The organism is Micromonospora arborensis (assembly GCF_003205615.1).
Taxonomy (GTDB): domain Bacteria; phylum Actinomycetota; class Actinomycetes; order Mycobacteriales; family Micromonosporaceae; genus Micromonospora; species Micromonospora arborensis.
In genome coordinates, this window is the sequence record NZ_PYBV01000001.1 from 194,026 (window position 1) to 235,382 (window position 41,357).

At 72.2% G+C, this 41,357-nt stretch carries 37 protein-coding genes and 1 pseudogene (1 of these 38 running past the window's edge); 17 read left to right on the plus strand and 21 right to left on the minus strand.

Annotated elements, in window-relative coordinates:
- On the minus strand, positions 1 to 1,253 hold the 5' portion of the coding sequence (locus C7C45_RS00905; protein WP_110561666.1) for an AGE family epimerase/isomerase. Its footprint begins 13 nt before the window's first position; the window shows 1,253 of its 1,266 coding nt (coding positions 1–1,253); its start codon is at positions 1,251 to 1,253; its stop codon lies off the left edge, out of view.
- Positions 1,254 to 1,718: 465 nt separating this feature from the next.
- On the opposite strand from C7C45_RS00905, the gene C7C45_RS00910 reads away from it, so the two are divergent.
- A complete protein-coding gene (locus C7C45_RS00910) occupies positions 1,719 to 2,606 on the plus strand; it encodes an aminoglycoside phosphotransferase family protein (RefSeq protein WP_110561667.1) in 888 nt (295 codons plus the stop codon).
- Between the two features lie 195 nt (positions 2,607 to 2,801).
- Here the strand turns inward: C7C45_RS00910 and C7C45_RS00915 are convergent, their stop codons facing one another.
- From C7C45_RS00915 to C7C45_RS00925, 3 genes are read right to left on the minus strand one after another with little or no spacing between them, the layout of a single operon-like run.
- On the minus strand, positions 2,802 to 3,611 hold the full coding sequence (locus tag C7C45_RS00915) for an Fpg/Nei family DNA glycosylase (RefSeq protein WP_110561668.1): 810 nt from the start codon (positions 3,609 to 3,611) through the stop codon (positions 2,802 to 2,804).
- Positions 3,612 to 3,667: 56 nt separating this feature from the next.
- A complete protein-coding gene (locus C7C45_RS00920) occupies positions 3,668 to 3,868 on the minus strand; it encodes a DUF397 domain-containing protein (RefSeq protein WP_110561669.1) in 201 nt (66 codons plus the stop codon).
- A complete protein-coding gene (locus C7C45_RS00925; RefSeq protein WP_110561670.1) occupies positions 3,861 to 4,748 on the minus strand; it encodes a helix-turn-helix domain-containing protein in 888 nt (295 codons plus the stop codon). The genes C7C45_RS00920 and C7C45_RS00925 overlap by 8 nt, the downstream gene beginning before the upstream one ends.
- A gap of 252 nt (positions 4,749 to 5,000) precedes the next feature.
- On the opposite strand from C7C45_RS00925, the gene C7C45_RS33830 reads away from it, so the two are divergent.
- The 5 genes from C7C45_RS33830 to rocD all read left to right on the plus strand — a co-directional run bounded on the left by C7C45_RS33830 (position 5,001) and on the right by rocD (position 8,738).
- Positions 5,001 to 5,171 (plus strand): hypothetical protein, encoded by a 171-nt coding sequence (locus C7C45_RS33830; RefSeq protein WP_167454597.1) that lies wholly within the window; start codon positions 5,001 to 5,003, stop codon positions 5,169 to 5,171.
- Entirely contained in the window at positions 5,168 to 5,434 is a 267-nt protein-coding gene (locus C7C45_RS00930) for a hypothetical protein (RefSeq protein ID WP_244200166.1), read from the plus strand. Before C7C45_RS33830 ends, C7C45_RS00930 begins: the two co-directional genes overlap by 4 nt.
- Positions 5,435 to 5,563: 129 nt before the next feature.
- Positions 5,564 to 6,391, plus strand: a complete 828-nt coding sequence (locus C7C45_RS00935; RefSeq protein ID WP_244200167.1) for a DMT family transporter — start codon at positions 5,564 to 5,566, stop codon at positions 6,389 to 6,391.
- A 317-nt stretch (positions 6,392 to 6,708) separates the two neighbouring features.
- The gene (gene ddaH / locus C7C45_RS00940; protein WP_208641025.1) at positions 6,709 to 7,524 is read left to right on the plus strand and encodes a dimethylargininase; all 816 of its coding nucleotides are present in this window, start codon (positions 6,709 to 6,711) and stop codon (positions 7,522 to 7,524) included.
- On the plus strand, positions 7,524 to 8,738 hold the full coding sequence (gene rocD / locus C7C45_RS00945; protein WP_208641026.1) for an ornithine--oxo-acid transaminase: 1,215 nt from the start codon (positions 7,524 to 7,526) through the stop codon (positions 8,736 to 8,738). The genes ddaH and rocD overlap by 1 nt, the downstream gene beginning before the upstream one ends.
- A 120-nt stretch (positions 8,739 to 8,858) precedes the next feature.
- Here rocD and C7C45_RS00950 read toward each other — a convergent pair whose 3' ends face one another.
- The 7 genes from C7C45_RS00950 to C7C45_RS00980 form a co-directional block, all read right to left on the minus strand.
- Complete coding sequence (locus C7C45_RS00950) at positions 8,859 to 10,013, minus strand: FHA domain-containing protein (protein ID WP_110561673.1); 1,155 nt, start codon at positions 10,011 to 10,013, stop codon at positions 8,859 to 8,861.
- Complete coding sequence (locus C7C45_RS00955) at positions 10,010 to 10,303, minus strand: 4a-hydroxytetrahydrobiopterin dehydratase (RefSeq protein WP_110561674.1); 294 nt, start codon at positions 10,301 to 10,303, stop codon at positions 10,010 to 10,012. Before C7C45_RS00955 ends, C7C45_RS00950 begins: the two co-directional genes overlap by 4 nt.
- A 122-nt stretch (positions 10,304 to 10,425) precedes the next feature.
- Entirely contained in the window at positions 10,426 to 11,478 is a 1,053-nt protein-coding gene (locus C7C45_RS00960; protein WP_110561675.1) for a fatty acid desaturase family protein, read from the minus strand.
- A 136-nt stretch (positions 11,479 to 11,614) separates the two neighbouring features.
- A complete protein-coding gene (locus C7C45_RS00965) occupies positions 11,615 to 15,166 on the minus strand; it encodes an SCO7613 C-terminal domain-containing membrane protein (protein ID WP_110561676.1) in 3,552 nt (1,183 codons plus the stop codon).
- Positions 15,167 to 15,214: 48 nt separating this feature from the next.
- Positions 15,215 to 15,535 carry a divalent-cation tolerance protein CutA gene (gene cutA, locus C7C45_RS00970; protein ID WP_110561677.1) on the minus strand — a complete coding sequence of 107 codons (321 nt, stop codon included), beginning with the start codon at positions 15,533 to 15,535 and terminating at the stop codon, positions 15,215 to 15,217.
- A 9-nt stretch (positions 15,536 to 15,544) separates the two neighbouring features.
- Positions 15,545 to 16,561 carry a 1-acyl-sn-glycerol-3-phosphate acyltransferase gene (locus C7C45_RS00975; RefSeq protein ID WP_110561678.1) on the minus strand — a complete coding sequence of 339 codons (1,017 nt, stop codon included), beginning with the start codon at positions 16,559 to 16,561 and terminating at the stop codon, positions 15,545 to 15,547.
- Positions 16,561 to 17,394: a patatin-like phospholipase family protein gene (locus tag C7C45_RS00980; RefSeq protein ID WP_110561679.1), complete on the minus strand. Its 834-nt coding sequence runs from the start codon at positions 17,392 to 17,394 to the stop codon at positions 16,561 to 16,563. Before C7C45_RS00980 ends, C7C45_RS00975 begins: the two co-directional genes overlap by 1 nt.
- Positions 17,395 to 17,559: 165 nt before the next feature.
- Between C7C45_RS00980 and C7C45_RS00985 the strand changes: the two genes are divergently transcribed.
- Positions 17,560 to 18,999 (plus strand): serine/threonine-protein kinase, encoded by a 1,440-nt coding sequence (locus C7C45_RS00985; protein ID WP_110561726.1) that lies wholly within the window; start codon positions 17,560 to 17,562, stop codon positions 18,997 to 18,999.
- Positions 19,000 to 19,022: 23 nt separating this feature from the next.
- Here the strand turns inward: C7C45_RS00985 and C7C45_RS00990 are convergent, their stop codons facing one another.
- The 9 genes from C7C45_RS00990 to C7C45_RS01030 form a co-directional block, all read right to left on the minus strand.
- Entirely contained in the window at positions 19,023 to 20,078 is a 1,056-nt protein-coding gene (locus tag C7C45_RS00990) for a glycosyltransferase family 4 protein (RefSeq protein ID WP_110561727.1), read from the minus strand.
- A 161-nt stretch (positions 20,079 to 20,239) separates the two neighbouring features.
- A complete protein-coding gene (locus C7C45_RS00995) occupies positions 20,240 to 20,911 on the minus strand; it encodes a BON domain-containing protein (protein ID WP_110561680.1) in 672 nt (223 codons plus the stop codon).
- A 183-nt stretch (positions 20,912 to 21,094) separates the two neighbouring features.
- The gene (locus C7C45_RS01000) at positions 21,095 to 22,777 is read right to left on the minus strand and encodes a trypsin-like peptidase domain-containing protein (RefSeq protein ID WP_110561681.1); all 1,683 of its coding nucleotides are present in this window, start codon (positions 22,775 to 22,777) and stop codon (positions 21,095 to 21,097) included.
- A 62-nt stretch (positions 22,778 to 22,839) separates the two neighbouring features.
- Entirely contained in the window at positions 22,840 to 24,396 is a 1,557-nt protein-coding gene (locus tag C7C45_RS01005) for a sensor histidine kinase (RefSeq protein ID WP_110561682.1), read from the minus strand.
- Complete coding sequence (locus C7C45_RS01010) at positions 24,393 to 25,094, minus strand: response regulator transcription factor (protein WP_110561683.1); 702 nt, start codon at positions 25,092 to 25,094, stop codon at positions 24,393 to 24,395. Before C7C45_RS01010 ends, C7C45_RS01005 begins: the two co-directional genes overlap by 4 nt.
- Before the next feature lie 98 nt (positions 25,095 to 25,192).
- The gene (locus C7C45_RS01015) at positions 25,193 to 25,813 is read right to left on the minus strand and encodes a PadR family transcriptional regulator (protein ID WP_110561684.1); all 621 of its coding nucleotides are present in this window, start codon (positions 25,811 to 25,813) and stop codon (positions 25,193 to 25,195) included.
- Positions 25,810 to 26,634, minus strand: coding sequence for a DUF4097 family beta strand repeat-containing protein (locus C7C45_RS01020; RefSeq protein ID WP_110561685.1), 825 nt, complete (start codon positions 26,632 to 26,634; stop codon positions 25,810 to 25,812). Before C7C45_RS01020 ends, C7C45_RS01015 begins: the two co-directional genes overlap by 4 nt.
- Before the next feature lie 116 nt (positions 26,635 to 26,750).
- Positions 26,751 to 27,719, minus strand: a complete 969-nt coding sequence (locus C7C45_RS01025; RefSeq protein WP_110561686.1) for a lysophospholipid acyltransferase family protein — start codon at positions 27,717 to 27,719, stop codon at positions 26,751 to 26,753.
- Positions 27,716 to 28,504, minus strand: coding sequence for a GNAT family N-acetyltransferase (locus C7C45_RS01030; RefSeq protein WP_110561687.1), 789 nt, complete (start codon positions 28,502 to 28,504; stop codon positions 27,716 to 27,718). Before C7C45_RS01030 ends, C7C45_RS01025 begins: the two co-directional genes overlap by 4 nt.
- A 160-nt stretch (positions 28,505 to 28,664) precedes the next feature.
- Between C7C45_RS01030 and C7C45_RS01035 the strand changes: the two genes are divergently transcribed.
- The 7 genes from C7C45_RS01035 (at position 28,665) to C7C45_RS01065 (ending at position 38,990) form a co-directional block, all read left to right on the plus strand.
- A complete protein-coding gene (locus C7C45_RS01035; protein WP_110561688.1) occupies positions 28,665 to 29,312 on the plus strand; it encodes a hypothetical protein in 648 nt (215 codons plus the stop codon).
- 142 nt (positions 29,313 to 29,454) lie between these two features.
- A complete protein-coding gene (locus C7C45_RS01040) occupies positions 29,455 to 30,390 on the plus strand; it encodes an ABC transporter ATP-binding protein (protein WP_110561689.1) in 936 nt (311 codons plus the stop codon).
- Complete coding sequence (locus tag C7C45_RS01045; RefSeq protein ID WP_110561690.1) at positions 30,387 to 31,199, plus strand: ABC transporter permease; 813 nt, start codon at positions 30,387 to 30,389, stop codon at positions 31,197 to 31,199. The genes C7C45_RS01040 and C7C45_RS01045 overlap by 4 nt, the downstream gene beginning before the upstream one ends.
- A gap of 276 nt (positions 31,200 to 31,475) precedes the next feature.
- Positions 31,476 to 35,246, plus strand: coding sequence for a multifunctional oxoglutarate decarboxylase/oxoglutarate dehydrogenase thiamine pyrophosphate-binding subunit/dihydrolipoyllysine-residue succinyltransferase subunit (locus C7C45_RS01050; RefSeq protein ID WP_110561691.1), 3,771 nt, complete (start codon positions 31,476 to 31,478; stop codon positions 35,244 to 35,246).
- Positions 35,247 to 35,367: 121 nt separating this feature from the next.
- Positions 35,368 to 35,553 (plus strand): DUF6104 family protein, encoded by a 186-nt coding sequence (locus C7C45_RS01055; RefSeq protein ID WP_110561692.1) that lies wholly within the window; start codon positions 35,368 to 35,370, stop codon positions 35,551 to 35,553.
- A 255-nt stretch (positions 35,554 to 35,808) separates the two neighbouring features.
- Positions 35,809 to 37,878 carry a phosphate acetyltransferase gene (gene pta / locus C7C45_RS01060; RefSeq protein WP_110561693.1) on the plus strand — a complete coding sequence of 690 codons (2,070 nt, stop codon included), beginning with the start codon at positions 35,809 to 35,811 and terminating at the stop codon, positions 37,876 to 37,878.
- On the plus strand, positions 37,875 to 38,990 hold the full coding sequence (locus tag C7C45_RS01065; protein ID WP_110561694.1) for an acetate/propionate family kinase: 1,116 nt from the start codon (positions 37,875 to 37,877) through the stop codon (positions 38,988 to 38,990). The genes pta and C7C45_RS01065 overlap by 4 nt, the downstream gene beginning before the upstream one ends.
- A gap of 44 nt (positions 38,991 to 39,034) precedes the next feature.
- Here C7C45_RS01065 and C7C45_RS33835 read toward each other — a convergent pair whose 3' ends face one another.
- Positions 39,035 to 39,205 (minus strand): hypothetical protein, encoded by a 171-nt coding sequence (locus C7C45_RS33835; protein ID WP_167454598.1) that lies wholly within the window; start codon positions 39,203 to 39,205, stop codon positions 39,035 to 39,037.
- Between the two features lie 156 nt (positions 39,206 to 39,361).
- Here C7C45_RS33835 and C7C45_RS01070 point away from each other — a divergent pair, with 156 nt between their 5' ends.
- From C7C45_RS01070 to C7C45_RS01080, 3 genes and pseudogenes are all read left to right on the plus strand, one after another.
- A complete protein-coding gene (locus C7C45_RS01070) occupies positions 39,362 to 40,246 on the plus strand; it encodes an alpha/beta hydrolase family protein (RefSeq protein ID WP_110561695.1) in 885 nt (294 codons plus the stop codon).
- Between the two features lie 26 nt (positions 40,247 to 40,272).
- Complete coding sequence (locus C7C45_RS01075; RefSeq protein ID WP_110561696.1) at positions 40,273 to 40,839, plus strand: nucleotidyltransferase domain-containing protein; 567 nt, start codon at positions 40,273 to 40,275, stop codon at positions 40,837 to 40,839.
- Positions 40,840 to 40,965: 126 nt separating this feature from the next.
- Positions 40,966 to 41,357, plus strand: a pseudogene (locus C7C45_RS01080) (alpha/beta hydrolase family protein); the annotation flags it as partial.

Consider the following 41,357-nt stretch of genomic DNA (forward strand, 5'->3'; position numbering starts at 1 on the left):
GTGCCCGGCGCGAGCGGGCCAGGGCCACCGAGCCCGTCGGCCGAACGGGACAGCAGCACCGCCTGGTACGCGTGATAGACGTCCGGCCGGCCGTGCCAGACCGTGTCGGCGGGCAGGTTCTGCACGTCCAGCTCGTGCCGCCATCCGGTGGAGTCGATCAGGTAGCGGCGGGCGTACGCCCAGAAGATCCGGTACCAGTCGGCGTAGACCGCGTCCCCGGTGCGGCGGTGCAGAGTGACGGCCGCCCCGATGGCCTCGGCGAGCACCCAGTGCATCCGCGAGCGCACCACCGGCCGGTCGTCCCAGTCGATCGTGTAGACGAAGCCGTCGGCACCGTCGACCGCCCAGCCGCGGCGCACGGCGGCGGCGAACAGGCTACGGGCGTCGGCGAGGAGCCAGCGTGGTGGCTGCGGCAGGACCGCCTCCAGTTCCAGCAGCAGCCGGGCCCACTCCAACCAGTGGCCCATCGTCGAGCCGTACGGCCGGAACGGGTCTGCGGGCTGGTCCCGGTTGTAGTCGAGCAGTGGTGTCCAGTCGGCCGTGTAGTGCTCGGGCAGCCGCCAGTCGTGCCGGGTGGCCTCGGTGTGCACGAGGTGGGTGGCGATCTGCAGGGCCCGGTCGGCCCAGCTCGCGTCGCCGGTGGCGGCGGCAGCGGCGAGGAACGCCTCGACCATGTGCATGCTGCTGTTCGCGCCGCGGTAGTCCTCGGTGACCGTCCAGTCCCGGTTCCACGATTCGCGGACCGCGCCGACTTCGGCGTCCCAGAACCGGTCCCGCACCACGGCCTGCGCGTCGGCGAGCAACTCGTCCGCGCCGGGCCGTCCGGCGCGCACCGCGCTGGACGCGGCGAGCAGCACGAACGCGTGGTCGTAGCCGGCCTTGCGGTCGTCGACGGGCGTGCCCTGCTGGTCCACGGCGCTGAACCAGCCGCCGTACCGGTCGTCGCGCAGCAGTGTGCTGAGCGCGGCGATTCCGTGGTCGACCAGGGCAGCGGCGTCCGGATCGCCGTTGCGGTGGGCGAGCGCGGCCACGTGGGTCATCCGGCAGGTGATCCAGAGGTGCACCGCTTCGCCCCGGTCCGGGGTGCGGTCGTCGGTCAGCCACCAGAAGCCGCCCTCGGGTCGGACCGAGCGGCGGGCCGTGTCGAGCAGTGTGCGGGTCTGGTCGGCGAGGAACTCGTCCAGATCAGGGAGGTCGGGCGACCCAGCCGGAGCAGGGGTCGTTTCAGCGTCGGATCGGGGCACGTCGGTCATCTCAGCTGGTCACCGTTGGGTAGGGAAGGAACATACGGCCAGGATCGGCGCACGGAGCAGGTCCGCGCCGGAAAACCCGCCAACGGTACGCCGCGCACCGACCGGCCACGCCGGGTGCACAACGGAGAGGATCATGAGTACGTTTTCCTCCCTTTTGCCCGTTGACATCGTTGTCACTTCCCAACCCTGCTCTGACAGTCGGTCGACTGTCAATCCCAGTTGCGTCACACCGCACGCCGGCTGGCCATCAAGGCGTCCATCACGCGCCCCCGAGGTCGGCCAGACCGATCTCGGCGGAGGAAAGGCCCTGAAGGTCCGGGCCGGCACGCAGACCCTCGAGCATGAGGATCAGATGGCGGTCCACGCTGCTGCCCCCGGACAGGACGACCTGTGGCGCGCACGCGTCCGCAACGTTCCCTGACCATGGACGAGGCTGGGCGGTGCCGCCCCACGGCAGCGCGGTGGATGCTCCAGGATGGACAGGTGGTGGAACTGCCCGAGGGGCTTGACTGGGTACGCGGGTCACCGGCCGGCCGAGGGTGGCTGGCCACACTCCCGACCTGGCTGGCCGAGTGCACCGAGCGCTGGTCGCTGCGACTCGGCCCGCCCTTCCGGTACGCGTACGCCTCGCTGGCGCTCCCAGCGGACCTGCCCGACGGCACGGCGGCGGTGCTGAAGCTCCAGTACCCGGACGAGGAGAGCCAGCACGAGGCCGACGCGCTGGCCCACTGGGACGGTGTCGGGGCGATTCGGCTGCTCGCACACGACCCCGAACGACGTGCCCTGCTGGTGGAGCGCTGCCAACCCGGCACCGGGTTGCACGAGGTTCCGCTGGACCGGGCGTTGGACGCGATGATCGACCTGCTGCCCCGACTGTGGCGACCGGCCGGCGTGCCGTTCACCTCGTTGGCCGAGGAGGCCGCCGGGTGGGTCGACCGGATGCCCCGCAACTGGGAACGGGCCGGCCGGCCGTACGAGCGGCGGCTGCTCGACGAAGCGCTCGCCCTGCTCGGCGGTCTGGCGTCGAGCCAGGGCGAGCAGGTGCTGGTCAACCAGGACCTGCACGCCGGCAACGTGCTCGCCGCCGAGCGGGAACCGTGGCTGGCGATCGACCCGAAGCCGCTGACCGGCGAGCGGGAGTTCTCCGTCGTGCCGATGGTGCGCGGTCGGGAGCTCGGTCACTCGCCGACCGCCGTCCGGCACCGGCTGGACCGGCTCAGCACCGAGCTGGGGCTGGACCGGGAGCGGGTCCGGGGCTGGACGATCGGGCACACGTTGGCCTGGAGCATCGCCGACGAGGTCGTCTTTCCGCACCAGATCGAGGTGGTCCGCTGGTTGCTCGACGAGGGCTGACCGATCAATCGTCCCGCGTGCGCCGTCCTTGATCGTGCTCGATCCAGGATGTAGTGGTCTGCTCCGCCCGGGAGGCCACTCTTTCCTGGTTGCAGCACGATCAAGCGCAGCGCGAGCGCCGGCACGATCAAGCGCGGCGCGAGCGCCGGCACGACCAAGCGCAGCGCGAGCGCCGGCACGATCAAGCGCGGGCGCTCAGTTGCCCTGACAGGTACGGCACCAGTAGAGGTTGCGTCCGGCCAGCTCGCCGCGGCTGATCTCGGTGCCACAGACGTGGCAGGGCACTCCGGGGCGGCGGTAGACGTACACCTCGCCACCGTGCCGGTCCACCCGGGCTGGCCGGCCCATCGCCTCCGGTAGGTGCGCGTCGCGGACCGTGTCGATCCGGCCGTGCGCGACCGCGAGCCGCATCAGCCCGACCAGGTCGGCCCAGAGCGCGTCCCAGCCGGCACGGGTCAGTCCCCGGCCCGGCATCGTCGGCGGCAGCCCGGCCCGGAACAGCGCCTCGGTCACGAAGATCAGGCCGGTGCCGGCCACCACCGACTGGTCCAGCAGCAGCGCGGCCAGGGGTGTCGGGCTGCGTGAGATCCTGCGGTACGCCCGCTCCGGGTCCGCGTCGGCGCGCAGCGGGTCCGGCCCGAGGCGATCCCGCAGCGCGGCCACCTCGGCTGGGGTGAACAGCTCGCAGGCGGTGGGCCCGCGCAGGTCCAGCCAGTGCCGGTCGCTGGCCAGTCGCAGCCGCACCTGGCCGACCGGTTCCGGCGGCTCCCCCGGCCCGTCGGCGAACTTGCCGTAGAGCCCAAGGTGCACATGCAGCGTCAGCTCACCGGCGTAGTGGTGCAGCAGGTGCTTGCCGTACGCCTCGGTGCCTTCGAGCACGGTCCCGGAGAGCCGGGCGGCGCTCTCGGCGAAGCGGCCCTGTGGGCTGGCGGCGTGCACCTTGTCCCCGGCGAACAGTTCGGCGTGCCGGGCCGCCAGGCGGTGGATCGTATGTCCCTCTGGCACGGGTGCCAAGGATAGCCAGCAACGCTCGGCGGGGCCGAGTGAGCGGCGCGATGCCGTCAGCCCTGGCGCTGCCCCTTGACGCTGGCCACGAACGCGCTCCACGTGGTTGGGGCGAAGGCCAGCGCCGGCCCAGTCGGGTCCTTGCTGTCCCGCACACCCACGACGCTGGGGAGGTTGTCGGCCACCTCGACGCAGTTGCCGCCGCTTCCGCCGCTGCGGGTGCTCTTGCGCCAGGTCGCTCCGGCAAGGTCAGTCATGATGCTCCTCGATGATCGAAGTGATCATTTTCTCTGATTCTGCCTCACTCGACGCGAGCGCTTCCAGATCCGACCAGACATGTTCGTAGGCGGCCACCTCTGCCGGCTTGTCCAGGTAGAGCGCGCCGGTGATGTTCTCGAGGTAGACGGTGGTCGGCTCGGTCGACGCCCTCCCGAAGGCCTGCGGAAAGTCCAGCAGGACGAAGGTGCCGGTTTCGCTGGCCAGGGGCGGCCCGGCGGCGAGCGGCAGCACCCGCAGACTCACGTTGGGCAACGCCGCCACGTCGAGCAGGTGTCGCAACTGCCCCACCATCGCAGGGTGGTCGGGGATCGTGCGGCGCAGCACGGCTTCGCTCAGGACGACCCGCAGGGTGGGTGCGGTGGGCAGCCGGCGAACGAGGATGGCCTGCCGCTGCAACCGGACCTCCACCAATTTTTCCCGATCCTTCCCGCTCATGGTCGGGTTCTTTCGGCGGAACAACTCGCTGGCGTACTCGCGGGTTTGCAGAAGGCCGGGGATTAGCTCGGCGTCGTATTGCCGCAGCGCCGTGGCGGAGGATTCCAGGCCGACGTATAGCGAGAACCACGACGGGACGACATCGCCGTAGGAATGCCACCAACCCCGGGCGCGAGTCTCTTTCGCTAGCCCAGCGACGATCTCCCCCATGGAGTCGGGCACCCGATAGAGAGCACACATCGCGCGGGCGTCCACCACGCGCACCGGGACCAACCCCTTCTCGATGCGCCACACCTTTTGCCGCGAGCAGTCCAGCGCCTCGGCCGCCGAGTCCAGCGTCACCGAGGCGTCCTCTCGAAGCTGTGTGAGCAGCCGCCCGAGCTGCCGCCGCGGGACCGTGGACCCGCTTGTTTCATCCGTCATGCAACATCACTGCACCCTTCCTGCAACACCGAATGTCTCGCCCGGCACGCAATTGCCTTCCGTTCCTCGTGCGTCAATATGGCTTGAGGCTAGGAGGACTCCGAGCGTTGCACAAGGTGGCCAGCATGGAACATGCTGTCACGCGTCAGAAGGCCTCCGGATAAGCGCCGGAATGGCGACGACAATAACGCGCGGCCTCGCACACCTGGATGTGCCGGGGCGACGCCATTCCGCATCAGGAAGGACGCCGTAATGCGGGTGTCGTACAACGAATACCTCTTGGTCACCGCGCTGACCCTCGCCCGCCGGCACCGGCCAGTCTGGAGTTGGGCGCGGTGGCGCAAGGTGTGCCGCTGCGGCGCGGAGTTGCCCTGCCGAGCCCGCCACCGCATCCCGATCAACCGTGGGCACTGGCCGACGTGAGCGCCCTCAGGCCGGGAGACGTACTGCTGATCGGCGAGGCGTGTTCGGTCCAGTTCGCCGGCGACCGGGCGCTGCGCCTCCGGCTGGTCCGCGTGGACCAGCGCCCGACGTACCACGGGTGGATCTGGCTGGCCGGGTACGTGCTCGACAACAAGGGCTTGGCCATCGACAAGCGGGAGGTGTACGTGCAGCAGGCCGGATTGCGAGTGCTGCCGCCACACGCCGGGGCGAGGTCTCCTGCCGAAGCGACCCTCGCGCGGTAGGAAAACGGCGATCGTCTGCCGCCGTACCCGGAATTGGTGTCAGGAAACGCCCAACGGGGTACTTCAGGGCCGTACCGCGTGGGTGCCACCCGAGTTGTCGGCCACCACGCATTAATCAGGAGGTGTGTAGTGGTCAAGATTCCTTCGCTGTCCCGCCGGTCCGAGCCGGCGCCGACGCGGGACGAGAACCTCGACGGTCGCATCGACGGCCGCGACACCCCGGTCAACGACCGGCAGAACACGATGGTGCTCGGAGGCCGGTCAACCGACGGCGAGCGCGACCGCCCGGTGGTCACCGACCGGGCCACCGACCAGGCGACGTACCGCAATGCTGCCGTGCCCACCGAGCAGACCGGGCGGACCGGCGAGGCCGAACGGCGGGCCGCCGAGCGGGCCGCCGTGGCCCGCGCCGCCATCGCCCGCCCGGTGGAGGGCGACGCACGGCCCGCCCGGCCGGTGGACAGCGACGCCCGGCCCGGCACCGACCCGACCACGACGCGCACCGCCGAGCGGGACACCGACCTCGACGGCAGCACCCGGCGGACCGACCCGACGGACCGGGTCGCGACCGCCCGCCCGGCCGACCCGACCCCGGACCACACCGAGCCGGAGCCGGCGGTGGTGCGCGGCCCCAAGCCGCGGGCCAGCCTGCTCGCCACCCTCGGGCTGATCGTGTCCGTCGCCGGTGCGCTGTTCGTGCTGACCGGCACCCTGGCCGGGTACGGCATCGGGCTCGGCGCGGTCGGCGCGGTGCTCGCGGTGCTCGGTCTGCTGGCCACCCGCCGCCGGCACGTCGCCGGGAAGACCGACGCGCTGTTCGGAGTGCTCATCGGTCTGGCCGCCGTGGTGATCGGGGTGCTGGCGATGAGCGGCCAGTTCGACTGGCCCACCACCGACGGCGACTGGGTGCAGCGCTTCCGCGAGTGGCTTGACTCACAGTTTGTCGATCGTTTCTAGCGGGCACTGTTCCGCTCGCCGGTGGTGCACCGGCGAAAGCCGGCGGTTCGCCGGCAGCCCGAACTCTCCGGTGGTTCACCGGCCGGGCGACACCCTTTCAGGGGCGGCGGTTCGCCGCCCCTGAAGTGTTTCCGGGGTACGCCGAGCGCTGACGCAACGAATCGCTCCTGGCGGCAGCTCAGACGCAATGAATGTTCGGTCTGTGCAACTCTCAATGGTGGATCCTGCCGCTGAGGCCGCATAGCGTTGAGCAACGGCGCCAGCCCGTGGGCCACGGTGGCCGGGCGCGCCCGACCCCTGGGAGCAGGACAATGACGATGGACGCCACCAGCCAGCGCCTGTTGATGTGCCGGCCGACGTACTTCGCCGTCGACTACGCGATCAACCCCTGGATGGACCCGAGCGCGCCGGTCGACACCGCGCTGGCCGTCCGGCAGTGGGAGCAGCTGCGCCAGACGTACCGCGACCTGGGCCACACCGTCGAGGAGATCACTCCGGTGCCCGGCCTGCCCGACATGGTCTTCGCCGCCAACGGCGGCACCGTGATCGACGGCAAGGCGATGGCCGTGCAGTTCCGCGACCCGCAGCGCGCCGACGAGGCGCCGGCCTACCGCGCCTGGTTCGAGGCCGCCGGCTTCGAGATGTACGACCCGAAGCACGTCAACGAGGGCGAGGGCGACGTCCTGCTGGCCGGCGACCACCTGCTGGCCGGCACCGGCTTCCGCACGGCGCACTCCTCGCACGCCCAACTGCAGGAGGTCTTCGGTTACCCGGTGATCACCATGCAGTTGGTCGACCCGCGCTTCTACCACCTGGACACCGCGCTGACCGTGCTCGACGAGCGGACCGTGGCGTACCTGCCGGAGGCGTTCTCCCCCGGCAGCCAGGCCGTGCTGCGCCGGCTCTTCCCCGACGCGGTGCACGCCACCATGGCCGACGCCGAGGTGCTGGGGCTGAACGCGGTCAGCGACGGACGGCACGTGGTGCTGCCCGCGCAGGCCACCGACCTGGCCGCCACGCTGCGCGACCGGGGCTACGAAACCATCGGTGTCGACCTGTCCGAGCTGCGTAAGGCCGGCGGCGGACCGAAGTGCTGCACACTGCGACTGCGTCAGGGAAAGGCAAGCAAGTGATCGTGGATGACATCCTGCGGACGCCGGGAGCGGTCCGGGACGCCGAGCGCTGGACGGCGCACAACTACCACCCGCTACCGGTGGTGATCTCGTCCGCGGAGGGCGCCTGGCTCACCGACGTGGACGGCCGCCGCTACCTGGACTGCCTGGCCGGTTACTCCGCACTCAACTTCGGCCACCGGCACCCTCGGTTGATCGCCGCCGCGCACGCACAGTTGGATCGGCTGACGCTGACCAGCCGGGCGTTCATCCACGACCAGTTCGCCGACTTCTGCCGGGAGTTGGCCGAGCTGTGCGGCAAGGACCTGGTGCTGCCGATGAACACCGGCGCCGAGGCGGTGGAGACCGGGATCAAGGTGGCCCGCAAGTGGGGCTACCAGGTCAAGGGTGTGCCCGCCGGCCAGGCCAACATCGTGGTCGCCGAGGGTAACTTCCACGGCCGGACCACCACCATCGTGAGCTTCTCCACCGACGAGGACGCCCGCGCCGACTTCGGGCCGTACACCCCGGGGTTCACGGTCGTGCCGTACGGCGACCTGGACGCGCTGACCGCCGCGATCGACGAGAACACCGTGGCCGTGCTGCTGGAGCCGATCCAGGGCGAGCAGGGCGTGGTGGTGCCACCCGAGGGCTACCTGCCGGGCGTACGCCAGGTCTGCACCGAGCGCAACGTGCTGTTCATCGCCGACGAGATCCAGTCCGGTCTGGGGCGTACCGGCGCGACCTTCGCCTGTGACCACGAGGGCGTCGTGCCGGACATGTACCTGCTCGGCAAGGCGCTCGGCGGCGGCATCGTTCCGGTCTCCGCGGTGGCTGCGAACTCCGACGTGCTCGGCGTGCTCAAGCCCGGCCAGCACGGCTCCACCTTCGGCGGTAACCCGCTCGCCTGCGCGGTGGCGATCGAAGTGGTCCGGCTGCTGGCCACCGGCGAGTTCCAGCGGCGCTCGGCCGAGCTGGGTGAGCGGCTGCGGGCCGGCCTGGAAGGGCTGCTCGGCAAGGGCCTGGTGGCGGTCCGTGTGCGCGGCCTGTGGGCCGGTCTGGACATCGACCCGGCGCTGATGAGCGGGCGGGAGGCGTGTGAACGTCTCGCCGAGCGCGGAGTGCTCGCCAAGGACACCCACGGCTCCACCATCCGGCTCGCCCCACCGCTGGTGATCACCGAGGAGGAGATCGACCTGGCGGTGGCGCAGCTCGCCGAGGTGCTGGCCGGCTGACCCCGCCCCGCCCCGCCCCCCGCCCCCGCCCAACCAGCGTTGATCATGAAGTTATTGCCACGACACGCCGCGGTGCCGGGCAATAACTTCATGATCAACCGGGGTGGGGGCGGGGTGGGGTCAGGGGCGCGGTAGGCGCATCGCCATCGTCGGGGCCTCGGCCATCACCGAGGTGGGGGTGAACGGGGCGCCCGCGGGCAACTCCTCGGCCCGACCGATCTGCACCCCCGGGTAGAGCTCCACCATGTCGTTCTCACCGAGCACCCGGGACTGCTGCGGTGCCAGGGGAATACGCTCCGACTCGGTCATCGAGCCGGCCGGACGGATGCCGGAACCGTTGGTGCTGATGTCGGTCACGATGACCTCGCCGACCCGCAGCTCGAACTGGACGTGACCACGGCTGATCCACCGCCGGGCCTCATCGTTGAGCCACTGCCCGAGCATGATGCCGCCGTCCTGCTCGGGGGCCCGACCGGCCACCACCGGCTGCTCCTCGCTGAGCACGAACCGCCGCCGGACCAGGCCACCGACGCGCACCGCGAGCACCTCCGTACGCGGCCGAGGACCCCCGTCACCGAGCCGTGCGCCGTGCCGGGGGCAGGTCGGTACGCCGTTGCGCAACGCGGGCGGCGGCTGCCCGGCGGGGCTGCGTTCGACCACCCGGGCCAGGTCGGCGAACGCGCCGCTCCCACCACCGCTGCCGAACAACGCGCAGCCCGACTCCGGGCAGCGCCACTGGCGGGCCAGCAACTTGGCCCCGGTCGGCGACCGCTTGCCGGTGACCGGCGCGTGTCCGCCACCGACGTGGGCGATGAACACCGGCCCACCGGCTCCCGGCACCGGGGCGACCACCCGACCGGGCTGCTCGACCAGCCACGGGAACCGTCCGCGCAGCCCGTCGAAGCGGACCCGACTGAGCACCGGCAGTCCGAGCAGGTCGGCGACCTCCAACATCCGGTCGCCCGGGTTGTCGAGCACCTCGACGAGCCCGTCGTCGGCCCAGCGGCGGACCACCATCCGCTCGTTGGAGGTCAGGTCGGCGTCGGAGAGCAGCGCCCGGTGCACCACCGCGTAGACCTGGACGCTGTCCTCCTCCAGGTCGCGGGAGAGCGCGTCGATGACCATGCCGAGCCGTAGCAGGCTGGCCGGCCGACCACCGTCGATGTCCTGGTAGCGGATCACCTCGGCCAGGTCGAGCACCGCCCGGGCCAGCGACGGGTCCGTGCAGACCCGACCCTCGATGGCGTCCAGAACCTTGCTGATCTCGAATCTCATGCCGCACTCCGGACGATGTCGTCGATTCGCCGGGCCAGCTCGAAGTCCCGGTGGGTGACCCCACCGGCCGAATGCGTGACACAGCGGAAGGTCAGGGTCCGCCATCGGATGTCGATGTCGGGATGGTGGTCGAGCTCCTCGGCCACCGCCGCCACCCGGTCCACCACCGCGATGGCGGCCGGGAAACTGCCGAGCTGGGCCGTACGACCGATGCCGGTCGGGTCACCCGACCAGTCGGGCAACCGGCCCAGCTCTTCTCGCACCGCATCCGCGGTGAGCAGGTCTGCCATGCGCCGACCCTACCGGGGACGACGGCCGGCATCGACCAGCGGTAGCGGGGCGTCGATCGGCCCGATACGCGCCGGTGGGGGCGGTGCCAAACGGCACCGCCCCCACCTTCCCCCGGTGTGTTTCAGCCGCGCAGCGGCCGGCCCACGCTGTGCAGGTGACCGAGTGCCTGCCGGTACGACTCGATCAGCCCGGTCTCGGCGTACGGGATGCCCTGCTCGACGCAGTAGGCGCGCACGATCGGCTGGGCTCGGCGGAGGTTGGCGCGGGGCATGTTCGGGAAGAGGTGGTGCTCGATCTGGTAGTTGAGCCCGCCCAGCGTGGTGTCCACCAGTCGACTGCCCCGCACGTTGCGGGAGGTCAGCACCTGCTTACGCAGGAAGTCCAGCTCGTCCTCGGCGGTCGGCATCGGCATGCCCTTGTGGTTGGGGGCGAACGCGCAACCCATGTAGAGGCCCCACAGCGCCTGGTGCACGACGGCGAAGAGCAGCGCCTTGACCGGCGACATGACCGCCAACAGCAGCGCCACGTAGCCGACGGTGTGCGCGACGAGCAGCGCGGCCTCGACCGCCCGGTGCCGCATCGGGGTGGCGTACCGGCCGTCCGGCTCACGCCCGAGGATCGCCCGGATGCTGGCGACGTGCAGGTTCAGACCCTCCAGGAGGAGCATCGGGAAGAAGAAGTACGCCTGCCGCTGAGCCAGCCAACGGCCGAATCCCCGGGTCTCCAGCGCCTGTTCGGGCGTCCACACCAGGGCGCCCGCGCCGACGTCCGGGTCCTCGTCCTCGTGGTTCGGGTTGGCGTGGTGCCGGTTGTGCTTGTCGACCCACCAGCCGTAGCTGATTCCCACCGCCACGTTGCCGGCGAGCAGCCCCACCAGTTCGCTGGGGCCACGTCGTCGGAACATCTGGCGGTGCCCGGCGTCGTGGCCGAGGAACGCGACCTGCGTGGTGGCCACCGCCATCAGGGCCGCGAGCGGCAACTGCCACCAGGAGTCGCCGAGCAGGAAGACCGCGACCCAGCCGGCGAGGAAAGCGCCGAGGGTGAGCGTGATGCGGGTGACGTACCAGCCGGGGCGCCGCTCCAGCAGGCCCGCCTGGCTGATCCGTCGGGACAACTGTGCGTAGTCACTGCCTCGCCGTTGTACCGGCGGTTCCGCCACCGCTCCGATCGCCATCGCTGCTCCCGATCCGCTTGCGCCTGAACCGGGGTGGTTCGGGCTTAATGTCAAGTCTCCCGGCAGCGGTTGCGCTGAGTAACCCTGACAACCCCCGAATGGGGGGTAGGGCGGGCACTACCCCCTGACGTGAGACTCAGCTCAGCCGGCCCACCGCGGCCCGCAATCGAGCCAGGTCACGCCGCCGTCGCTCGTATGTCGCGGCGAGCCCGACCAACGCCAGCCCACCGGCACCCAGGTAGATCCATCGGGGCAGCAGGTCCCAGCCGCGGGCCAGCTCGTGCAGGGCCGACAGCGCCAGCACCCATCCGCCGAGCAGCACCGGCGCCTGCCAACGTCGGGTCGCGCCGGCCAGCACCGCGCCCAGCGCCGCCGCGCCGAGGAGCAGTCGCCGCCACGGCTGCGGGTCACTCCCGGCCAGCACCGACGCGAGGCTCGGGAGCAGCGCCGCGACCAGCCCCGGGCCGAGGGCCGGCCAGCTGGTCAGCCCAGGCCTGGTGCGCAGCGCCAGTAGACCCGCGCCGAGGGCGAGCGCCGAGGCCGGCAGGGTGTACGCCTCCAGCACGGTCACGCCCCCGGCCGCAAGCAGCACCCACGCCCCGAGCAGCTCACTGCCGGCGGCGATACCGGCGAACGCCCACCGTCGGCCGGCCCGCTCGCCCCGGCGCAGCAGCCGCAGCGCGACGGCAGCGCCCCAGAGCACGCAGACGGTGGCGAGGTGCCGCGCCGCCTCGACGGCGAGCGCCGCCGCCACCAGCGCCACCGCCTGGGCGGCAGCGTCCAGCACCCGCCGGACCTGTGCCCGCGCCGGCGTCGCCGTGACCACCTGCGGCGAGGTTGCCGCGTCGGCCGGCGTCGCCCCGATCGCCTGCGGCAGAGTGATCGCAGCGGCGACGGCCAGCACCAGCACCGCCACCGCCAGCAGCGGGTACGCCGCAGCCCGCAACGGCAGCCCACCGGCGAGCGGAGCGGTCACCGCCAGCGCGGACGCCGCGCCCACGGCGGCCAGGCAACCGACGACACGCACCTCGACCATGCGGGCGCCGACGGCGACGACGACCGCCGCCACCAGCAGTAACCCCTCGGCGGCGAGCGTTCCGGCTCGGGTGGCCAGCAGCCCCACCACACCGGAGGCGACAAGCACCACGCCCACCGGTACGGCGATCGGCGCGAGCGCCGGGCGCGGCGCGACCAGAGCGGCGGGCAACAGCGCGGCCAACCCGGCGAGCAGGACAGTTGCCGGCAGCACCGGCCACGGCGCACCGACCGCGACGAGCAGCACCGGCAGGGCCGCCGCGCCGAACGGCAGCGCGGGCAGCATTCGTGGGCGGACCCGCCGGCCGGCCAGCACGGCGGCCACCGCCAGCACGGCCAGCGCCAACCCGGCGGGCAGCGCCGTCGGATCGGCGACGACCGCGGGCACCCCCGCCCACACCGGCCCCGGAGCGCCGTACGGCGACACGAGCCCGGTCAGCACCGCCGGCAGGGCCGCCAGGACAGCGACCGCCGCCAGCGCGCCGCCCGCCACCAGCAGGCCCGGCCGGGTCGATTCGTGGCCGCCGACCGCCGGCCGGTCCCACCGGGCGACGAGCGTGACGCCCAGCGTTGCCAGGGCGGCGTACAGCGCAAGGGGCTCACTCCCCGCCACGACCAGCGGCGCGAGTCCAGGCACGGTCATCGCGACCACGGCGCCGGTCACCGCGTACCCGGTCAGTTCCACCCGGTGGCGACGCGCCGCGAGCACCGCGACCAGCGGCAGCCCGGCGGCGACCAGCGCGAGCCGCGCCTGCCACCAGGGCGGCGCACCCCCAGCGAACAGCGCCACCGCCGCGACCCCGGGCAGCGCGAGCTGTGCGACCAGCAGACCCACGCCGGCCACCTGCCGGTACGGACCGGTGCCCCGGCGGAGGGCCAGTGCCAGCCCGGCCACGGCGATGGTGCCGAGCGCCACCAGGGCACCGGTCGGAGTGGCCAGGGCGACCAGCAGCCCGTGCCCGAGCAGGACGGCGCCACCGAGCACTCGGGTGAGCAGGGCGGTCGGGTGGGTCGCCGGGCGGGCCAGCACGGCGAGCAGCAGCAGCGCCCCGCCGACCAGGTCGACGGCCACCACCTGCGGCCAGGAAGCCGTCCAGCCGGCGGGCAGGGCGAGCAGCACCGCCACCGCGCCGGCCGTGGCGAACACCGCCCACGCTGCGCGGGGCATCAACAGCACCGTCGCGCCGAGCGCCAACGCCACAGCGGGCGCCAACTGCCAACCCCAGTCCAGGTCCGGCCCGGTCCCGGCCCCGCCCCACGACGGCATCGACCGGCCGACGGCGGCGACCGCGAGCGTCGCGGTGATCAGCACGGCCACCAGCGCCGTACCGGCCGCGACCAGCAGCGCACCGGCGCGCGGGCCGGTCCGCCAACCGCCGGTACCGGCCGGCCCCGACCCCGCCACGGCAGCCACACCCGCCACATCCGGCAGCTCTCGCGCCGGCGGAACCGGCCCCGCCACATCCGGCAGCAACCGCACCGCCGCCGCCAACACGAGGGCCACCGTCGCCGCCGCGATCAGCAGCAGTGACGGCCGCAGCTCGGCCACCGGGCGCAGCAGGGCGGCGGCGAGCACCGGCACCAGCAACCCCGCGGCCACCACCCGCAGCGCCCGCCCGCCGATCAGCCAGGCCACACCGAACCCGGCCAGCGCCACCAGCAACAGCGGCAACCCGGCCAGCAGTGGCGAACCCGCCGCCCGCCCGAGGAACAACGGCACCAGGGCGCAGCTCGCGGCACCAACGAGCGCGGTGACGTGACCGATTCCCGCCAACACCCGGCCGACGAGCTGCGCCGCGCCTTCCCGGCCGCGCAGCCCGACCAGCACGGCCACGTCCAGCAGCGCCACCGCGAGCAGGACCACCGCCCAACCGGCCGCACCCGTTTCGGCCTCGACGGCGAGCAGCGGCAACACCGGCTGAGCGGCCAGCAGGGCGGCGAACCAGGGCCCGGTCAGCCTGCTCCACCGGCCGTACACCACGGCGACCGCCGCGCTGGCCCCCCCGACCAGCGCGGCGTAGCGGGTGCCTGGCCAACCGGCCACCCCGGCCAGGTCCACCGACCAGGCCGCGTAACCGTCCAGCACCACCGACAGCAAACCGACCGCGGCGAACGTCTCCGCCGTGCCCCGCAGACCTCGGCGGACCAACAGCAGCGGTACGGCCAGAGCGAGCGCGGTGAACGCGGCCAGGATCAGTGCCCGTCCGCCGACCCCCACCGCCGCCCAGGCCACCGCGGTGAACACCACCGCCGCCGTGCCCAGCAGCAGTCCACCAAGGACGAACAGCAGACCCTGGACGGTACGGGTCGAGGCCTCCGCCGCACCCGGTGTCGACTCGGCCGGAACACCCGCGGCAGTGGGCGGCACCGGCCCGACGAGAACCGCGGGGCGGGCCACCACGGAGGCGGCCAACCCCGCGCGGACGACCGCCGCCAGCTCGGCCCGCCGCCGCGACGTGGCCGACAGGCGTCCGGCCAACTCGGTGTACGTGCGGCGGGCCCGCTCCACCTCCGGCTCAAGCTGGGCGACCTCCCTGCTCAGCCGGCACACCTCAGCGGCGATCGGGTCGGGCGCGCGCCGGCAGCCGGTGCAACCGGTGCTCAGGTCGGCCGGCGCAGCACAGGCGGGGCAGGGATAGCGGGTGTCATCCACCCGGTCATCATCGAGAGGCGACCCGGCCAGGGCCCAGAGTGCGCGTACTCAGAGGCGGGTGTGCTCGTGCACCCAGATGGCATAGGCGGGATCGCCACACTCCACCCTGGACACCAGGATCTCCGGCACCTCGTACGGGTGGCTGAGCCGGATCTGGTCCACCAACGCGGACAACCGGTCGGGTGCGGTCTTGAACTGCACCGACCACTCGGTGCTGGTCTCCACTCCGGACCGCCACCAGTAGGTGCTGTCAACCTGACCACCCACTTGAGCACAGGCGGCGAGCCTGCCGGCAACGGCCGCGGCCGCCAGCACGTCGGCGACCGAACGCGCATCCACCACCGTCGTCACCACGCAGATCTGCTCCACGACCGCACCCTACGCGGCACCATCACGATTGGCCGCGATCCAGGTGTCGATCTGCGCCCACCAGTCGAACAGCCAGTCGATGCGTTGCTGCCGTTCGGCCGGTACGTCCTCGGGCGGCACCGACCAGAACCGCATGACGATCCGTTTGTCCATCGGCAGTTCCCGCCACACGTCGGCGACGGTGAGCAGCCGGTCCAGACCGGTGTGGGCGACGAAGATGACCCCGGCGTCCGGTGCGGCGTCCAGCGCGGCGAGTACCCCGCCGGGCTGCGGGGCGAGCACGTGGCGCATCCGCTCGGCGCGTAGGGCCATCCGTTCCAGGCCGAGGGAACGCAGCCGGGCAATGGCGCGCAGCCGCCGTTTGGGGGTGAAGTTGCCGCCCTCCGGGAAGATGACGAACGCGTCGTTGTCGTCCAGGCCGCTGGCCAGGTGCCCGACCGAGCGGACCGTCTCCTCGCCGCGCTCCGGTGTCGGAGCGATAAACCGGTTGGGGAGCCGGTTGAGCAGCACATCGATCGCCGGGTCCCACTGGAGGCTGTCCTTGAGGACGATCCGTGGCTCCCGGTTGAACCAGTTGACCAGGCCGTGGATCAGGATGAACGAGTCGCCCGGCCCGGCGTGCCGGCAGAGCACCAGCTCCGGCCGGCCGGGCAACGCAGTGTCCGGGTCGGTGCCCACCACGTCGATGTGCAGCCGCAGTGTCCAGCGGGCCTGCCAGAACAGCACCCGCAGGAACCAGCCGGCCAGCACGTAGTGTGCCCGCTGGAAGGCCGGGGACCGGGCCCGCCAGCCGAAACCGGAGGCGACCCACAGCACGAAGAGCGCGAGCAGCGCGGCGGCGTCCCAGACCAGGTAGAAGCAGCCGATCCAGAGCAGCCGCAGCGGGCGCAACCGGCCCGGGACCAGCGGGGAGGCGGCCGCGGCGAGCAGCGCCCAGACCGGCAACGTGGTGACCACGACGAACGCGAGCGCCACCACGGCAGGGGCGATCAGCAACCGACGCAGCCACCTGGGGGGCAGCGGCATCACCGCTCCAGGTGGGTGGCGAGGTAGCGCCGGGAAGCGGTGTACGCCCGGCTGATCCGCCGTCCCACCGCCGCCATGTCCCGGTACGCCCACGGGGTGTCGTCGCGTGGGTTCAGCCCTCCGGTCGGCAGGACGTGCACCTCCACCCCCTCGGGCAGCGCCGACATCTCCCGGAAGAAGCGGTGCCGGCGGGAGATCTCGAACGCGACCTGCGCGATCTCCCACGGCCGGCGGGGTGGGGTCAGTTCCCGTTCGATCCGACCTACCTGAAGGACGTAGATCCGCCGGGCGCCGACGGCCACCGCCTCGCCGATCGGGATGGAGTTGACGATGCCGCCGTCCACGTAGTGCGCGCCGTCGATCTCCATGGGCGGGAGCAGGCCCGGCACCGAGGCCGACGCCAGCACCGCCGGCACCACCGGGCCGCTGTCGAACCAGTGCTCGGCGGCCCGCTCGATGTGCGCGGCGCAGCAGCGGAACGGCACCCGCAGCTCGGCGAAGGTGGTGTCCACCCCCAACTCGGTCTCGAGCAGGCGGCGCAGTGGCCGGGGTGAGTGCAGATGGGTGCGGGCGGCGAAGCGGCGCAACTGCCGGGCGACCGAGTCGCCGTACACCTCGCTCGCCTCCGGCGAGGCCCAGAGCCGGACCAGCCGGTCGGTCACCGCCTCCGACGGGTCGGCGGCGACAAGCGCGCCGTTCACCGCGCCGATCGAGGTGCCGAGCACCATGTCGGGTTGGATGCCGGCGCGGAACAGCGCTCGCAACATGCCGACCTCGACCGCGCCGAGCACTCCCCCGCCGCCGAGCACGAACGCCACCGGTCCCCCCGCCATGCCCCTCATCCTGACACGGCCCCGCAGCCGACCGGCCAGCCACCGTCACCGGGCGGTCGGCGCACGCCAGGCGCCGCCCGGCGACCGGAGCCGGTGACAGCGTTGACAGGCCGAAGGCATTCGCGCAACCTGATACCGCTCCCACCCCTGAGGCAGGTGCGATCGGTGAAGGCAGCACTGCATCCGGGCCGATTGCTGGCCCGCAGATACCGACTTCTCGACCAGATCGGCGCCGGCGGCATGTCCGTGATCTGGCGTGCCCGGGACGAGGTGCTGGACCGGGTCGTCGCCCTCAAGGTGCTCGCACCGTCGCTGGCCGCCGACGCGCGTTTTCGCGGCATGGTGCGTGAGGAGGCTCGGGCCGCCGCCCAGTTGGTGCACCCGCACGTGACCTCGGTGCACGACTACGGCGAGACGGTCGCCCCGGACGGCTCGATCACCTCGTTCGTGGTGATGGAGCTGCTCAGCGGCGAGGAGTTGGAGCTGCGACTCACCGAGGGGCCGTTGCCGTGGGCCGAGGCGGTCCAGGTGGGCGCGCAGGTCGCGGACGCGCTGGCCGCCGCGCACCGACTTGGCATCGTGCACCGCGACATCACCCCCGCCAACGTGATGATGACCCGGACGGGGGTCAAGGTGCTCGACTTCGGCATCGCCACCCGGATCGGCGCCCCCGACGAGGACGAGGACGGCGAAACCTTCGGAACCCCGGCGTACGTCGCCCCGGAACGGCTCGACGGTGCGCCGGCCCAGCCGTCCACCGACGTGTACTCGCTCGGCGTGCTGCTGCACGAGGCGCTCACCGGCCGGGTCCCGTACCCGGCGGACACCTGGGAGGAGCTCAGCGCCGCGCTGGCCTCCGGCCCGCCGCCGACGCTGGCCGAGCTTCCGGAGCTGCCCCCGCAGGTGGCACGGATCTGCCTGCAAAGCCTCGCCCGCGACCCGGTCGACCGGCCGACGGCCCGGCAGGTCGCCACCGTGCTCCTCGATCAGTTGCTGCCGGCCGACCCCCCACCCGCGATCGTCCCGGTGCCCGCCTCGCCCCAGCCGCCGAAGGCACACACCGTCCCGATGGTGGACGACGGGACGGCGACCGAGTCGGGGTGGTCACGACGGCGGGTGGCGCTGGTGCTGGTCTCGGCGATCCTGGCGGTCGGTGCAGTGCTGGCCGGCGTGGCCCTGCTGCCCGACCAGCAGCCGGCACGCCAGGCGCAGCCCACTGTCGCTCCGGTGCCGAACCCGTCGACCGGCCCGCCGGCCCCTGCGCCGTCCGAGCCGTCCGAGCCGACCGCGGCACCGTCGGCGCAGCCGAGCGCCACCTCGCCGACCTCGGATCCGGGCACCCTGATCGAGGCCGCCAGCCGGGTCGACAGGCTGATCGGCGCCGGCTTGAGCGCCGGGGAGATCCGCAGCGACGTCGGCCTCGACCTGCGCAACGAGCTACGCAACCTGACCACCACGGTCAGCTCCGGCCGGGACGAGCTGGCACCACCGGTGGCCCGGCTGCGCCAGAAGGTCGCGGTCCGCCTCGGCGAGGGTGGCATCAGTCCGGCGTACGCGGAGCAACTCGACGCCGCCATCGCCAACCTCGGCGCGGCCAGGGTCTGACCGCACGGCCGCGCCGGGCCGGGTCAGCCGGCCGACACCCGGGCCGATTCGAGCAGGTCGCGGCGGCCGGCAGCGAAGCGCCGGTAGACCTCCGCATAGCCGTACGCCATCCGTTCGACCGAGAAGTTCTCCGCGACGTGCGCCACGCAGTCCGCCGGGTCGAGTTGCTCCGCGGCGACCAACGCCGCGGGTAGCTCCTCCGGGCCCGCGCACACCAGCCCGGTCAGCCCGGGCCGGACCAGTTCCGGCACCGCACCCCGGTTGAGCGCGACCACCGGTGTCCCGGTCGCCATCGCCTCCAGCATCACCATGCCGAACGGCTCATCCCACTGGATCGGCATGATCAGACAACGGGCGTCGACGAGCATTCGCAGTGTCTCCGCGCGGTCGGCGTTGAGCACGACTGTCACGTTCTCGTCGACCAACGGCGCGACGACCTGCTCGTAGTAACGACGCTCGGCCGGCTCGTTGCACTTACCGGCCAGCAGCAGGGGCAACCCGGCCTCCCGGCACGCCTGGATGGCGACGTCCGGGCCCTTGTCCGGGCTGAACCGCGCCAGCCACAGCACCGGCCCCCGGCCGGGTTCGGTCTTGCGCGGAAGGTCGCGGATGTCCAGCGCGTTGTGCACCGTTCCGGCCCAGGGCAGGCCGGGGTTCAGCAGGCGCTGGGCGTGTGAGATCGCCACCAGGGCGACGTCCGAGTCGATCTCACTGAGCACATCGCCGTACTCCCCCACCGGGTTGCCGTGCACGGTCGCGACCGTCGGCACCGCCCGGCGGCCGGCGAGCAGCGGCCCGATCGTGGTGTGGTCGTGGATCACGTCGAAGTCGGCCGCCGTGATCAGCCGGTTCACCCGGGCCAGGTGGGCCAGCTCGGGCAGCGACTCGCCGAGCCGTTCGTACTGGACCTCAGGGACGGTGGAGACGAACCCCTCGGCGGCGGTGCCGTGGTCGTTGCCGGCACCGAACAGGGTCACCACGTGCCCGTGCCTGGTCAACGCGTCCACCAGGGCGGCGACGACCTGCTCAAGACCCCCGTAACCGGGCGGCGGCACGGACAACCAGGGCGGAACCACCATCGCGATGCGCAAAGACCGCTCCGGAGGGCGGCCCGCAGGCGGATGGTTCACGGCCACGAGTCCTCCCCCGTTGATTCCCCGGTGCGGCGTCACCGCCGGCACGGGCGTGGTCGGCGGCGGGTTCCCTGTGGCGTCCCGGGTAAACCGGACAAGGCGGACGCTCACCCGCCGACGAGGAGTTGGTCGTGCACCAGCCGCACCCCGGGCGCGCACCAGGCAACCCGCTCGACCTGATCGCGTTCCCACCAGGAACGGACCACCCCGGCGAGGACCAGCGTGTCGCCGTCCACCTCGACGGTCACCCGGTCGGCGCCCATCGTGCGTACCAGCGCCCGCTGGACGTCCCGACGCAGCCGTTCGGCGGCCGGCGGGGCCGACGGTCGTACCTCGATCAGGTTGGTGATCCCCCGGATGCCGTCGAGCCGGCGCAACTCCCCCTCGGCGGCGCGGCGCTGCCATCCGAACTCGACCTCACCGCGCAGCATCAACCAGCCGTTGGAAACGGTCACGTCCAGCCGTTCGGCGGGCACGAAGCTGTCCCACTCCAGCGCGCGGGACGCGGCGAGGGCGATCTCGGCGTCGGTACGCCCCGGTGTGCCGGGCAGCCGCACCTCGATCTCGTCGGCCACCGCCCGTACGCCCCGCACCCGCTGTGCACACCGGGTCGCGGCCCAACTGCGAGCGGCACCGTCCACGAATCCGGTCAGGGTGACCACACCCTCGTCGACGCTCACGCCGATCTCGTTCGGCTGCAGCCGTGCGTCCCAGGCCAGCTCCGCCAGGACGTCGCGTTGGATCCGCTGGTCGTCGCGGACGTCCACCACCTCTGTCATGGCACCCACCCCCCGGTTCGGTTGCCCAGACTCGCCCACCGAACCTGCCGGTCACACGGGTGACGGCGGTTCACCCGATCCGGGTGAACCGCCGTCCGGGCGGAAAGAAGCGGCGGGTGACGGAGCCGACCCCCTCGGCCCCGCCACCCGCCGCCGGAGGGAGGAGGCAGGTTCAGATAGTGGTCAGGACGTCTCGGCGAGCGTCACGGTTGCCGACTTCTCGACACCGTTCCGCTTGAACTGCACCTCGACCCGGTCGCCGACCTTGCCGGCCTGCACCGCGCCGACCAGGTCGTCCGAGTCGTTGACCAGCTTGTCGCCGAACCGGGTGACGACGTCGCCACGCTGGAGTCCGGCCTTCTCGGCCGGGCTGCCCTGGGTGACCGACGCGACGAGCGCGCCGCCGCCCTCGGCCTGGTTGACGCCCACCCCGAGCGACGGGTGACTGACCTTCTCGCCGCGCTGAAGCTTGCCCGCGACGTCCTTGGCCTTGTTGCTGGGGATGGCGAACCCGACGCCGATGTTGCCGGTGCTCTGCCCGGAGGTCGCGATGGCGGTGTTGACGCCGATCACCTCACCCCGGGTGTTGACCAGCGCGCCGCCGGAGTTGCCCGGGTTGATCGGCGCGTCGGTCTGGAGCAGACCGGAGATCGAGCTGACGGGCGCGCTCTGCTGGGTCGGGTCCTGCTGCTGGCCCTCGCCGGCCCGGATGGTGCGGTCCCGGGCGCTGAGGATGCCCGAGGTCACCGAACCCTGCAGGCCGAGCGGGCTACCCAGGGCGAGCACCTGGTCGCCGACCTGCATGGCGTCGCTGTCGCCGAACTTGGCCGGCTTGAGGTCGGTGACCCCGTTGGCCTTGACCACGGCCAGGTCGGTCTTCGGGTCGGTGCCGATGATCTTCGCCTGCGCGGTCTTGCCGTCGGCGAAGACCACCTGGACGGTGTCGCCGCTGGCGGAGGCGACCACGTGGTTGTTGGTGAGCACGTAGCCGTCGGCGGTGAGCACCACCCCGGAGCCCTCGCCGCTGTCGGTGGCGATGGAGACGACGCTGTCCTGCACGGACGCGGCGATCTTCGGCAGGTCGGCGCTGTTGAGCACCGGTGCCGCGGTGTAGGTGCGGGTGACGCCGCCGCCGTCGCCGTCCAGGGCGAGGGCGAGCGCCCCACCGGCCACGCCGGAGCCGAGCATCAGGGCGAACACCGCGACGCCGGCGCCGGCGAACTTGGCGATCCGGCTCGGCCGGGGGCCGTTGCCGGGCGGCGCGACCTGCGGGCCCCACGGCGGGACCGGCTGACCCGGGTGCTGAGCGTGCTGACCCGGGTGCTGGGCGTGCTGACCGGGGTGCTGGGCGTGCTGCTGGTGCGGCGGGTACGCCGCGCCCGGCTGGCCCCCGCCGGCCCAGCCGGACTGCTGGCCCGCGTACCAGGGTGCGCCGGGGTACTGGCCGGCCGTCGGCTGCGGGTAGCCGGGCTGGCCAGGTGCCGGGTGCCCGGAGACCGGGTACGGCGGCGCGGACGCAGTGGCGGCCGGCGGCTCGTATCCGGTCGGCTGCGCGGCGGTTGGCGGCTCGTACCCGGTCGGCTGCGCGGCGGTCGGCGGCTCGTACCCCGTCGGCTGGGCCGGGTGTGCGACCGTTGCGTCGGCCGCGGCGGGCGTGACAGCGGTGGTCTCCGTGTCCCCTGCGGTCGAAGCGACCGGGGAGTCCCCGGCGGTCGAAGCGACCGGAGAGTCCCCGGCGGCCGGGACGGGAGTGGTCGGGGAGTCGGACTGCGCGCGCTCGTCGCGCGGCAGCTCGGCGGTGGACTGCGACGGCTCGGCGTCGATGGGGGCCGGCCGGCGCTGCGGGTCGGACTCGAACTCGGTCATGCCACTACCTTCTCCCTGGGCACTGCAATCAACCTGGAACGGGCCTGGAAGTTGGCTGAAAGTCACTCGCCCGCTCCCTCGACCTCTGACAGCAGCGGCAGCCGGACCCGGAAGGTGGCTCCGCCGCCGGGCGTCTCGGCCACCTCGACCGAGCCGTGGTGCGCGGCGACCAGCGCCGCCACGATGGCCAGGCCGAGGCCGGTGCCGGTGTTGCCGTCGGCCCGCCGCGTACGCGCCGCGTCGGCCCGGTAGAACCGCTCGAAGACCCGTTCCGCCTGCTCCGCCGAGAGGCCGGGGCCGGTGTCGGCCACCTCCACGACGGCGAGGGCCCCCGGTTCGGCGCGCAACCGCACGCGGATCTCGGCGTCCGGCGGGGTGTGGGTCAGCGCGTTGGTGACCAGGTTGCCGATCACCTGCCGCAGCCGGGCGTCGTCAGCGGAGACGACGAGCGGACCCGATCCGGGCTCGATCTCCAACTCGATCCGACGATCCGGGGCCATCACCCGGGCGGCCTGCACCGCGTCGGAGGCGAGCACCGGCAACTCCACCGGCGTCAGCGAGAGCGGCCGTTCCCGGTCCAGCCGGGCGAGCAGCAGCAGGTCCTCCACCAGCAGCCCCATCCGGGACGCCTCGTCCTCGATGCGGCGCAGCAGACCGGCGGTCTGCTCCGGCTCCCGGGCCGCGCCCTGCCGATACAGCTCGGCGAAACCGCGGATGGTGGTCAGCGGGGTCCGCAGCTCGTGCGAGGCGTCCGCGACGAACTGCCGCATCCGCTCTTCCGAGCGGATGGCCCGCGCCTCGGACGCCTGAGCGGCGACGGCCGCATCCCGCGCGGCGCTCTCCGCCCAGCGCGCCGCGGTCTCCGAGGCGGCTCTCGCGGTGAACGCCGCCTCGATCTGGGTGAGCATCGCGTTCAGCGCACGGGAGAGCCGGCCGAGTTCCGAGGTCGGATGCTCCTGCCCCTGCTCCGGGTCGGGCACCCGCTGGGTCAGGTCACCACCGGCGATGGCGGCGGCGGTGCGTTCGATCTCCACCAGCGGTTTGAGGCTGGTCCGGACGATCGCCGCGCCGACCGAGGCCAACATGATCAGCACCGCGCCGCCGACCAGGAGATCTATCCAGACGAGCTGCTTCACCGCCCGGTCCACGTCGGTCAGCGGCTGACCCACGGCCAGCACCGAGCCGTCCGGCTGGGCCGCGTAGTAGAGCCGCCACCGGGTGCGGCCGTCTTGCGAGATGACCGTCCGCGGCTCCCCCTCCAGATCCTCGAAGCCGTCCCGGCTCGTCGCAAAGGTGGGCAGCTCCCCGGGATCGAGACTGAATTTGTCGTAGACCGGCTTGTAGACCTGCTGCTCGTCGGCCAGGCGCAGGACGTAGTCACTGGGCAGCATCGCGCCGACCTCACCGCTGCGCAGCTGCGGGAGCAGCTGGCCGAGCCCCCGGGCGGTCGAACTGATCTGCCCGTCGACCTGGCCCTCCAGGTAGTTGCGGAGGAGGTACGCGGTCAATGAGCTGATCACCAGCAGCGCGGCGGCGACCAGCGCCAGCACCGAGGTGACCAGCTTGACCCGCAGCGGTACGCCCCGCACCCGCCCCTTCGCCTGCTGGACCGCGTTCACGCCGCCGGCTTGCGCAGCACGTACCCGACGCCACGGAGGGTGTGGATCAGCCGGGGTTGGGTGGTGTCGACCTTGCGCCGCAGGTAGGAGATGTAGGACTCGACGATGTTGTCGTCACCGCGGAAGTCGTAGTTCCAGACGTGGTCGAGGATCTGCGCCTTGGACAGCACCCGGTTGGCGTTGAGCATCAGGTAGCGCAGCAGCTTGAACTCGGTCGGCGAGAGCTGCACACGCTGGCCGGCCCGGTGCACCTCGTGGGTCTCCTCGTCCAACTCCAGGTCGGCGAAGGTGAGCCGGGACGGAGCCTGCTCGCCGGTCGTGGTGCGACGCAGCACGGCGCGAATCCGGGCGGTCAGCTCTTCCAGGCTGAACGGCTTGGTGACGTAGTCGTCGCCGCCCAGGGTCAGCCCACGGATCTTGTCGTCGGTGGCGTCCCGGGCGGTCAGGAAGACCACCGGGGTACGGGTGCCACCCTCGCGCAGCATCCGGATGACCTCGAAGCCGTCCAGGTCCGGCAGCATCACGTCGAGCACCACCAGGTCGGGCCGGTGGTCCTTGGCGGCGTGTAGCGCGGCGCTCCCACTGGTCGCGGTGGCCACGTCGAAGCCCGCGAACCGCAGGCTCGCGGAGAGCAGTTCGAGGATGTTGGGGTCGTCCTCGACGACGAGCAGTCGCGCCTCGGTCTGGGTAGCGGGCATGGGCCCATCATGGGCGACGTCACTGCGGCGGCGCTGGACGGTTGCTGCAAAAAAGCTGTGAGTCACCGGCCGCGCCGCCGGTCGGCGAGGGGCGTCGGTCAGCGCAGCAGGCGGCGCAGCCCGTCCAGCGCGCCGTCGAGCAGCCGGATCGCGGTACGCAACTGGGTGTCGCTGAACTGTCGGGCGCGCACCAGCCGACTCACCTCGGTGGTGAACGCGGCCAGCCGCTTGTCGAACTCGTCGAGCAGTGCGGCGTGCGGCCCGTCGGCCGGCGCCGGTCCGGGCGGCGGTGCCGGAGTCTCCCACCGGGTCCGCCGGGTCCGCCGGGTCTGCCGGGTGGCCTCGCTCAGTTCCCGTTTGAGGTCGCGAACCGAGCCGCGTACCTCGCTGCGGATCTCGCCGGCCAGGGTGGAGAGGTCCGCCACCGAGGCCGCGATGTCCGCCTCCAGCGCGGTCAGCTCGCCGGCTCGCTGGCGCAGCTCGTCGCGGCCGGCGTCGGTGATGTCGTAGGTCTTACGGCCGCCGGCAGCGGTGTGGCTGACCAGACCCTCGGCCTCCAACCGTTGCAGGCGGGGGTAGATGGTCCCGGCGCTGGGCGCGTACAGCCCGAGGAACCGGTCCTCCAGCAGGCGGATCAGCTCGTAGCCGTGCTTCGGGCCGTCGTCGAGCAGTTTGAGCAGGTAGAGCCGGAGCCGTCCGTGGCTGAACACGGCGGTCACGGCAGCTCCTCCCCCTCGTCGTCGACCGCTCGGGCGAGCAGGGCGATGCTCCCCGAGGTCGCGGAAGCCCAGAGCTTACCGTCGCCGGCGCCGAGCACTCCCACACTGCTGGGCAGGGGGAACGTCGAGGTGCGGACCTGCGGGAAGCCACTGGTGATCCGGCCCGAGGTGGTGTGCAGTTGGACAGCGAGGTCGCTGTCCTGGCGGACCCGGACGGTGATGCTGCCCGAGATGGTGGTCAGCCGGATCTCGCTGCGCCGAGGATTGTCGAGGTCACAGGTGATCGCGCCCGAGACGGTCTGCGCGCGCACCCGCTCGGCGGCGCTGTCGGCGAGGATCACCTCCCCGGAGACCGTCTCCAGAGTGAGATCGCCGCGCACGCCCAGCGCCTCCACCGGCCCTGAGGTGATCTTCGCGAAGGTGTCGCCGCGCAGCCCCATCAGGGTGATCTGACCGGAGGTGACGTGGACCGTCGTCTGCCGGCGCAGGCCGGAGGCGACCAGCGAACCCGCGACCAGGCCCAGATCGGCGAGGACATCGGCGGGCACGGCGACGGAGACGTCCACCCGCGGATAGCGGTGGATCATCCGGAACCAGCGCAGGACGTCCGACCAGCCCCCGCCGCGCTCCTGGCGGATGCTGAGCCGGCCGTCGGCGTGCTCGATCAGGACCGGCCGGCGACCGACCTGGGTGACGTCGATCCGGGTCGGACCGTCGGTCGCGACCACGTTGAGCCGTCCGCTCACCAGGCGGACGTCCAGCCGGGTGACCGGGCCGTCCATGGTGAGCCGCTGCGGGCTCTCGACCGTCCATCCGGCCATGGCTGTCCTCCTCTCGACGACGCGCCGAGGCGCGCGCCTGACAAGAAGACAGTAACGCGATACATCGCGACACTACAAGAGTGGCCGGCCACCCCTCCCCTGATCGTCGGGACCGGTCAGGCCGCGAGGTCCAGTCCGCTACCGATGGTGGTCGACGTCGGCACGGGAGCGGCGGCCACCCGGACGCTCAGCTCGGGGCAGCCAGGGTTGGTCGCCGAGGGCACCGGACGCTGCCGGGCCCGCGCCACGGCACCCGCCATTGGCAGCAGGTGTACGGCCGACTCGGCCGCCCGGGCCAGCATCCGCCGGTCGGCATCACGGGCCGGGTGCAGCGCGGCGGCGATCGTCACCGACACCACCAGGTCCCGCGCCGTGATGACCCGGACCGCCGACCGCAGCAGGGTGTCCGCACCGAGGAAGGCGGCAGCCGTGGTGGTCGTACCCGTGGCGGCGCTGCGGTAGGCGAGCCGCAGCGGCACCACCGGGGTGCCCACGTCGATGGCCGCCTGGAACATCGCGGGCCGGAAACCGCCGCCGGGGCGACAGTCGGCGGCACCAGCACACCAGGTCGTACCCTCCGGAAAGACCGCCACCGACCGGCCGGCGCGCAGCGTGTCCGCGACCCGGCCAACCGTGGTCGGCAGTGCCTGCGGCCGGGAGCGGTCCACGAAGACCGTGCCCGCCGCCGCGGCCAGAAGGCCGACCACCGGCCAGGAGCGGATCTCCCGCTTCGCGACCATCCGGGTGGGCGCGACCGCCAGCACCGCGAGGATGTCCAGCCACGAGACGTGGTTGGCGACCAGCAGCGCCCGCCGCCGGGGCAGCCGACCCCGGATCACCAGCCGTACGCCGAAGGCGCGGGCGGTGGCCCGGGCCCAGCCGCGCACCAGCGCCTGGCGTTCCCGCGTCGGGAGCACGGGCAGCAGCACCACCACGCCGACCCCGGCCAGCAGCATTCCCGTCACCGCGACCAACCGGAGCACCCGGCGGGCCACCGGCACCGCGGGCACCTCGCCGGCCGCCGGCAGGCAGTCGTCGTCGCAGCCCGACGAGGGCCGCCACAGATCGTGCGGCACGGCGGTCACCGCTGCGCCTCCGCACCCAGGAAGTGCCGCAGGTAGCGCGGGTTCATCCGGTCCAGGGAGAACAGCACGTAGAAGTCCGCGCACCCGAAGTCGGGGTCGTACGACGGCTCACCGCAGATCCACGCACCGAGCCGGAGGTAGCCGCGCAGCAGCGGCGGCACCGCGACGCGCCCGGCCGCGTCAGCGGTCAACGGGGCAGCGGTGGCGAGAGCGGCGGCCGGGTCGGCGAACCAGGGTCGCAGTGGGCGGACCCGCAGCGGCGGCGGCGACAGGTGCCGGGTGAGGGCCTGGTTCCACACCTCGGCGACCGTCCGCCCGCCGTCGGCCACCGGCACCGAGGCGCAGCCGCCGAGCCAGCGGGAGCCACGCAGGTGCAGGTACCGGACGATGCCGGCCCACATCAGGTTGATCACCGCGCCGGAGCGGTGGTCCGGGTGCACACAGGACCGGCCCGCCTCGACCAGGTCGTCGCGGAGCGGGTCGAGCGCGGTGAGGTCGAACTCGTCCTCGGCGTACCGCCGGTGGGTGCGGCCGGGCGGCAGCAGCCGGTACGTGCCGACCACCTCGCCGGTGCTGTCCTCGCGGACGATCAGGTGGTCGCAGTACGCGTCGAAGGGGTCCACGTCCAGCCCGGCCGCACCGGGGAGGAGGGTGGCGCCGAGCTCAATGGCGAACACCTCGTGACGCAGGCGTTGCGCGGCCGCGACCTGGGTGGGGTCGTCGGCGATCAGCAGGGTGTATCCGCTGGTCGTCAGGGGTGCGCCAGCGACATGCAGAACGGCCATGGGATCTGTCTAGGTGCCCGGGTTGCCATCCACGGGGACCACTGGTGTCGACCGGATGAACGCCGGCAGGCGAGACCGCGAGCCACCTCCGGCGGTGGGCGTGCGAGGCTGCCGGGGCGGACCGGCGAACACGCCGGCACGCCCCCACCGGAGGTCGACGATGCGCATCGAGTCCCGCTACAACGGGCCCGCCGGATCCGGCAACGGCGGCTGGAGCGCGGGAGTGTTCGCCGCCGAGGCCGGCGGCACCGGCCCGGTCGAGGTGACGCTGCGCCGGCCACCGCCACTGGAGACCGAGCTGAGTCTGCTCGACGGCGAGGTCCGTGACCCGAGCGGCGAACTGGTCGCCGAGGTGCGCCCGGCCGGGGTGGTCGACGCCGTCGTACCCCCGGTCGACCGGGAGACCGCGGTGGCCGCGGCGGCCCGCTATCCCGGCCTGGTCGAGCATCCGTTCCCCCGCTGTTATGTCTGTGGACCCCAGCGGGCGGACGGGCTGCGGATCTTCCCCGGCCGGCTGCCGGACGGCCGGACCGCCGCGCCGTTCCGGGCGCCCGAGCAGGTCAGCGGAGCCACGGTCTGGGCGGCACTGGACTGCCCCGGCGGTTGGAGCGTCCTCGCGCCGGGCCGCCCGTACCTGCTGGGCCGGATCGCCGCCGTGGTCGCGGCGCTGCCGGGGCCGGGCGACGAGTGCGTGGTGACCGGCGCGTTGCTCGGCGTCGATGGGCGCAAGGCGCTCGTGCACACCAGCCTGTACGGCCCGGACGGCGCGCTACTCGGTGCCGCCCGGGCAACCTGGATCGCCCGCTGAACCCCGGGCGTCGTCCGTAGGGAGGAGTCGCCTCCACCCTGCGACGGACCGGAAGGTACGGACCGCGCCTGATTGACCTTGTTGCCCCGGGCCGTCACGCTGTGCCACGGCGTACCTCGACGCCACACACGGGAGGAGAACGATGACTGACGGGCAGCGAAGCCCCACCATCGACGGTCAGATCGTGGTGTCCGGTCTGACGAAGCAGTACAAGAACGTGCGGGCGGTGAACAACCTGTCCTTCACCGTGGCGCCGGGGCGGGTGACCGGCTTCCTCGGCCCGAACGGTGCCGGCAAGACCACCACCCTGCGCATGCTGCTGAACCTGGTCACGCCGACTGCCGGCACGGCCACCATCAGCGGGCATCGGTACACCGACCTCACGGACCCGCTGCGGCACGTCGGCGCGGTGCTCGAGGCCTCCAGCGCGCACAAGGGCCGCACCGGCATCAACCACCTGCGGGTCATCTGCGCGGCGGCCGGGCTGCCCAAGCAGCGGGCCGACGAGGCGCTGGCCCTGGTCGGGTTGACCCCGGCGGCGAAGCGCAAGTTCAAGGGTTACTCGCTGGGCATGAAGCAGCGGCTCGGCATCGCCGCCGCGATGCTCGGCAACCCCCGGGTGCTGATCCTGGACGAGCCGGCCAACGGGCTCGACCCGGAGGGCATCCGGTGGATGCGTGGGTTCCTCAAGAACCTCGCCCACGAGGGCCGCACCGTGCTGGTCTCCAGCCACCTGCTGTCGGAGATGCAGCTGCTCGCCGACGACGTGGTGATCATCGCGGCCGGGCAGTTGGTCCGGCAGGGGCCGGTCGACCAGGTCCTCGGCTCGATGGCGCAGAGCGCCCGGGTCCGGGTCCGCACTCCGCAGGCCGAGGCGCTGATCGCCGCCCTGAAGGCGCAGTCGGCGACCGTCGACACCGACGAGCAGGGCACCCTGCTGGTTGCCGGGGTGGACGCCCCGACGATCGGCCGGGCCGCCCTGGCCGCCGGCGTCGAGCTGCACGAACTGACCACCGAACGGCCCGACCTGGAACGGGTCTTCCTGGAGCTGACGGCCGGAAAGGCGGGCATCCGATGAACCTCGTCCGAGCCGAACTGCTCAAGATCCGTACGACCAGCACCTGGTGGTGGCTGGCGCTCGGCGCGTTCCTGTCGATCGTCCTGGCCTTCGCGTTCAACGCCTGGTATGCCGTCACCGTCCTCGGCGGCGACGGCGGGGACGTCGGCGCCAGCCCCGAGCAGTCCACCCCGGCGGCGCAGGCAGCGAACCTCTACACCTCGGGCCAGTACCTGGGGCTGATGTTCGTGATGCTCATCGGCATCCTGATGGTCACCAACGAGTTCTTCCACCAGACCGCGACCACGACGTTCCTGACGACGCCACGGCGCACCTCGGTCATCGTCGGCAAGCTCCTCGCCGCCAGCGTGCTCGGCTTCATCTTCTGGCTGGCGACCACGCTCATCGACCTGGCCGCCGGCTCGATCTTCCTGTCCCTGAACGACTACGGCGCTCAGCTCGGCGAGTGGCCGGTGCAGCGGGCGCTGCTGTTCAACCTGCTCGCGTACGCGATCTGGACGATCCTCGGCGTGGGTATCGGCACGCTGATCACCAACCAACTCGGTGCGGTGATCACGGCTGCGGTGCTCTACCTGGTCGGTACCCAGGTGGTGGGTCTGCTGTTCCTGCTCCTGTCGAACGTCCTCGACAGCGAGGCGGTGCTCAAGTGGCAGGTGGTCTGGCCCGCAGTGGCGTCGCAGGTCATGATCACGGAGGGTACCTCGGAGTTCACCCCGTCCTGGTGGGTCGGCGCCCTGGTGCTGATCGGCTACGCGCTGGTCAGCGGGGTCGTCGGAGTCCTGATCACCCGGCGACGCGACATCGCCTGACGACGGTTCCGACCCCGGGGGCGGCGGCGACCAGCCGCCCGCTCCGGGGTCGGTGCCTGCCCGCGCGGCTGACCATGCGTTATCAGCCCCACACCGGCCGCGCAGCGGTTGCTGAACTTCTGGCATCTTCTGTGAAACCGGCCACGGGACCGAGGCGGAAATGCCTGCGCGATCGGTACGGCGTAGCCTGGGAGCCGTCCGTCCTGTGCTCCTAATCGGGCGCGAGGGACACACCGCGTGCCACACAAACCCGCGTGAAAGAGGCGATTACCGGCCGTGTCGACCCAGCAGACTTCGCAGGAGAACCCACTGGCGGGTTTCGGCCCGAATGAGTGGATCGTCGAGGAGATGTACCAGCGCTACCTCGCCGACCCAACGAGCGTCGATTCGGCCTGGCACGACTTCTTCGCCGACTACCGGCCGGCCCCCGGAGCGGCCACGCCGCGCGGGGCCGAGTCGTCGTCGGAGAAGCCGGCCGCCGCCCCCGAGCCGGACGGCCAGCCGGAGGCAGCCGCCACGGTCACCCAATCGAGCGCCACCGCGCAGCCGGCGACCCCGCCGACCGCCGCGAAGCCGACCGCCGCGCAGTCGGCACCGGCCAAGCCCGCCGCAGCTCCGACCACCCCCAAGGCCACGCCGGAGAAGGCCGCACCGGCCAAGCCGGCCGCCAAGGCCACCGCGCCGACCGCCGACGGTCCACAGACGACGCCGCTGCGTGGCGTCGCCGCGAAGATCGTCCAGAACATGGACGCCTCGCTGAGCGTGCCCACCGCGACCAGCGTGCGCGCGGTCCCGGCCAAGCTGCTGGTCGACAACCGCATCGTGATCAACAACCACCTCGCCCGCGGGCGCGGTGGCAAGGTCAGCTTCACCCACCTGGTCGGCTACGCGCTGGTCCGGGCGATGGTGCAGCACCCCGAGATGAACAACTCCTTCGCCGAGGCCAACGGCAAGCCGGCGGTGGTCCGCCCGCCGCACGTCAACCTCGGCATCGCGATCGACCTGGCCAAGCCGGACGGCAGCCGCAACCTCGTGGTCCCCTCCATCAAGGGCTGCGAGCAGATGGACTTCCGGCAGTTCTGGCAGGCGTACGAGGACGTGGTCCGACGGGCGCGGCGCAATGAGCTGACCATGGAGGACTACTCCGGCACCACGATCTCGCTGACCAACCCGGGCGGCATCGGCACCGTGCACTCGATGCCGCGCCTGATGCAGGGGCAGAGCGCGATCATCGGCGTCGGCGCCATGGAATACCCGGCTCCCTACCAGGGCATGTCCGAGACCACCCTTGCCGAACTGGCCGTCAGCAAGATCATCACGCTGACCAGCACGTACGACCACCGGATCATCCAGGGCGCCCAGTCCGGCGAGTTCCTCAAGGTGATGCACGAGCTGATCCTGGGCGAGCACGGGTTCTACGACCAGATCTTCACCTCGCTGCGCATCCCGTACGAGCCGGTGCGCTGGATGCGCGACGTGGCGGTCAACTCCGAGGGCCAGATCAACAAGACCGCCCGGGTGCACGAGCTGATCCACGCGTACCGGGTGCGCGGTCACCTGATGGCCGACACCGACCCGCTGGAATTCAAGATCCGCAAGCACCCCGACCTGGACGTCCTCCAGCACGGGCTCACCCTGTGGGACCTGGACCGCGAGTTCCCGGTCAACGGCTTCGCCGGCCGGCAGCGGATGAAGCTGCGCGAGATCCTCGGCGTGCTGCGTGACTCGTACTGCCGCCGGGTCGGCATCGAGTACATGCACATCCAGGACCCGGAGGAGCGGCGCTGGGTCCAGGAGCGGATCGAGCGCAAGTACGAGAAGCCGGCCGCCGACGAGCAGAAGCACGTCCTCAACCGGCTCAACGCCGCCGAGGCGTTCGAAACCTTCCTGCAGACCAAGTACGTCGGCCAGAAGCGCTTCTCGCTGGAGGGCGGCGAGTCGCTGATTCCGCTGCTCGGTGAGGTGCTGGAGTCCTCCGCGGAGAGCGGGCTGGACGAGGTCGTCATCGGCATGGCCCACCGGGGTCGGCTCAACGTGCTGGCCAACATCGTCGGCAAGCCGTACGAGAAGATCTTCTCGGAGTTCGAGGGCCACCTGGACCCGCGTTCGACGCAGGGTTCCGGCGACGTGAAGTACCACCTGGGCCAGAACGGCAAGTTCACCACCCCTGGCGGCGATCACTCCGTCAAGGTGTCGGTGGTGGCCAACCCGTCGCACCTGGAGGCCGTCGACCCGGTGCTGGAAGGCATCGTCCGGGCCAAGCAGGACCGGATCGACCTCAAGCTCGAGGGTTACACCGTGCTGCCGCTCGCGGTGCACGGTGACGCGGCGTTCGCCGGGCAGGGTGTGGTCGCCGAGACGCTCAACCTGTCGCAGCTGCGTGGCTACCGCACCGGCGGCACCGTGCACGTGGTGGTCAACAACCAGGTCGGCTTCACCACCGCCCCGGAGTACAGCCGGTCCAGCCTCTACAGCACCGACGTGGCCCGGATGATCCAGGCGCCGATCTTCCACGTCAACGGCGACGACCCGGAGGCCGTGGTCCGCGTGGCCCGACTGGCTTTCGAATACCGGCAGACGTTCAACAAGGACGTCGTGATCGACATGGTCTGCTACCGCCGGCGCGGGCACAACGAGGGCGACGACCCGTCGATGTCCAACCCCCAGATGTACAAGATCATTGACTCGAAGCGCTCGGTCCGCAAGCTGTACACCGAGGAGCTCATCGGTCGCGGCGACATCACCGTCGAGGACGCGGAAGAGCTGCTGCGCGACTACCAGGCGCAGTTGGAGAAGGTCTTCAAGGCCACGCGCGACGCCGCCTCGGCGCCGCGCCAGCTCAACCGGCCGCGCCGCGAGGTCGAGCCGGAGCCGCAGGTCGACACCGCCACCGACGCGTCCGTGGTGAAGGCGATCGGCGAGGCGCACATCAACCTCCCGGAGGGCTTCACCCCGCACAAGCGGATCCAGCAACTGCTGGACCGGCGGGCCAAGATGTCCGTCGAGGGCAACATCGACTGGGGCTTCGGCGAGATCATCGCGCTCGGCGCGTTGCTGCACGACGGTGTCACCGTCCGGCTGGCCGGTCAGGATTCGCGGCGCGGCACGTTCGTCCAGCGGCACGCCTCGGTGGTCGACTCCCGCACCGGCGAGGACTACCTGCCGCTGAAGTCGCTCACCGGCGACGGCGAACGCTCCCGGTTCTTCGTGCACGACTCGCTGCTCAGCGAGTACGCGGCGATGGGCTTCGAGTACGGCTACTCGGTGGAGAACATCAACGCGCTCGTCGCGTGGGAGGCCCAGTTCGGCGACTTCGTCAACGGCGCCCAGTCGGTGATCGACGAGTTCATCTCGTCCGGCGAGGTGAAGTGGGGCCAGCGCTCCGCCGTCACCCTGCTGCTGCCGCACGGCCACGAGGGTCAGGGCCCGGACCACACCTCCGGCCGGCCGGAGCGGTTCCTGCAGATGTGCGCCGAGGACAACATGCGGGTGTCCATCCCGACCACCCCGGCGAACTACTTCCACCTGCTGCGCCGCCAGGCCCTGTCGCCCAAGCGCAAGCCTCTGGTGGTGTTCACGCCGAAGTCGCTGCTGCGGCACAAGCTCTGCGTCTCCTCGGTGGAGGACTTCACCACCGGCACCTTCCAGCCGGTGCTGCGCGACACCGCCGCCCCGGCACCGGAGGCGGTGAAGCGGGTGCTGCTCTGCTCCGGCAAGGTCTACTACGACCTGTTCCAGGCCCGTCAGGAGCGCGGCGTCACCGACACCGCGATCCTCCGGATCGAGCAGCTGTACCCGCTGCCGGTGGAGGAGATCCGGTCCGCCCTCGCGCAGTACCCGAACGCGGAGGACTTCGCCTGGGTGCAGGAGGAGCCGGCCAACCAGGGCGCCTGGTCGTTCGTCGCGCTCAACCTGCTGGAGCACCTCGCGGACGTTCGGCTTCGGCGGATCTCCCGCCCAGCCGCGGCCGCCCCGGCGGTCGGCTCGGCCAAGACCCACGAGGTCGAGCAGACCGCACTGATCGAGGCGGCTCTCCCCCGCCCGTGACCTGACCGCACCACGAGAGCCGGGGTAGGGCCGTTAACCACGGTCCTGCCCCGGCTCCGTCGGTCCATCCGAATCACCGACCCACCCGGCCCGCGCCGGGCCGAACACGAGGACGTACGCCGTGTACTTCACCGACCGTGGCATCGAGGAGCTGGTCGAACGCCGGGGCGAAGAGCAGGTGACCCTGGAGTGGCTCGGCGAACGCCTGCGTGACTTCGTCGACCTCAACCCCGACTTCGAAACCCCCATCGAACGCCTGGCCACCTACCTGGCCCGCCTAGACGACCCCGACGACGACGACGCCTAATCCCGCCCACCGCCCACCACCCACCGCCCACCACCCACCGCCCACCGCCCACCGCCCACCGCCCACCGCCCACCGCCCACCGCCCACCGCCCACCGCTGTTGATCATGAGGTTATGCGCGCGTGTCGTCGGCGTGTCGGCCCATAACCTCATGATCACCGGGGACAGGGCGGGGTGGGGCGGGGACGGGTGGCGGGGACGCGGGGTGGTTGGGAGGACCTGGGTGGGGGGTCTTGCGATCTTCTAGGGTGGGGTTGTGGCTCGCAGTGTGTATCTGACTAGCGTGGGGTCCGGCGGGGGCAAGTCGACGATTGCCCTCGGGCTGGCGGAGTTGCTGTCCCGCCAGGTCGGGCGGATCGGCGTGTTCCGGCCGCTGGTCGCCGACACCGGTCCGGACCCGATCCTCGCTCTGCTCAGCGAGCGTTACCGGGTCGAGTTGCCGCTGGCCGAGCTGGCCGGGGCGACGTACGCCGAGGCTGCCGCCCTGGTGGCCGACGGCCGGCGCGCGGAGCTGATCTCCGCTGTCGTCGAGCGGTACCGGGCGGTGGAGCGGCAGTGCCCGGCGGTGGTCGTGGTGGGCAGCGATTTCGACGAACCGGGCGACCCGGCCCATCCCCGGGAGTTGGCTTTCAATGCCCGGCTCGCCACCGAGTTCGGCAGTGTGGTGGTGCCGGTGGTGGATGGCTTCGGGCAGGAGCCGGGGACCATCGCGGCGGCGGTTCGCGGGGCGTACCACGATGTGGCCGACCTGGGCGCGACGGTGCTCGCGGTGATCGCCAACCGTGTGCCCGGGCCGATGACGCTGCCTGACCTGCCGGTCCCCGCGTACGCCATCCCGGAGGTGCCGAGCGTGTCGGCGCCGACGGTGGCCGAGGTGGCGGCGGCGCTCGGCGCCACCCTGTTGGCCGGGGACGACGCCGCGCTCGGCCGGGACGTGTTGGACTTCGTGGTCGGCGCGGCGCATGTGCCGACCCTGCTCAGTCACCTCACCGAGGGCTCTTTGGTGATCACCCCCGGGGACCGGGCTGACCTGCTCGTCGCCGCGAGCGCCGCGCACGTGGCCGGGCAGGTGTCGGTGGCCGGGCTGGTGCTCACCCTGGGCGTTCAGCCCGACCCGAGGGTCATGCGGCTGGTGGAGGGGCTGAACACCGGGCTGGCGGTGCTGTCCGTGCGCAGCGACAGCTACGACACGGTGGCCGCGTCCAGTCGCATCGAGGGTCGGCCCAGTGCGGCGAATCCCCGCAAGGTTGAGGCCGCGCTCGGCGCGTTCGAGCGGTGCGTGGACACCGACGACCTGGCCCGCCGGTTGCGGGTCAGCCGTTCGACGCGGGTCACCCCGCTGATGTTCGAGAACGAGCTGATCGACCGGGCCCGCTCGCAGCCCCGGCACCTGGTGCTGCCGGAGGGCAGCGAGGAGCGGATCCTGCGCGCGTCGGAGATCCTGCTGCGCCGCGGGGTGGCCGAACTGACGTTGCTCGGCCGACCGGACGACATCGCACGGCGGACCCGCGAACTGGGCATCGACCTCGGCGACGCGAACGTGGTCGACCCGGCCAGCAGCGAATGGCGGGACGATTTCGCGGCCGAGTACGCCCGGCTGCGCGCCCACCGGGGCGTCACCGCGGAGTTGGCGCACGACATCGTGGCCCAGGCCAACTACTTCGGCACCCTGATGGTGGCGACCGGACGGGCCGACGGCATGGTCTCGGGTTCCACGCACACCACCGCCGCGACCATCCGACCAGCGTTCGAGATCATCCGTACGGTGCCGGACGTGTCGGTCGCCTCCAGCGTCTTCTTCATGCTGCTCGCCGACCGGGTGCTGGTCTACGGGGACTGTGCGGTCAACCGCGACCCGGATGCCGCCCAACTCGCCGACATCGCGATCTCGTCGGCCGACACCGCCGCCCGCTTCGGCATCGAACCCCGGGTGGCCATGCTGTCGTACTCCACCGGCAGCTCCGGTGCCGGCGCGGACGTGGAGAAGGTCGCCACGGCCACCGCCCTGGTCCGGGAGCGCCGGCCCGACCTGCTTGTCGAGGGGCCGATCCAGTACGACGCGGCGATCGATCCGGCGGTGGCGGCGACGAAGTTGCCGGGCAGCCCGGTCGCCGGCCAGGCCACGGTCTTCATCTTTCCGGACCTGAACACCGGCAACAACACGTACAAGGCGGTGCAGCGCTCCGCCGGGGCGGTCGCGGTCGGCCCGGTGATGCAGGGCCTACGCCGGCCGGTGAACGACCTGTCCCGTGGCGCTACCGTGCCGGACATCGTCAACACGGTGGCGATCACCGCCATCCAGGCGGCCACCGAGGAGGCCTCGTGAGTCGGGTGCTGGTGCTCAACTGCGGGTCGTCGTCGGTGAAGTGGCGCCACTACGACGGTGACCGGACGCTCGACCACGGCACCGTCGAGCGGATCGGTGAACCCGGCGGCGGCCCGGCCGACCACGCCGGTGCGGTCCGGCACATCCTGGACGGGCTGGACCTGACCGGGCTGACGGCGGTGGGGCACCGGGTGGTGCACGGCGGCCGGAGGTTCAGCGCGCCGGTCCTGGTCGACGACACGGTGCTGGCCGCGATCAAGGATCTGGTGCCGCTCGCCCCGCTGCACAACCCGGCGAACCTGGCCGGCATCGAGGTGGCCCGCGCGGCACTGCCGGACGTCTCGCAGGTCGCCGTCTTCGACACCGCGTTCCACCACACCCTGCCGGAGGCCGCCGCGACCTACGCGATCGACCGGGACACCGCCGAGCGGTACGACATCCGCCGGTACGGCTTCCACGGCACCTCGCACGCGTACGTGTCCCGCCGCACCGCCGAACTGCTGGGCCGCCCGTACGAGCAGCTCAACACGATCACCCTGCACCTGGGCAACGGGGCCAGCGCCTGCGCGGTGGCGAACGGTCGCAGCGTCGCCACCTCGATGGGCATGTCCCCGTTGGAGGGGCTGGTGATGGGCACGCGCAGCGGCGACCTGGACCCGACGGTGATCTTCCACCTGCGCCGGGAGGGTGGATTGTCGGTGGATGACATCGACGACCTGCTCAACCACCGCAGCGGCCTGCTCGGGCTGAGTGGCGTCAACGACATGCGCGAGGTGCTGCAACGTCGGGCAGCCGGGGACCGGGCGGCAGGGCTGGCCTTCGACGTGTACTGCCGGCGGATCACCGGCTACGTCGGGGCGTACTACGCGCTGCTCGGTCGCGTCGACGCCATCGCCTTCACCGCCGGGGTCGGCGAGAACGCCGCGCCCGTCCGGGCTGCCGCGTTGGCGGGTCTGGACCGGCTCGGCATCGCCGTGGACGACGCCCGTAACGACGGCGACGGCGACCGGGTGATCTCGCCCGCCGGCGCGGAGGTGAGCGTCTGCGTCATCCGCACCGACGAGGAACGAGAGATCGCCCGGCAGGCCCGGGACGTGGTCGCGGGCGGCTGACGAAGCTCCGGTCAGCCCAGCGCGGGCGGCTGACGAAGCTCCGGTCAGCGCAGCGCGAGCCAGGCGACGACAGCCACCACCAGCACCACGACCGCCACGCCGACGATCAGCGGAAGGCGAGACGGGGTCTGCGTCGGCCCTGCCACCTCCGGCGTCTGGGTGAAGGCGCGGAAGGCCTCGGTGTTGCCGCTGGGGTCGGTGTAGTTCTCAGGCATGCCGGAGACCCTAGCGAAACGGGTCACGCGGCACCGCCCCCGGCCCACGTCGTCCCAGGTTGGACCCGGCCGGAGGAAACGACCAGACCGGGTGGCGGGTGCAGGCGGGCCGGACGGCGGGGTCGCTACGCCCACCCGGGCACCTACCGTGGAACGATGGGGGCGGGACGGCTGATCGCTGTACTGATGACAACACTGCTGGTTGGTTGCGCGCCGGCCACCGGCGGCTCGGACGGACCGCCGCCGACACGTCGGGCGCCCGAGGGGTCGTACGCCGTCGGCGTGCGTACGCTCACCCTCGATCCGCGCTCGTCGCGCCCCCTGCCGGTGACGATCTGGTTTCCGGCGGCTGCCAACGGGGTGGCCGACGGGCGGTTCCCGGTGGTGGTCTACAGCCACGGGCTGTACAGCCGGCCCGACCTGCACGCTGGCCTGACGACCCGCTGGGCGGCGGCCGGTTTCGTGGTGGCCGCTCCCGCGTTTCCGCACACGCGGCAGGGTGCCGCCCACTTCAGCCGGGACGACGTACGCAACCAACCCGCCGATGGTTGGCGGCTGATCCGACACCTGGGCCGCCTCGACCGGAACCGCGCGGATCCCCTCGCCGGCCACCTGGATCTGTCGTCGATTGCCGCCGCTGGCCACTCGGCGGGCGGCTACACCACGTCCGGAATGTTCAGCGAGGGGCATGCGGCCCGGTTGCGCTCCGGGATCGTGATCGCCGGGGGTGGCTTGCCCGGCAGCTTCGCCGGGCTGCCCGCACCGGTGCTCTTCGTGCACGGCACGGCCGACGCGGTGGTGCCGGTGACGGTCGGCCGGGCGGCGTACGGGCGTACCCCCGGGCCGGCCGCGTTCCTCAGCATGTTGGGGCAGGACCACGGCGCGTACCTCACACCGGGCAACCCGGGGTTCGCCCCGGTTCTCGCCACCACCACCGACTTCCTCCGCTGGACCCTCTACGGCGACCAGGCGGCCGGCGCTCGCCTCCCCGCCGACGCCCGCACCCCGATGACCAGCTACGAGTCCCGCCCGGCCAGTTGATCCGGCCACGCCGGTACGGTGGCCCGGTGGAGGAGCACGCGCGCCGCCAGTTGGCGAGCATCGCCGAGGTGCTCACGGTGGCCGGGGCAGACGGCATCCCGGTATGGCTGCGCGGCGGCTGGGCGATGGACTTCCACCTCGGCGCGGTGACCCGCCCCCACGTCGACGTCGACTGGTACTGCTGGCGGGAGGACGCGGACCGACTCGCCACACTGCTGCTGGCCCGAGGTTGGCGTCCCGACCCTCGGATGCCGGTGGAGTTGCAACTCGACGTGTTCGCGGGTGACGTCGAGGTCAGCTTCGCGTACCTGGGTCGGGACGACGCCGGCCGGCCGACGGTGGGTGCCGGGCCATGGGCCGGGACTCCGCTGCCGGCCGGGATGCTGGACGCGCCACGCGGCCGGATCGGCGCGCTCAGCGCGCCGATCATCTCGGTGCCTGCGCAGATCGAGTTCAAGCAGATGTACCCGGTGTGGATGCCGGAACGTCCGCGCCGGCCGAAGGACGCCGACGACCTGATCCGGCTGCGTGCCGGCCCTGGCCCGGGGCGAACCGGCACAACCCCAACGCCGCCTTCCCGCCGCGCTCCCTGACCGACCCCACACGACGGCGGCGCCCACTCGCCGAACGCGCCGCGGCCTGACACCAGGCGTGCAGGGGCGGGGACCGTGCGCCGAACTTCACCGGTCGCGCCGACCAGACAAGGCACAATCGGATTCATGTCGCGTCGCGTCACCCCCGCCCTGCTGGCCAGCGCCGTGCTCCTGGCCGGGCTGGCCGGCTGCTCAACGGACGCCCCGCCGGCCGAGAGCTGGCAGGCGCCGGCCGAGCCACCGCCGGCCGCCGCCACGCCGACGCCGCAGGTCCCGGCCGGGACCGCGCCCAAGCAGGCCTTCGCAGTCGGCGTACGCCAACTGAAGCTGGACCGGGACGGCCGTGCGCTGCCGGTGACGCTCTGGTATCCGGCGGCCGGGGAGGCCGGGGGCGCGGCCAAGCGGTCGGCGTCGGCCGCGAGCGGGCGGTTTCCGGTGGTGATGTTCAGCCACGGTCTGGGCGGGCGGCCGGACGACTACGCCACTCTGCTGACCCGGTGGGCGGCGGCGGGTTTCGT

What these genes read in the sequence shown, in the direction of transcription:
- C7C45_RS01030 (WP_110561687.1), bottom strand. Translation starts at nt 28,504, where the DNA reads ATGGCCGTTCTGCATGTCGCTGGCGCACCCCTGACGACCAGCGGATAC.
- C7C45_RS01040 (WP_110561689.1), top strand. Translation starts at nt 29,455, where the DNA reads ATGACTGACGGGCAGCGAAGCCCCACCATCGACGGTCAGATCGTGGTG.
- C7C45_RS33830 (WP_167454597.1), top strand. Translation starts at nt 5,001, where the DNA reads ATGCGGGTGTCGTACAACGAATACCTCTTGGTCACCGCGCTGACCCTC.
- C7C45_RS01045 (WP_110561690.1), top strand. Translation starts at nt 30,387, where the DNA reads ATGAACCTCGTCCGAGCCGAACTGCTCAAGATCCGTACGACCAGCACC.
- C7C45_RS01010 (WP_110561683.1), bottom strand. Translation starts at nt 25,094, where the DNA reads ATGCCCGCTACCCAGACCGAGGCGCGACTGCTCGTCGTCGAGGACGAC.
- C7C45_RS00955 (WP_110561674.1), bottom strand. Translation starts at nt 10,303, where the DNA reads ATGGCAGACCTGCTCACCGCGGATGCGGTGCGAGAAGAGCTGGGCCGG.
- C7C45_RS00910 (WP_110561667.1), top strand. Translation starts at nt 1,719, where the DNA reads ATGCTCCAGGATGGACAGGTGGTGGAACTGCCCGAGGGGCTTGACTGG.
- ddaH (WP_208641025.1), top strand. Translation starts at nt 6,709, where the DNA reads ATGGACGCCACCAGCCAGCGCCTGTTGATGTGCCGGCCGACGTACTTC.
- C7C45_RS01000 (WP_110561681.1), bottom strand. Translation starts at nt 22,777, where the DNA reads ATGACCGAGTTCGAGTCCGACCCGCAGCGCCGGCCGGCCCCCATCGAC.
- C7C45_RS00995 (WP_110561680.1), bottom strand. Translation starts at nt 20,911, where the DNA reads ATGACAGAGGTGGTGGACGTCCGCGACGACCAGCGGATCCAACGCGAC.
- C7C45_RS00980 (WP_110561679.1), bottom strand. Translation starts at nt 17,394, where the DNA reads ATGGCGGGGGGACCGGTGGCGTTCGTGCTCGGCGGCGGGGGAGTGCTC.
- C7C45_RS01035 (WP_110561688.1), top strand. Translation starts at nt 28,665, where the DNA reads ATGCGCATCGAGTCCCGCTACAACGGGCCCGCCGGATCCGGCAACGGC.
- C7C45_RS01070 (WP_110561695.1), top strand. Translation starts at nt 39,362, where the DNA reads ATGGGGGCGGGACGGCTGATCGCTGTACTGATGACAACACTGCTGGTT.
- C7C45_RS01020 (WP_110561685.1), bottom strand. Translation starts at nt 26,634, where the DNA reads ATGGCCGGATGGACGGTCGAGAGCCCGCAGCGGCTCACCATGGACGGC.
- C7C45_RS00925 (WP_110561670.1), bottom strand. Translation starts at nt 4,748, where the DNA reads ATGACGGATGAAACAAGCGGGTCCACGGTCCCGCGGCGGCAGCTCGGG.
- C7C45_RS00990 (WP_110561727.1), bottom strand. Translation starts at nt 20,078, where the DNA reads ATGGTGGTTCCGCCCTGGTTGTCCGTGCCGCCGCCCGGTTACGGGGGT.
- C7C45_RS00950 (WP_110561673.1), bottom strand. Translation starts at nt 10,013, where the DNA reads ATGAGATTCGAGATCAGCAAGGTTCTGGACGCCATCGAGGGTCGGGTC.
- C7C45_RS33835 (WP_167454598.1), bottom strand. Translation starts at nt 39,205, where the DNA reads ATGCCTGAGAACTACACCGACCCCAGCGGCAACACCGAGGCCTTCCGC.
- C7C45_RS00975 (WP_110561678.1), bottom strand. Translation starts at nt 16,561, where the DNA reads ATGCCGCTGCCCCCCAGGTGGCTGCGTCGGTTGCTGATCGCCCCTGCC.
- C7C45_RS00960 (WP_110561675.1), bottom strand. Translation starts at nt 11,478, where the DNA reads ATGGCGATCGGAGCGGTGGCGGAACCGCCGGTACAACGGCGAGGCAGT.
- C7C45_RS00920 (WP_110561669.1), bottom strand. Translation starts at nt 3,868, where the DNA reads ATGACTGACCTTGCCGGAGCGACCTGGCGCAAGAGCACCCGCAGCGGC.